Here is a 57,671-nt window from a genome sequence, read left to right as displayed (position 1 = left end):
CAAGGCCTTTTTGAGCAAGAGCCTCCATATAGGCGTTGCTGACTAGTTTTATGTTAGGGTCATCTGAAATAATTTTATTAGTAGGGCTGATGCCAGAGAATGCTGTAAAATTATAACTATATCTATCATCAGATACTTCTATACGTACTTTATAAAAGCCGTAGTCTTCTGTTAAATTTAGGCTACTTGTGCTTACGCCTTGTGAGGCATTGCCTTCATCTCTGCCGCCATTTTTACTTGCCGATCCAAATGGCTGCCATGAAATTTCTCTACCATCAAATTCAAACTTAATACTTTGCCTTTCAGGCTTTGCATCATAATAAAAATTGTTAATATCACTACGATTTTTTATAAATATCCAGCCATCCATGCTGACCATTACTCCATCTGCTGTTATCTTGGAATCATATAGTTTATAGTGTCCGTTTAAATTGTGTGGCTTGAAGGGGCTGGTCATATTTTCGCTTAGTCTATCATTGGCATAGTCTGCATTTGAAGCTCTGCCTATCCTAGCGAGCTCCATAGCTGTCGGAGTACGGTCGCGTAGTCTGCTAGCTTTAGCTGAATCTGATGTGTCGAAATATCCAGGATCAGCCTGTTGCCCACTATAGTAATATAGGTCATTAAAAGTACTTGTCGCACTTACGTGATGGCTTGCACTCCACTCTTTTAGTATGCTTTTGCTATTATGCTCTATATCATAATAATCAAGCCCTCGCCCGCCATTTCTAGCTGAGTCATAAAGCCATATATCTGCGTCTAGTCCTCTGTTTGTGACCTTTAACACATTTATGGTATCTATAAATGGCTCTTCTTTTGGTTCTGCAACGCCACCGCTTTTTTCTACCAGCGTGCTAGAGGCACCTGAGGCGCTTTTTAGCTCACTTGGCTGGGCGCTACTTACGTTTGGCTCTAAAGATCTGTGTTGGTTGTAAATTTGATGGATATTTGCGCTATGTCCGCTTGTGACAAAGCTCGCCGCACTTAAAGATATGCCCTCGCTTGCGCCAAAGCCGTTAGAGTGATCGCTTTGCTCATCTGCTTCTTTTGCTGAGATTTTTAAAATTTCATCTAAATTTATGCTTTGATGAGCGCTTAAATTTACCTGCTCGCCATCTTCTAAAGTGATCTTGGCATCTAAATTTTTAGTAAAAATTTTCTCACCAGCGTAAATTTCATCGCCATCTTTTAGCATTTTTATGCTTCCATCTTGGCTTATGACGTAAATTTCACCCTGAATGTCTTTTATGATTAGCTTTTTTTCTTTCATATCTTTCCTTGTTTTAGTCTAAGCCATATCGGATAAATTTATAAAATATGTATAGCTAAATTCTTATTTTGTGGAGATTGTAGTGAAAGATGCTAGGTATTATCATTGTTTTACGTCAAAGTAATATCTATAAATTTATGAAAGTATAAAACATGTTTAAAAAGCGCAGGGATAAATTTGCTAAAGTAAATTTATCGTTTAAAAAATAATTAAGATTTTAATCATCAAAAGGTTTAAAAAGGTATATAATGCCTTTTGCGATTTAAATGGAATTTATCTTAAAAATGGAGGTTTATCTTGAAAAATAATCTTAGTATTTCTCTTGTTTTATCAAGCATTTTATGTAGCTGCTTAGATGCTCAGGTCATGGATATAGGGACAAATTTTTATAGAGATTACCTTGATCTTGCGCAAAACAAAGGCATCTTTAAAGCCACAGACGCTCCACTAGAATTTGCCCAAAGAAACGGCGCTAAATTTACGTTTAATAAGATCCCAAACAACAACGCAAGAAATAATAAAGGCAACTTTACTGCGCTTGGGCGAAATTTTGTGGTGACGGCAAATCACACACTTCTTGCCTCAGCTGCTACAAATTTTAATGAAAACAGAGGCTGGTTTGGCAATACGCTTTATGAATACGCGACAAATTCTACACAAAAACTTTATGGCGCAGACACAACGTATCTTCGCACTTCAAAATACATAGTCGAAGGGCAGATCGATCCTTTGGATGTGCCAAATTTGGAGATCTCTAGCCAAGATCAAACAAAAGATGAGGCTAATGCAAACAAGATAGAAGATCGTTTTAGAGATATAAAAAATAGCGGCGGAGCTAGCGGCGAGAACATCCTTGCATACGAGGCTGGCACAGGCTCACTTGCCCTTGAAAAGCCAAAAAGCGATTCAGATGGCTTTGCTGAGGTGATGAGCGCTACTGAGTTTGAGCACCAAAATATAGTAAATAACGCACTTGGCGCAAGCGTAAATGAGATTGGAGTAGCGTACTCGGCAGTTTATAAGAGCCATTACTCAAGTGTAAGTAAGCCCGGGGTCTATCTATTTATGACTTCAAACAGAGGCTTTAGAAATAGACTTTTGCCAGGAGATAGCGGCTCTGGGTTTTTTGTCTATGACACGGTAGCTCAAAAATGGGTCTTAGTAGGCGTTTTAACCGGAGTTGAGGATAATAAAAACTACGCTTCTATCGTTACTGCAAGAGATTTTAACGACTATAAAAAAGGGTATGAAAATTTAGTAAGTGGCGTAAATGTCCTAGGTAACGCGCTAGTGCAAAATAAAGATAATATATTTAGTAGCGCAAATGGCTCAAATATCACGCTAAGCACTAACCTAGACTTAGGACATGGCGGTATCGTCGTAAATAGTGGCGACTTTACTCTAAATAGCACAAATGGTAGCAAGATAGCGAAATTTGCAGGTTTTGACATAGCTCGGGGCGCTAGTTTAAATTTAAACGTCACTTCAGACACAAGCGTGCATAAGCTAGGCAAAGGCAGCTTGATAGTAAGCTCAAGTGGCAACAAACCACTAAGGCTAGGCGATGGCGTGGTTGAGCTAAGGGCTTTAAACGCCTTTGATAAAATTTATCTAACAAGTGGCAGAGGGCTCTTAAGGCTTGGCGTGAATGAAAATTTAAATGATAAAATTTTCTTTGGCAATGGTGGCGGAGCACTTGATCTAAATGGCTTTGATCAGACTTTTAACAATATATCAGCTAACTCAAGCGATGCGAAGATAACAAATGAAAACTCACAAAGGGCGACGCTTACTATAAACGGCGAAAGTGGCAAAGATACGATATTTCACGCAAGCATTGATAAAAATATAGAGCTAAAACATAGCGGGCAGGGCAAGGAGCTTGTTTTTGACGTGGGATTTGACATTGATGGTGCTTTGAGCCTAGAAGATGCCAAGGTTACGCTCCAAGGTCATCCAAAGACGCACGCCATTGGCGATGCTAGCGTTTTAACTCCCCTAGCAAAGAGCAAGATAGCCGCAACTGGTCTAAGCGAGCCAGCCTATATGGATCTAACTCGCCCATCCACACTCTCTCAGCCTGATTGGGACGAGAGAAAATTTAGTGCAAAAGATGGCGTAAAGCTTAAATCAACAGAGCTTACCATAGGTAAAGATGCTAAGCTAAATGGCGACATCACAGCTAAAAACTCGGTCATAAATTTAAGTGGCGAGCTAACTCACTATATAGATAAATTTGATGGCTCAAACACCTATGATGATGGTTTAAAGTATCGCCAGGATATTGAGAGCAGAAAATTACTCGTTAAAGACGTTAAATTTGACAATAAAATCGTCATGGATAGCGATAGTCTGCTAAAAGTAGGAGGCGGTACAACTAAGCTAAAAGAGCTAGTTATAAACGGCAAAGATACGCCTTTAGCTAAAGATGTGCTCTTAGGCGATGGTAAATTTGAGGTAGAAAATTTAGAGGTTAGTGGCGCGCAAAAGCTTGGCTTTGAGCCTGATAGTGTCGTAAAAAAGAGCCTAAAGATAAAGAGCTTTGGCAGTGAAAATGAGCCAGTACTTGACTTTAAAAAGGTCTTAACCCTTGGCGCTGGGATGAAATTTGATGTTGATTTTACTGCAGCACTTAAAGGCGGCATGGCGCTTGATAAAACATATACTTTAGTAAGCGCACAAAGCATCATAAATGAGGGCGCTATCTTTAACAACGAGCAAAAATTCGGGGATTTGTTTATGACCTATGCCATAAATGGTGGCAATATAGTGATGAAGCTAAGTGACAAAAAGGGAGAAAATCCATCCGTTTCGCCAAATATAGTACAAGAGAGGGTTTCTAAATTTAGCCAAAGAGAAAATAAAATCCTAAGCATGCTAAAAGGCACGCCTGAATTTGTGCAAGCAATCTCGAGCGGTGACGACGAGGCGCTAAGAAAACTGGTGCAAAAAGCAGATAAAGAGATGAAAGAAATTTCTACTTCAGCTCTTAAAGTGAGCATAAAAGCTTTGCAAAACAGCAATGAGCTGATGAACTCTAGGTTATTTCAGGTCACGCAGCTAAGGGCAAAGGCTGATATCTCGCAGTTTAAGCTAGCTGGACTTGAAAGCGACATCATGCCAAGTGCGAAGATGGCTTACGAAGCAGCAGAAGCTAGCAGGGAGAGAAACAACTTCTGGGCAAATGTAAATGGTGCTTATTTTAAAGATAAAATAAGCGATGGCGACCTTAAATTTTATGGTACAAATATCGGCTATGACAGAGGTTATGACGAGTTTATCTTAGGTGTAAGCGCTGGAGTAAGCAAGGCTAAATTTAGCTCAGATATATTAAAAGACGATGCTAAAATTTATAGTTTTGGTGCGTATGGGCTTTTTGAAAGGGGACCTCATGAGATACAAAGCAATCTAAATTTTGCCTTTATAAGCTCAAAACGCAGCCTAGATGAGGCGCAAAAAGCTAGTATAAAAGGCAGAGGCATCCTCTCAAGCAACTACTATAAATATAAAATTTCACTCTCTAAAAGTGGCGAGTTTGAGCAAAGCATAAAGCCTCTACTTGCGCTAGAGCTTGGCGCTAACGGCACTGATGGATTTAAAAATGACCGATATGATCAAAAGAGCACCAATGACTTTAATGTGGCTGTGGCAGCAGGAGTAGAATATGCTTTAAACAGCGATAAAAACGCATTTAGCGTGCAATTTTTAGTAAAACAAAGTGTATATAACTCAGAAGATAAGTCTTATGTTTCACTTAATAATTCAAATGAGTATGTTGATTACAAACTTGATAACAATAAGCTAAGCTACAAGCTTACTTTAAACTCAGATACCAAGCTTAGCGAAAATTTGGTTCTCTCTTCTCAGCTAAGTGGCATGCTTGATAATGATAAAAACTACGGCATAAGTGGTGGTTTAAAGATCGAGTATAAATTTTAAATTTATGTCAAAGTAGATTTAAATTTCACTTTGACGTTATTAAAAAGCAGATTGTTTTAAATTTGGTAATTTTGAAATCTAATGAAAAATAGTGAAATTTAAAGCTTGAAAAAGTAGGTGGTGGGTTCACCAGGGACTATTGTATTAATAATATTCAGCAAATAATAGAGCCTTATGATCTAAAGTAAATACATCATTACTCTATAAAAATACTTTTTTTATCATCTAATAGGTCTTTATGATATTTACTATACATTAATTATATAAGACTTATAATTAGCTGTTTATTATTGATAAAAATATATTACACTTACGAAAAAGTATAAAGGAAGGGATACTATTGTCTTTTTGAAAAAGAGCTAAAAAAACAATAGACAATAGGTAAACCAAATTTTTGCTAAAGCAAAAATTTGGACTTTTATTTAAAACATGGGGGCAAGCCCCCAAACCCCAGACAGATAAAGAGAAAATAAATTTAAAATCACTCTTCAATATATTTAGGTTGATAATTCTTAAAAAAATGTTTATGACGTATCCTAAAATTTCTATTTTATTAAGTTCGTTTTGAGAAAGTTCAATATTGGAGAAATCATCTTTGCTTGAAAAACTTAAGGTTTTGATTAAAAGGGTTTATACGGCAATACTTAATTAATACCTCATTATTAACTCTTAAAACTAAGAGGGTATTATCTCTTGGGGTGTTATCTCTTACAATAATTAAAATATCTCCATCTGTTGCGAATGGCGTTGCCTTATTGTTTGTTACGGTAATAAAATTATAGTCATGTGGCTTTGATAGATTAAATAGTTTTGAAAAAGAATTTTTAATACTTTGTAAGTAAGGATCAATGCTTTCTTTTTGGTTTGCAAAATCATATAGATCATCATAAATTGTGCAAATACTTTCAGAATTAGCTCTTATTTGAAGCTTGCCATTGTCGGTTTCAATATTATATTTGCTGATTGCAGCAGCTATATCAATATCTGTATCAAAAGTAGTCAATTCCAAAACCAGTAGCTTCAGCAATTTTGTATTTGACTTGTATAGGAAGTGGGTTTATATTATTTTTCATAAGAATTTACCCCTAACTCTACTTATTCCGATCTTATCACCAAACTCACTCTGAGTAAGTCCATAGGCATTGCGTAATCTTCTTAGTTTGTCGCCGCATCCATTTGTTTTTCATAAAATTTTTCCTTTTTTTATTTATTTTTAGCAAATATAAAATTATTTGTTAATGTATTAAGAGTAGTATAAGGTTGTGAGATATAAAATGATATTAGATTTTTTAGGAGGTTATCTTTTTATGATTGATGTAGTAGATGAAAAAATAGAAAAAAAGAATGAATTTATTACTCCAGAGCAGTTCGAAGAATTATTTGGAATAAGCATAGATAAACAAACTAGGCTTAGATTTAGTGTAAATTATACTGAGAAACGTAAAGCAAAGATCCCTCCTTTACCATATATAAGAATAGGTAAAAGAATATTATATAGACTGGAGAGTGTAAAAGAATGGTTAATAGAACAGGAAAGAAGATAATGATTTGCAGTAAAAGAAAAAAGGTTGTGATATGAAGCGGAACCACCACCATAGCACAACCCACAAAAGCACTGATATTCTATCAAATAAAATCATAAATGTCAAGGAATTCACTGCTTTGGATATTGAAAATGCTAATTTTGAATGGTTGATACCGAATTTCCTTTCAAAACAGAGCTTAAATATGGTATATGCTGGTGCTGGTGCAGGCAAGAGCATGTTTGCTATCCATCTTTGTAATTACTTAGTGAAAAACAATGTTAATCTAGATGAAATTGTTTATATGGATGCTGATAACGGCATTGATATATTACAGAGTAGGCAAGTCGATAAAATTATGGATAATAGCAATGGAAAAATAAAATATATTCTCTCTAACAGCTCGCATAGATTTACTATATTTAAAAAGTTAAACAGAGAATTTAAAGCAGGTGAAATAAAAAATCGACTTATTATTATAGATAGTATTAGAAATTTTATAAAAGGTAGTCTAAGTAAAGATGATAATATAACAAGATTTATGGCAGACCTGCAAGGATTGAGAGACAAGGGTGCTACTATTATATTCCTCCACCACCAACCTAAGCAGGGAATGGATAAAAACGATGAGAATTATAAAGGCGCTACAGCCTTCATGGATAGTGTTGATGAAGCTTACTATTTACAAAACGAAAGTGACAGCTCTATTTCTATCAACGACAATGAAATGATTGTTAGCTTAAAACCAAAGAAAAAGAGAAGCCATACAAAAGAGATGGTTGCTTTAATTGATACCAGGGAATTAGATCTAAAATTTATTGAAGATGATTTTATTGGGCTAAGCGACAAAGAAAAGATATCTTTACAACTGGCACAAGAAATTATTGATCAAAAAGGTGAAATTTGTCAAAGCGATCTTGCAATAGCCATACAAAAACTTGCAAATAAAAACTACTATGAAACGGTTGGACGTAATACGCTTTGGAAATTATTTGACAAATTTGATGGAAAACTTTTTGATATTAAACGATTAAGAGGATATCAAAATTGTAATAAAAAGGTATTTGTGAGCAGAATAATGAATAAAACACCAAAATCAGAACAAGTAAATTTCGACGTTCATAAAATTGAAGTATCAACCAATGATTTTGAAAGTGCAAAAGTAGCCAATAGCAACCAGCTCTCTATAAACAAAAGCAATTTAAAGTTTTTAACTGCCATTCCCGTTAATATTGAGCCTATATCTAATGTTGATCAACATGGGTATTCAACAATACGAGCATCTGTAGGAGGCTATTGTGTAGATATTGAAATAATAAATAACGATCTTGATCCGCTAGTAAATGAGTTAAAACAATGTATAAAGGACTATGATAAGGAAAATTCGTATCCGACGTTTTTTGGCGGCGATGAACTATTAAATATTTTATTAAAAATTAAGACTATCAATGAATTAAAAATAGTTTTAAGAAGTGATGGCTAACGAATGATAGTTGATATCTTTTTTATTGGTTTTCTAATGGTCGTAATAGTATCGTTCTTAACCTTGCTTACTTTGGGTTATTTTGATACAAGTAAAGAATAAATCAAGAAGGTTATTCAAACATGATTATAATTAGATATTTTTTTATAAAATATGCTCAACTCTTTTATCTATTACTTATTCTTGCCTTGCAGTTTGTGGAATGTTTTTCTTGTTCAAAAACAATCGATATATTGGAAATTAGAAAGATATATCAAGAAACTGGACAATACCCTATTGAAGTTATTAATCCAGTAAGCTTGCAGCAGTTAAACGATATAGTTAAAGATTTCAATGGAACAATCATATTTTCCAAGAAAGGAAAAATAGTTTTAAATAAATAGTAGATTTTGCTCCTTTTTACAGATAAATTTTATCAACTTTTCTTTTTAGCTTACGTGCTAGAAATTTTCCATTATCATCTTCACCTATCTCATATCCAGCCTTTTCAACATCCGCTTTTAAGTTGGCTATATTAGAATTTAGCCTATCTCTTTGCGCAATTAACGAAAATATATATTTAGCATTATTCACTAGGTTTTGTAACTTTTGTTCTTTTATCATATTTCTTCTACTTTATCTGTTTTTTTATAAAAATTTTATTTCCCCAAAACTTGGTTATTAAACCACCTATCCAAGCAATGACTAAAAAAATTAACGAGAAGGATAATTAGCATTAAAAATATCAGCCTCATCCCCATTGTCCTTTGCGTAACCAACGATACTAAATGCGACTTTTTATAAATTCAATTATATTTATCCCATTAAGCATCGCATAAATAGGCGTTATGATCATCACTAAAAGACATATCATAGTCATAAAAAAATACTTATGACAAAGCCGATAGTAAAAGCCATTGCCTCTTTTTCATTTTCCTCATCTTCGATTTCACCTCTTAAAAATGGATATGACAAAAACATTCCAGTCGTCAAAAGCATAATCGAAAAAGCTGAAAACGTATAATTTATAAAATCTACGAAATTTGTTGATAATGTTTCTAGCATCATTCTTTATTCCTTTAGTCTCTAGCAGTTCATTTCATTAATTTTTATGGCGTTTTGCTATTTATTAATAAAATTTAAAACTCTATTCCTATATTGTGTTCTTTGATAAGGTTTAAAAAATCAATTTTAAACTGCTCATTTGTTTCAACTGCTTTTATGATCTTTATGCCTATATCCTTAAATTTTTGCTCATTTTCTTCTTTGATAGCATTTAATAATTGCTTTCTTTGCTCTGAAAGTTTCTTAAGTTGTTCTTCGTTTTTTAGAAGTCTCTCTGCTGCTGTAAGTTTTGACATTGTATAGCTCCTTTTTATGTTTTGATAATTTTTGACGTTTATATTTAAAAACAGAATATCAAATTCATGCATAACCTTTTTCTTTTTATTGGTTATTTTATTTGTTCTGATATTTTTTGTTATTATAACATATTCTTGGTATTTTTTGATAAAAGCTGTGTTATAATCTAAAAATGAATAAAGAAATAAAAGCAGTTACATAAAATAGTAGATTGCAGGATAGCCTTTTTCTCCTATTTTTGTAATACAAAATATTTGAGAAAAAGGCAAAATACTCTACGAGGCTCTTGTAATTTTTTTGCTTTGCAAAAATTTTTCTGGTAAATAGGAAATGGAGGGTTTTTTGAATTATGGCTAAAGAATTAAAAAAACTTTTAGATTAGATGTTGAGAATTTAATTACTACAAACCTTAAAAAGAAAAATGGGGGTAAAATCATTAAATGAAGCAATCAATTTACTTTTTGTTCTTTTTAGAGAGAGATAATAAAATTATTGATGCCGTAAAAAGAAAATTATCCACTTTTTAAAAAAATAAAAAGGTCTGAGCTTACTAGAGAAAAATATCAAAGAGGTTAAGAAATTTTTTACCGATGTTGAATTTAAAAATTAAAACAACTTGCAAAGGATAATGGTTTTTCTAGTGTAAATAAGTTTTCAAAATTTTTGGTTTTGAGCCACCTTTACGATGATAAAATACTTTAAGTAACGATACAATAAATGAATTTTGCAAAAATGAATTATTTGGTTAAACGCATTGGTATAGCATTTAAATATTTTTGTAAAAAGCAATTCAACAAAATACTTCTGCTTCTTTTGAAAAAGATGCTATTGATAATTTAATAAATAGAATAAATAAACAAGTTCAAGAGACTGACAATTTTTATAAAAAGAACAAAAAATATTTTTTTACAGGCTAAATTAAAATGAGTCATAAATTAAAAATCATATTTGGATGATGAAAAATTTTAAAAGCTATCTGGAGCGAGTTTGAGCAGAGAAAATATTTCGCTTCTCCTCAAAGTTTTTAAAGATAAGATTTGGAATAAGTATCTTTTAAGCAAAGGTTTTTATTTCTCAAGAAATTTACTAAAAAAATGAAAGAGAGCATACAACTAAACTTTTAACTAAAAGACGTGGATATAATTCTCAAGTCTTGATAAAAATTACTGGCAAGGATCAAAAATTTTCAATCAACTTAAAAAGCCATATAAAATATATTAGCCGAGACGGCTTACTTGATGTTTTTTATTAATGATCCTTTAGAAAGTGATAATGAAATTTTTATTAATGATATAAATGAAATAGCTGCAACATTCCAAGATGGGGTTTATGATATTCCCAATAAACATGATGTTGAAAAACTAAAATTAAAAGACGAGGTAGTGCATATGGTTTTTCTATGAAAGGTGAAAATAATATCCCTGTCGAGGAAATTAAAAATGCTGCAATAAAAACCATTAAAGAAAGATTTTTAAATAATCATTTTATATTAGCAGTCCATAATGACACAGATAATCCTCATTGCCATTTGGATTTAAAAAGTGTTGATTGTAATGGAAAAAGAATTAAAATTTCTCCAGCTGATTTGGATATGATGCGTGATGAGTTTGCAAAGAATTTAACCGATTTGGGATATAAAGCAACAAATTTTTCTTATAAAAATAAGAAATTTTCTAAGAATAAATTTCCAGACGTTTGGGATGGACATAAGCCGCATCATTACAAGATAACTGGATATGGTGAAGCAAAATATAATTTTTCACTAGATGAGCATACCGAAGAGTCGTATTATGTTAAATTTGAGACAAGTAAAGGGAAAGAAACTATTCTTTGGGGCAAGCATTTAAGGCAGTTAATGGAAGATTATAATATTACAAATGGAGATTATGCTAGGTTTGCAGTAACTGCTCAGGAACCGATTGTAAAGAAAATTTATGATAAAAAAACTAAACAATGGTGCGAAAAAACTCTTTATAGGAATGTGTGGGATTGTTCTGTAGAAGGAAAGAGAGAAGTTGAATTGACTCCCCTCAGTGAAGCTGAAAAGAAAAAGACTGAATATAAAATTCTTTCCAGAAGTGACACAAAAGTTGTTGCTCCATCCTCGCAAACAAAAGATGTTAATCCAAAACAAAATAAAACTGACTCAAGCAAAGCTCAAATTTTACAAGCCAAACAAAAGGTTGTGGAAAATACAACAAATATTGATAGCAAAAAAGCTAATAGTCTTAATAAAAAAGATTTTAACAGATAGACACATCTGCTTGTTATCTTTGGGGATTGTTTTAATTATCTCTATTTCTTTACGGTATAGCCATAACCTACATGTAGTCATGCTAAAATTTTCAATTTTAGATACCCAGACAAGCTCATAAACTGAGCTTTCGCTTCATTTTCTAGTCTTTCTTTTTCGCTTGGCATAAGATATATTGCAACCGATACCGGTTTTTCACCCACTTTTTTGGGACGTCCAGCATTGCTTTTTTTCTTTTCATTACTATCTGCAGCACCAGAGTTTATAAATTCTTCCACATTGCTACTTGCTGCAATGTTGGCATTGTTTACAAATGCAAATCCATTTTTCTTATCCAATATTCCCATTATCTTTCCTTTTCTTTTGTATTCTTGGTTTCTTTTATTTTTATGACTCCACTTTCTACTTTTTTGACATATGCTATACCAAGTCTAGACAGAACGGCTTTTGAACTATCATTTTGCTGTTTTTGAGATTGTGTTGCATCTCTTTGTATTACTGGCTCTAGTAGAGTATTGATACGCCTTAATACATCTTGAGTATAAGTATCAGTTATGTGAATTTTGTCTTGTGATATAAGTTTATGTTGCAAACTTTCATCTTTTAAAAGTAAATTTAGTTCATCCTCGCCACAGTAAAAGATCTTTTCTCGTATTCCAAAAAGATTTTCTTTGCTAAATTTGTCAGGATAAGTTTGTAGTAGATACCCTAGATCATAAAAATCTCGAATTTTATCTCTGCCACTAAAAGCAACTCCTTTCATTTTTATAAGCTCATCCACACAATAGACGTTAACACCATTTATATTTTCAAAATTTAAAGTCTTGGATCTCAGTAGGTCTTTGTTTCTGCTACTAACTTCTATTTTTAGTGGATAGCTGCCGTAATGAGAGGTTGCACCATAATCTATCATTGCTCTAAAAACAGTGTCGGTATCTTTTTTAATATTTATATTCCAATTACTAAAATCTTTATGGCGCTTTAGCTTGTTTATAAAATTCATATTGTTGGTTGTGCAATCCAAATCAATGTCTTCTGAATATCTATTTAGCCCATAATATAAACTAAGTGCCGTTCCACCTTTTAAAACAAAGGTATCCCCAAGATATGGCAAAATTTCTTTTATAAGTTTAACTCTATCTTTTTGATATTGCTCTAGCATCTTTTATCCTTAAAATATAGCTTTGTTAATTCAAATTTCATAAAATCATCAACTTTTTTGTTTTTATTTATAAGCTTTAAATAGTTGAAAAGTTCGCTTTCCTCGTTATCATCCAAGTAATCTTGCACGCAGTTCTTGAGACCAGCTGTTTCGCCTTTATAGACTAAATCAGCTATCGCTCTTGCATAATTTGCTACATACTCTTCTTTATCAAGCATCTTTACATATCGCCTTTGTATCCCCAAAGAACCTAAAATTTCATTATTCTCGTAAGTTTTTATATTGTTTTTATTGGCAAAATAAAGCAGTGGATGCCAGTCGGCGATTGAACCATCAAGCCTAGGTATATTTAAAGCTTCCCAGCCAGATATGTATGCCATTATTTTTTTCTTCCTTTGATTTTAGCCTTTTAATTAAATATATTATATTATTTTAAACTTTATAAAATAATATAATATTGTTTTTAATTATTAGCAAAATTGACAAGTTCGTTAAAGAAGCCTTCGAAATCAAGCTTTGCGTTTTCGTTATCTTTGCAATATTCGCTCACACCCATTCCTGCTGAAAAGGCATTTCTATATGCCTCACGTTCATAGATTATGCTATTTGCTAGAAAAATATCTTCTAACTTCTTTTCGCTAATATATTCACGTAGTGCTTCTACCTTTTTAGCTAGAAAAGGATTTGGTGAAGCTTTAGAGATAACTATTAGTGCTTTTGAATTCGGATTGTAAATTTTCGCTTGATTAAAAACTAGTATCATTTTGTTCAAAACGGCAATATCAAGATCGCTCGGAATAACTGGGATAATAGCAATATTGCAAACCGCTAACGCTTGTCTCATTTCTTGGCTATCACGTCCACCAGTATCAATTACTACACTATCATACTTTTGCTTTAAGCTTTGTATCTCTTTTAACATCGATGATCCAAGTTTTGAGACAGCATTAAATAGTAGTGGTAAATTTGCATCAGCTCTAATATCAGTAAAAACATCTATACTTCTTTGAGGATCAGCGTCTACTAAAAGAGTGTCATCTTTCATAAGACCTAATTTTATGGCTAAATTTATAGCAATATTTGTTTTTCCGCTACCACCTTTTTCATTGCAGACTGCTATTACCATTTTTTATCCTTTAGACTATGCTTATTGTTTTTTAGTTCCGTATTTCTCGACTAATTTTTCCCATTTACTTGGCTCATTTCCCCATTTTTGAGTCAATCTTGATTTTCTGTCATATGCAGTTTGGCAGTTTTTCATTTGTGTTGTATTTAAATTTGCATTTTTGTTTAACTCGCACCACTGAACCAATTCTACTAGCAATTGTTCATTATCCCTTAAATATTCAAATGTATATTCTTTATCGCCATACTTAGATCCTTCGCCACAACCAATAAGCATGATTGTTGCTGCTGCACCAAGTGCAATTTTGCCTAGTAATCTCATCTTTTTTTCCTTTGTATTAAATTATTTTTTACTATATTAAATTATTTTAAAATTTAATATATTAATAGTCACCATCTGTGACAAACTCATATTCTATTTGCCATTTTCCACCACCAAAGTGTAGATCGTTTTTAACTAATGGACAAGGTAAAAATGCTCCATCTCCTTGTGCTACCATTTCACTAAAACGAGGTAGTTTTTTTTCATCAAAACCATTCTCTAAAGCTTGATTTGAAAACATTAATCCCTCTCTTATTCTTTTTAAGAAATATTTATATCCCAACATATTGTTAAAGCCATGATGACTTAATACCTCATTTTTGGTAGCATTATTTTTTAGCCATTCAATGCTATCCTTTTTAACTAAAATTTGTAACTCAAAAAATTCTTGATACAAGATACCTTCATAAAGAAGTTGTTCTAAATTACTTTTTGCAATTTTTGCGACCTCTTTAAGCGAGTTAGCAAACTTACTGTCGGCAATTTGTCTAAACCATATTAGTGGAATTATCCTACGATTGCCTACGCCTAAAGACTCTTCAATGCCGCCATTACTGCTATAAAAAATTCCCCAAAATATTCTTTGACTAAAAAAATTAGCTAGTGCTTGATCTTGTTTTGCTACTAAGGCTTTTGTTGTGTCAAGCAGTCTTTCGTTTGGATAAAAGCCAAGCTTTTCGATAGCTTCGTCACCGATTTCTTCTATAAGGTGCGTATACCATACTCGAGCTGGAAAACTATTAGGATAATCTTGCGGTTTATTCGGCAGCATCTTTTCTCCTTTGTTTTAAATATAAAAGAATCTTAATATAAAAAGTTTAAAATAATATTAAATAATATAATATAATTTAATATTGTATATAATTATTTACTTCTAGATTATTGAGAAATTTATATTGTTTAATACTATATTAAATAATTTATAATTGTATTAAATTATTTAATACAATTATAAAATGTGCCATATTAAAGACTGATGCCAGTATCTATTGATCTGCTTTTTTCTTCTGTTTGTTTGGATAATTTATATTGTGGTTGCGTAAATGCTGGTCGTTCTACTTGATCATTATTGTTTCGCTCTTTTAGCTTTTCAAGCAACTTCTCTTTTTGAATTTTGTCCCAATTTTTATATTCCTCTAGTGCTGAACTTTTAAACTCACTTTTATACTGCCTGTCTACAATCATCTTCTCATTTTCGGAATTACAAATTTCAAGGTCTTTTTGAAGTTTGTTTAAAAGTTCTTGCTTTGGATAAACTTGGTTGCTTGCTAACCATTCTTTTAAAGTAATATTTGATTCTTTTAATTTTTCTAGATCATTTTTATTTTTCTCTAGCCTCTTTTGTAGGGCTTCATCACTTAGGACATTGTTTATTCTTGTAAAAAAGCCTCTAAGGCTAATTTGTTCTCTTGCGCTAATACCTTTTGATATATCGTCATTATATTCAAGAGATCTTGGTTCTAACTCTATATCGTATTCTTTGTTTACGAGCTTAAAAAATATAATATTTCCATTAAATGCTGTATTTGTAACTTCTCCAATAACTTTAAAGCCCTTATATTCTGCAACCTCTCTTGGCGTCTCTTTTTCTGCAAATAGTAAATTTATATTATCTTGCAAGATGTCTGCCATTTGATTTTGCTTTATTTCTATTTCGTTAGTATCTGTGCCATTTTTATCTTTTGGTATATTAAAGTCATACACTATTGGCTCAAAACCACCAGTTGCAATAGAGGCTTTATATTTGTTCATTTTACAAGTAAAGTTTTCGCTTGTATTTTGTTTTACTATATCTTTAATGATATCTATTTTAGATATTTGTATCTCTATGTTAGCCATTCTAATGTTGTTTTTCTCTTGCTCCTCACCATTAGAAAAAACTTGTTCTTTATATCGTTTGAGCTCATTTCTCTCTTTTTTTATAGCTTCATTTAATTCAAACTCTGTAAAGATGAGAGGATTTTCGCTGGCGACCGCACGTGCCTCATTTGAATTTAATAAATCCTCCTCAAAGCCATTTAAACTACGTTCTCCGACGACACCTCTTCTGAAATTTAATATAGCCTCGTTCTTTTTGCTCTGCAACTCCCAGTTCCTTTCATCAAACGTTCCAGGAGTAATATGTCTAAATTCTTTGATTATAAAGTTTTCTGGGTCGTTCTCATAAAAGAGATTACCTTGTCTAATCGCCCTTCCATTGCTTTGTGTTATATCACTTGGTCTCCATGGACAATCTATGTGGTGAAGTGCTGTGATGCGTCTTTGGACATTTACTCCTGTTCCCATTTTTGCACGGCTGCCCAAAAGAACTCTAACTTCACCATCATTAACTTTTTTAAAAAGATCCGCTTTTTCTTCGTTGCTAACTGCATCATGTATAAATGCTATTTGTTCTCTTGGTATTCCTTTATCAACTAGCTTTTTATAAATATCTCCATAAAGAAAAAATCTACTATCATCAAATTCATCCTTTTTTAGAACCTCTCCATTTTCATCAAGATCATCTACTGATACCTCGCTGTTTTCTAAAGTATCATTTATATTCTCGAATTCATCAACATATTCTGTTTTTTGCTCTTCTCTAGCTAATATCTCGTCTAGTTTTAAGTTAAATGATTTATCACTAGTGCTTTTTGGTGTTCCAACATCTAAGAATACAAGCTGAGTCCCCTTTTTATCACCCCAAGTTTGCCATTCTTTAAATATCTCATCAACCGCGATATTTATTTTAGAATTTGGGTAATCAGGGGCTGTTGGATCTATTAGTCTAAAATCAATACTTGCTTTTTTTGCGTCGTTTGTTACTTTTAGTGGGTTATCGATGCTTGGATCATATCCTCCACCTTCCATGCTAATAAGTCGCCCAGTAATTGAGTATCTAGGGTAAATTCCATTTTCATCAGCTTCCCCTATATAATCTGATATACGTTTAGATTTTTCACTTTTTACGTAAATCACTTCTTTATTTGGAACAAATGTCTTTGAAAAGGCTTTAATATCATCATTTGTGATAGTGTCTGTTGTTTGGCTTAGTATATTTGATAGCTCAGGTAAGTTTGTAAGTGATGAAAACCTTGCTTCCATTTTTATGCGACCGCTAGCATCTCTTACAGGGGCAATATCTATACCAGCAAAATTACTAGCCCAATTTGAAAAGCTATCTATGCCTAAATTTTCAAGCTCTTTTGGCTGCAAATATCTCTGCATATTATAAATTTCGCTAAGTGAGTTTGATACTGGAGTTCCAGTTAAAAACATTACTTTACCATCTTTTTTGTCGTTAATATAGGTAGTAAGTGCAAGCATATTTAATGCTCTCTTGCTTGAAGTATTAGCTCCTTTGCCTTTTGCATTCATCGGAGAGATTACGCCTAAATTTTTAAAGTTATGTGCCTCATCAACCACTATACTATCAACACCAAGCATTGAAAAATCCATTGTCTTGGATTTTGCTTTATCGTCAAATAGTTTTTCCACTTTTTTTTCAACTCTAGCTATCATTTTTTCAACTTGACGTGCAGAACGTCTGTTTGTTGATTCATCACGTTCCTCGTAATATCTAAGAGCTTCTTTTAGCTCATAAATTTCTTTGTCAAGTATCTTTTTTTGTGTTTCAAAAGGAACTGGTAGTTTTTCTACTTGTGTATATTTTATAACAACGGCATCCCAGTCATTATTTGCTACTTTAGCCAAAAACTCGTCTCTTTCTTTTGGGCTTAAAGAGTTTTCGTCTGCCACTAGCACATTAGCATTAGGAAATGCATCAAAAATACTTTGATCCCATTGGGTTACAAGATTGTTTGGAACGATGATTAGAGGTTTTTTTACAAGCCCAAGCTCTTTTTGCTTCATAACAGCAGCTATTGCTGCATATGTTTTGCCAGCCCCAACTTCGTGATCAAGTAAAATATTTTTTTGAACCATGCTTCTAAAAATAGAATCTTTTTGGTGCTTTCTAAGTTTTATATTGCCATCAAGCCCTAAAATTTCTAAACCATCTCCATTAAATTTGGCTTTAACGTAGCAGTTAAATTTGTCGTTGTAAATACGTTCTAGTTCTTTTGCTCTAGCTCGGTCGCTATATATCCATTCATTAAATTTGCTTTTTAGCATTTCAACTTTCGCATTTGCTTCAGCTGTTTTTTCTGGATTTATTACTTGTTTAAAGACTATGTTGCCTTCTTTATCTCTCTTAATATTACCTTCTTTATCTAGCAAAGGCTCATTTGTTTTTTCCATAATCTTTATAGGTGTATTATTTAGAGCACTTTCTATAATGTCATATACGCTTTTATTGTTACCTACATTTTGGTGTATTTCATAATTTCCATTAATTAGTCTTTGTGTGGTAAGTCCTTTGACTTCAACGGAATAGTTATAAGTTGCATATTGTGAAAGATGATATTTATCTCCGTCTATTTGCCAGCCCATTGAACCTAAATTTTGAAGTTTCCATGCATCATTATTATAGTTTGATGTCTTTAGCTCGTTCTTTAAAAAATCATCATAGTATTTTATTGGTATCCAAGAACTGCCAAACCTCGTGTCTATATCAACAAAGCTAATATCTTGTGGTATGACCTTGCTAAGTTCTTCTATATTGTTTTGCATTAAGTCCGCATAAATGTCTTGTAGATTTTTTGCTGATTTTAATTTTTCCTTGACATTTCCACTAAGATAAATTGGAGTAAAAATTAGCTCTCTTTCGCCTTTTGATAATTTTTCTGGATCGTAAAAAGCCAGTTTTTCTGCAATAATTTGATCTTCGACTTCGATATTTGATTTTCCTAGTTTTTTTGAAATATAGTTTGTATCGATCTTTCCAAACTGATACATGCTTACTAATACACCATCCTTTTCATTGTCAAACAAAATTTCAGGAGTAAAACCTATTGTTCGGCGAAGTAAAATATTAGCCTTTTCGCAGCTTTCCTTTATGGCTTCTTTGCCATCTCTTGCACGTTCAGGTTTTTTATAGTTTTTTTCTAGAGCTTTGACTTTGCTAAACTCTACATCTAGATTTTTAAATGATGCTGCCTTATTCCCAGATAAAAATCCTTCGCTAATATGATAGTTGTCTAGTAGCAAATTAAGCTGTTCTCTTGTTTGCTTTAGTTTTATATCATCGTCTTTAATATCTGTCTGCTCTAGTGCAATGAGCTCTTTGAGTTTGTCTCTTAAGGGTATATACTTTTTAATTCTATTTTGGATGGTAGGGCTTAAATCTTCAATTTTTGATGCTCTTATTTCTCCGTTTATCGACGAGGTTATTTTGCAAATTTGATCATTATAGATTAAAAGGCTATTTTCTTTTAAATCCTTAACATAATCATAGGCATCGTCGTAACTTTCTATTGCAAAGTCGATAATAGATGCCGGCTCTCTCCACTTATATACGTTAGTAGGAAGTTGATTTTCTATAAAATTTTCTATTGCTGTATCAAGACTAAAATTTATATCGTCTTTTGGATCATAAAAAATTGCTTTTCCAAATTGCCCATTTCTTAAGACCGGCTTAGCAAGTATGTTTTGGGGGTTTTCAATAAAATAATGGTTTATGCTTTGATTTAATTCTGTGCCATCTTGTGCTACTTGAGTTGATTTAATATTGGATATTTCTTTGTTATACTCAGGATGCTTGCCTTTTTGTAGAAAAATGATATCTGTTTCAGCCTCTGTGTGCTTAAAAACATTGTTTGGCAAACGCACTGCACCTAAGAAAGTATGATTTTGCGCTATCTCATCTCTTGCTGAATTGTATTTAGCATCCATAAAGTGACGACTTACTACAAAAGCACTTATTCCATCTTCTTTTAAACTGTATTGTGTGGCTTTTTGTATAAAGAAATTATGGGCTGAACCATATAAATCTTGATGCTTATTATCAAAAAGTGGGACATCTAAAAATGGAGGATTGCCAACAACTGCGTCAAACTGCTCATCATAAGTAAATTTTTCGTAGCCAATGTTATTATTTTTTTGATTCGGATATAAAATTTTGTTCATTTTAATTGTAAGAGGTTCAATATCAAGACCAGTAAAATGAAAATTATCGTTTTTGTTAAACGTAATAAACGAACCATTTCCTACACTAGGCTCTAGAATTTCTTTGTTCAAATCTGCTCTATCGGCATTAATACCAAGTCTTTCGAGACCTTTATACATTGCCGAAACGATATTTTTAGGCGTATAATATGCAGTTAAATTTGAACGTTTAGCAGCATCATATTCACTTTCGCTAAGTAGCTTCTTGAGCTCTTCTCTTTCATCTTTCCATTTTTCATTGCGTTCATCAAATAGTCCATTTATTCCTCCCCAGCCTGAAAAGTTAGCTATTGTTAGCTGTTGCTCTCTTGTAATATTTAGTTCTATTTCGCCTTTCTTAGCAAGATCTAATTTTGGGTAAATTTCGTTAGTAGTTTTAATTGCTGCAATATTTTTTCTAAATCTATCCTTTTCCCCACCTAGTTCTAGGGCATCGCTTAGTTTTAGGTCCTCAAAGGTATTATTGAATTTTTTTATAGGATTAATTATGGTTTCTTCATTTTGTGTAACATCTGTTGTGTTTATAGTTTCAAATAAGCTATTTTCTATCTCATTTATCTGTGCATCTATATCAATCGTTTTTTCTATAATTGAATTGAGATTACCTCCAAAGTATTCTGGATGAGCATCTGCCATACTAAATAGATCAAGACTATCATGTAGATTACTATCATTTTTCTGTTTTGCCATTTAAAATCCTTACAAAAAAATAAAATTTTAAAATAAAATTTTATCTAAATTTATGGCAAATGCCGATTTTTACATACTTTTATAACAATATATTATTATGTGAAATATTAAATATTTTTATACAATATTAAAATATTTAATATTTTTAATAGCCATTCATTTCTTTGTCTTCATTAATAAGCATTCTAATATATGCGGCACGAGTTGGAAAGAATTTTTTATTATAGATATAGTCTAAATATTTTAATTCATCTTCTTCTAAATAAATTACAACCTGTCTTTTCTTTGGTTTATATTGGCTATTATCTTTTTCTTTGTTGTCTGTCATCTATTAATTCCTTGTTTTTTTTCCCTCTCCTTGGCACTAAGTTTTAGAAAATCAGTGAAATCAAATCCTTTCTTTAGCTCTTTTTCTAATCCGTTTTGTTTGAGTATCTTTTCCCATTCTATTATTTCTACAACTTTACAAGAGTTATTTAACTGCTCTTTTAAAGCCTTTGCACCATTTTTCCCTGCCTCATCATAATCATATGCTACAACAATGTAACTATCTTTTAACATATCAATTTGAATTTGTTTTAAATGAGTGGCAGCACTCCCAAAGCTTATAGCCTTATATCCACGTGACAACATATTTAAGCAGTCTTTTTCACCTTCAGCTATGAATATAGGACTATCATCTCTTATATATTCTTTTAATGCTTGGATATTAAAGGCGCAGCGTGGTCTATTTTTGCTAAAAGTGTATTTGATATTTAAATTTGGATTATATTTCCAAAGCGTTACGATCTTGCCAGTCTCATTTCTTAATGGCATTACCAACCTATCTTCTTCTTTGGAGTAACCTATTTGAAATTTTTGAGCTATTTCTTTACGTTGATTATTGTCGCAAACTGGAAGCAGTTTATGTAAAAGTTCTTGATAGCGTGTAAAATTCTCACGCCTTTCATTTTCGTATTTTTTTACTATGTCGTCATCAAGATAATCTATTGTGGGTTCTTCTTTAATTGGTCTAGCATTTATAGCTTTTTTATGAATAGCAATATTTGTCTTTTGCCCATGATTTAGATCATGATCTATTTTTAAGTTGTCTAGAATGCCTGCTACTTCTAAAAATGCACTTCTTTCGTCGCAATTCTTTATTTCCTTATAAAATGCTATTATATCACCCCTAAAACCACTGCCAAAGTCTTTAATATAGCCATTCTTTGGATCAATAGAAGCAGAAGCGGTATGCTCATCTTCTCGCATCCTGAATTTATAGTGGCTATCCACGTCAAAACCAAGATATTCTAAAAAAGCCCTTGTATCATCTTTGTGTAAGTTCATTTAATTACTCTTCTTGCTTGTTTTAAAGTTCTTAAATTTGCAAAAACTTTACGAGAATATGGATTATTTTCAACTTTTCCGTTATAGCAGTTTAGTGCTTTATAATCCCAACCATGTTTATTAATGCAATTTCTTAGTATCATTGCTCCCATTTGAATGTTTGTTTCTGGCTTATATAGGTCATCAATGCTTAAATTTTTAGCTTTTAACGTTGTTTCATGAATTGAATTAATCTGCATCAACCCATAATCTATTGAGCCATTGTTGTTAATATTCTTTGCATTATTGGTAAAGTTACTCTCTGTTTTTGCTATAGCCCAAAGAAGTATCGGAGGGATATTAAACTCTTTGCCAAATTTATAAAAGAGCTTATTGTATCTACTTTCATCAGCATTGGGTATAGCTGAAACATTTGTCGCTATTATAGATAATGATAATATAATAATAAATAGTTTTTTATAGTATTTTATTATTTTAAATTGTTTTAAAAATTTCATCTATTAGCGCCTAAACTCTTTTGATTTGAGTGTTCCATAACTTTTTCTTTTGGAAGTTTTATTGCACCACTTTTGACCTTTTCTGTGTATGCCTTGCCTAATCTATTTATTACCTCTTTGTTATTTTGTGCTGATACAATATTATTTATATGTTTACCTATACCAGATATGCCAGCAACACGATTTAAATTTTGAGTAAAAGCTGTAATACTTTCATCTCCTATGCTTTCAGCCAATGCTGCAGTTGCTTCTATGCCACCTTTTAAACATTTTTCAAAATTATCAATTGTTGCAGGATTTTTAAAATTTAATCCTTTGCCCCTCTCTTTGCTTTGTTCTTCATTTTGATCTAAAATTAGATCGTTTGTTTCAGTGGATTTTATAAAAATTTTATTAGCTATTTTGCTGACACTACCTATACCACAATCATTGCAACCTATCTTTACCAAATGATCTAAGTCTTTTTGAAAGTGTCCTTCGCCAAGTCTTGCATTGATATGAATAGTTTTTCCATTAATATCAGTAAAGTTAAAGCCTATTTTTTCATGTATAGCTTTAAAATCCTTATTGTTTTCATCCATTAATGCTTTATCCATCATTTTTAGAGTTTGGAATAGGGCGATATTTTCATCTCCTCTAAACTCTTTGTTGGCAGCTAGCAACTTACTAAATTTATCTATTTGATAATTTCCATCTTTGTTTGTATCAATATCAATGCGTGAAGTTATATTTTTAGATAATGTTTTACTAAGAGCTAGTTCGGCTTCGTTGTATACTGATTCATGCTCTATTTTGTTGTAAAGTTCTCCATTGAGTTCTAGAAATTTACTAGCAACATTATCTATTATCTTATCATGAGGTGTATTCTTGTCAAAAATTTGATCATACTTTTCGAAAAAGCTCTCAAGTTGGTAGTTGCTTTGTGCTTTATTGTTCCTATCAATAATACTTGCGATTATGCCACCTTTTATATCCTTAAATTTTTCTTTATTTTCTTTTAAGTATTTTGGATCGAATTCATCCATGTTGTAATCAACATTTGAATACATTTCATTTAAAAATTCTGAAATTTGTTGGTTTTTATCCCCCATTTTTTCAATCTTCGACCTAACCTCATTATTGTAGAGTTCGTTTAGATTTTGATCTAGGTCACTGGCATATTGTTCTTGTAAATTGTTATCTAAATTACTTAATATTGAATTTTTGCTTTCATTGATATATTGTAAATTTTTGTAAGTTGGCATGTTATTCCTTTATTAAGACTCTATGGATGCTGACCTTTGGTGAGTGATACTCTTCTTCGTGATCATTCCAGTGTATACAAGCAAATTTTGTTTTATAGTTCGAGATGTGGTATTTTTTGTCGATAATATTTATAAGCTCTTCTAGTTTTTCGTATTCATCAGCATAGATGTATTGTGAATTTTTATCAAATGCATCAAAATAAATAACATTAGCTTTTATGTTTTCGCAGCCGCATTCATTTATTAATCGTTCTAAAGACAAACTAGCTTCTTCTCTAGTTTGTTCGTTCCTGCAAAGATCATATTTGGAATTTTTTTCTTCAATATTTTTTAGAATATTATTTTGTAATTTATAATAACTATTCCAAAAGCTGTGGCTGTTATCATGAATGCTATTTGGCTTATTGATTAAGAAATCACAATAACATTTGAAATCCTCTGGATCTTTAAAAGTTAATAAAATATCATTAAACCTTACCGTATTGATAATCTTTTTTAGGTCTTTTGCTTGCACTCTACTATCCTTATTTTTTCTCAAAAACCATCTCTTCAAGTTCGCCATTATCGTTTGTCTTAAATTTAGCATTGCACCAATTGCCATTTTTTAACTTGCCGTTACATGCAAAATAATTAAAACCTTTCGCACTGGTTCTAGGTAGTAGCTTACCACTCTTGCATTTTGGACATATAGGTGCATCACTTGGTATTTCTTGTTTTGGTTTGGTTTCAAGCTGTGGCTTGCCATCGTTATCGTAATAAAATGCTTTACAACCTTCACGCCATTGACTGCAACCCCACCAAAATACGCCTTTTTTATTTTGGCTTTCATGTCTTATTAAATATCCATTATTGCAAATAGGGCAAATTTGAGCATTATCTGGTTTTGTTTCAAAATTTCCCATATCGCTATCTTTTACCTTTGCTATCTCTTCCTTTATTTGTTGATTTATTTCTGTCAAAAAGTCATCCAAACTTAAGTCGCGGCTTTCGATCATTTTTTGTTTTTCAAACCATAAAGCAGTCATATCAACGCAGGTTAAAATTTCAGGTGCAACTGAAATTAAGTCTTTGCCTTTTTGTGTTGCATGTATTATTTGCTTTTTGTCATTGCTAACACTGATAAATTCATTATCTATCAAGCTTTTTATATGATTTGATCTAGTAGCTGGGGTTCCGATACCTCCATTTTCTCCTTTTTTGCCTTGATCCTTTTCAAGGAGTAATTTCTTAATGTTCGGATCTTTAGCATATTTGGCTACGCCAGTTAAGTCGGTGAGAAGTGTTGCCATCGTGTAAAATGGCTTTGCTCTAGTTTTTTTTGGCTCAAGTTTAATCTTTAAACACTCAGCCATAGAGCCTTCTATTAAATTATCCAACTTTGAAGTGTTTTCTATTTCATCATCATTATCATCATTATCATCTTTTTGTGGTTTAAGATAGAAAGTAAAACCTAGATCAGTTGTGGTATTTTGTGAGGCTGTAAATTTATATTCGTTAAGTTCCAAAACTATATTTGTTGCCTCATATTCTCTTGCTTTAAAAAATTGCAATGCAAATCTTTTTGCTATAAGCGTAAAAATATTTAATTCATCCTTACTTAGTTCATTTAAACACGCTTTTGCTCCAGTTGGGACAATGCCATGGTGAGCCGAAATATTTGCTGAGTTAAATGCTGCACCTTTTATAGTAAGATCCACATTGTCTAAAATCCCTTTTAGCTCAATATCGTCTGTATTTTTAAAAATTTCTTTTAAACTTTGTATAATAGCTGGCGACTCATCATACATTGTATCAGGTAGGTATTCGCAATCACTTCTGTTATAAGTTATTAAGTGAAATTTCTCTCTTAAGTTTTGAGTAATAGCAAGAACTTTATCAGGTTTTAAGCCAAATTCTTTTGCGCATTGAGCTTGAAGTTTTAATAAATTGTAAGGAAGTGGCGGTAGCTCTTTCTTCTTTTCGGTTTTCTTAATTGTAATTCTTGCGGATTTGTTTTCGCACTCTTTTAATATGTTTTGAGCTAAATCCTTATCTGTAATTTTATCATCAGTTTTTAGATTTGCACGAAAATCTATGCCATCAAAGCTTTTAAATTCACCACTAATTGCAAAGTATTCCAGACTTTTAAAATTTTCATTTTCTTTGTCTCTATTTACCACTAAGGAGAGAATAGGGGTTTGGACACGTCCTAAATTTAAAACACCATTTTGATACCCTTTATTTCTAGCCACAACGGTAAATGCTCTAGTTAAATTTAGTCCGACTATCCAATCAGCCAAGCTTCTTGCAAAACCACGTTGAGAAAGCCCATAAAAGTCATCATTTGACTTTATATTATTTAACTCTTTCTTGATACCAGCTTCACTAAGGTCATTTATTAACATTCTTTTTACTGGTAACTTATTATTTGCATAAGCTAAAATTTCATCAACTAAAATTTGTCCCTCATCGTCCGCATCACCACAATGAATAACTTCTGTTGTATCTTTTTCTTTTAATAAGTTTAAAATTATTTTAAGTTGATCTTTGCTCTTGTCAATAGGCTTATATTTAAATTTCTCTATTTCAAAGGGTAGATCTTCTAAATTCCATTTTTTATATTTTTCTGCATAATCGTCAGGCTTAAAAAGCTCCAAAATGTGTCCAAAAGCCCAAGTTATGGTATCGTTACCTTTTCTAATGAAGCCATTACCTTTACTTTCATTGCCAATAAGCCCTTTAGCTATTGCACGTGCAAGTTCAGGTTTTTTTCTGCTATAAATAATCTACCCATTTTTGTATCCTTCATTAATTTTAAATTGTTTTTAAATTGTTTTTATATTTTTTTATACATTTTTAAAAATTATTTTTTATTATAATTTTTTGAAGGGCTAAAAGTAGTAGTTTTAGCCCTAAATACAGCAAAAAAGTTGAAGTGAGACTATCTATCAAAACCTTGACTTTTTTGCTCTTGCTTTAATTCGCCATTTAAAATTTCAGCACCTTTGCTTACCGATTTTGTGACTGCTTTCATGGTTTCTGGCAATACGACTATGCCTTGTTGCTTAACAAAGTCATAATTCATTGTTACGGCTGATCTGTCTGGAATTTTATTAACGATTTCCATAAGTTTTGGATTTTTAGCCAATGTCTCATTTTTTTCAGCGACCAGACCCAAGTTAAAGCCTTTGGAAATATTGCTTAAAAATTCTTTCTCGAGGGCACTATCATTTGTAACGTCAAAAGAGTAACCTTTTACGCCATTTCTATTTTTTGTAGCAAAAATTCTCTCTTGCTGTTGAACTATTTCGCCAGCTTCGTTTTTAATCTCTGGGCGAATTGTGATTGCCATTTTATGAAGACTATAAGCTTGACCAGTCTTATCGTTTATGCCATTGTGTATCCAAGTAGATGCCGTATAGAAAGTGTGCTTTTCGTTTTGTAAGCCGCACTCTATTTTTACTGGGTGATTGCGACAATCAACACCATTGAGAAAATTTCTAGCATTTTCTATAGCATAAAATGCTTTTACTGCACCAAGTTCTATTTCTTTTCCATCTTTTTCGTATGGACGCTCCATGCCAAAGCCAATTAATGTTTTGTTTTGTTCTGGTAATTCAGTTTTGCTTATGAAAATTGTTGCAAGGTTCTTTTCGTTGCCGTTTTCTGTTCTGTCAAAATCTGCCATTGTTTTATCCTTTTAATTTAAAATTTTTATAACGCTATTTGATTAAGAAAATAGCGTAACCGATAATTCCACCAAGTGCCAAGCACATCATAAAAAGTAATCCTGTTAGTGTGTATCCTCCTTTTTTTAAATTTTTTAGTATTTTTGTTTCATTTTCTCTAATTTCTTTATACTCAGCTAGATTTACCTCAAAAACTTTTAACTGATTGTTTAAATTAGCGATCATATTCTCACTAAATCTTTTATATTCATCTCCAGTATCATTTAGCCTTATGTTTATCTTGTCCTTAAAAACCTCAATTTTATTTAGCTCTTCTTCAAAGAATTTGTTTTGATTTGCAGCAAAATTATTAAACTGCATAGTCATCTCGTTAAAAGCATTTTCTTGATCTTGCATGGTTACCTTGACTTTAGTGATGTCTGCGATGCTTTCAAATTCTTTATAGTCTTGAGCTATTTTCCTAATAGCAAGTGTATTATTCATGAGAGCCATAAATTCTTTACTAGGAGGATTTAGCATAAATTCATTTAGGTATTCAAAGAGTTGTTTAAGCTTTGCACTCTCATCCATAAGCGATTGAACCATTTTAACGTATCTACTGTAATCTGCATTATTTTCTGTTGCAAATCTTTCAAAGGCTTGTTGAACCAAATTTAGCTCACTATTAAACATGTTGAAACTCATGTCAACTCTTTTTTGGTAGTTGGAATAATCCAAGACAGAGACAACGCCTTTTTCGCTTATTTTCAATCCAGCTTTTTCAAATTTAGAATTTAGCTCTGCCACTTCATTCTTTAAAATATCAGCTGTTGTATTACGCTCATAAACTAGTCTTTCAAGTCTTTCTTGCAATTCTTTTTTGCCTTGCTCTACATCATCTAGCTCGTTTTTGGCATTTTCTGCCTCTTTTTGAAGCCTAGCTATGATTTCATCTTTGCTTTCGAGTTTTCTTATTGGTGCAACTTCAGATGAGCCAGTGCTATCAAATAGATTTTCATTTTCCATCAGTCTGCCCAGCATGTTTTACTAAAATACTTCTTCTCAAAGAATAGGTATTGAGATATATGTTGACGACAACTCTGTCGCCAATGGTAACTTTTATTTATGTCGCCACATTTCGAAAATTCTGGATTTGGTTGAATTTCTTTTTTATCGCTACTTAAAGCGTTGTATTGAGCTTGACTTATAGTTTGTAGCTCATATCCTCTTTTCCATATACTCTCGTCATAAAACTTGGTGTCGCAAGTATATTTCAAGTCCTTAATATTTGTATAATTATGACGAGCAAGTCTTTTACAATATTCAGGCATGTTTGGGCTTATTCTAATTTGAGTTTGATATAGTCCTTTCTCACTATCCCAGACACGACGTTTGTCCAAATTCTTGTTAAGATCGCTAGCATCACATCCCCCACCTATCTCTGATATAGTATCAATCAAACTTGCGTAATCTTGGTCTGTTTTTATAGCAGTATCGGTTGGACAAAGCTTTAAGAAATTTTTCCTCTTTTTTGCCGTTTCATGTGCCTTTTTTGCTCTTATTGAAAAGTATTTACTTAAACTTGCCGAACACTCACTTGGTCTTTCGCTACTTGATAGGCACAAAATAGCTTCGCATGCTAGTTTTGTATCCCCAGTAAGCTCGTCAGCCCCATATACGGCACTATTAAAAATCAAACAAGTTAGTAAAGCTTTTGATATAATCTTCATCGTTTTTTCCTTTCATTCCAAAAAATAAGATATTTACGCGTTTTTTAGATTGTCCAATACTATCTACTGGATGAATAGCAATATTCTTACAACCATTGCTTGCCAAGTAATCTTTGTAGTCTTGGGCTATCTTTTTATTTCCAATAACTATGATCTTATCAGCATTGTGTGCTACATAGAATGTTTTAACAATCATATTATTTGGTATATACTCATCGCCACTTTTTTCAAACATTAAGTTATATGTCCAGTTGTTTTGTTTTAAGAATGGGTCTAACGGAATATTGTGCCTTTCTTGCCTAATTAGTTCTTGGTTGATAGTGATTTGGCTACTACTATCAAGTTCTATTGGCTTTGGTATGCTTGAACATCCAAAAAATAAAAAGGATATAGCCGCTATACTTGCTAAACTCGTAAATTTAATCATTTTGTCTCCTTAGAAATTACTTTTGTTCTATGTCTTCTAGCCATTGTTTGATGCTATCAATGTTGTATAAAATACGGTTGCCAATTTTTAAAAATGGCAAAGGTAAATGTTTTTGTCTATTCTCATCCGTATAGTTCTTTTGCATTCGTAACTTATTTTGAAGTCCTCTACTAATGCCAAACATCTCTTCCAGTTGTGCTGGTGTTATATATTTTTCATAAAAGCTTGTATCTTTCATTATCTACTCACTATAGTCTTGTCTTTCATCGTCTAATTCATCAAAATTTGGGCAACTAGCATTTTGAGCCATTAATTCTTCTATGCTATCGCTATCGTTGATTGTTTCTTCTGCTGCCGGATCAGTATCGATATTTTCTACACTTTTATTTGCATTACTCGATTGTTCGACTATTTGTTGCTCGTAAAGCTTTTGAGTCTCTTCTTTTATTGCTTCATCTTTATCCCTTTGAAGTCTAAGTTTTTTTTCATATTCTTCTTGAGTCTCATCTATTTCATGAACTATTTCAGGTAAATTTTTATATCTAGAACTTTCATCATTATAAAGCTCTTTAAAGTATGCTTTTATATTTGCTATGTTTTGAATAGGGACTTCTATGTTTGTCTCACCATTTTGAATAGCTTTCTCTAATTGATTGCGATTTGGTATCTTTCCATTTTCTTTCACTTTTATCTTATATTTATCTCCATCGATCGCTCTAAGGCTTGGACTTACTTCTTTGAATTTGTTCATAAAGTAGCGATCTGAGTAGTAAAATGCCTTTTTTGCCATAATAGGCTTGCCATTATCAATCGTAATTAGCTCGTTTTCAAAAGGCATTTCTCGTAATTCTTGCGCAAGCATTAAGGCTCTACTTGTGTCACTTTCACTTCCTCCACCGCCTTGTCCCAGATTTCTACTCCTATTTTTAATGGTTTTTGTTCCTAAAATTTCGCTAATCTTTTTAGCATCCTCTTGTTCTCTTGGTGTATAAAAAATTTGACAAGCATGGTTTGTAAGCAGTGTTTTAGCGCCTTCTCTACCATATCCATCAGGTTGATTTGCTTCAAGTTGTGAGTTTGATTGATAGATCATTAGGCTTCTTAGCCAATATCCAGCTATAAAGCTAATTGACTTTAAATATATTCCTAAAAAGCCTGGTGCAGTAAATTCATCCATTACTAAAAGCACTTTATATTTTAAATCGGGATTAGCTTGCGGTAACTCTTTTGTATTTACCAAGATTAATTGCTGCCAAAATATGTTTAAAATTAGCTTCGCATTTGCCAATTGATCCGGAGTAATACCTACATAAATAGTCATTTTTTCTTTACGAAGATCTCTAAAATCAAAATCATTTGCTGAAGTAGCAAGCCTCATATTGTCATTTCTAAACATCATCAAAGGAGCATTGAAGCTTGACATAACGCCACTTTTTGTGTTATCGCTATCAATCTTGAAATAGCTTTGGCAACGCATTTGAGCTTTTTTACCAATTAGCCCAAGTTCAGATAAAACATTATATGTATCGTCAAATGCTTTGAACATAATTTTTCTATTGCCGTCTATATCAACTTCACCTTTAAAACCTTCGCTCATTTGCAAAATACCATATAGTGTAAAATCTATCTCCATATTTAGTGCTTTTAGGAGCGAAATGCCACCTTTTGAATTTAAAAGATCATGAACGATATAACAAATTCCTATAAATAAGTTTTGAGCTAGTTGGTTAAAAAACTGCGTGGTGCTATCGCCTGTCATAGGATATAAAATATTTGCAAAATCAGTTAGCTGTCCATCTGCATTATCGCTTGCCATATCAATATAAGCTAGTGGATTATATCTATGAGTGCGTTTATTGAACGGATCAAATAAATATACTTTTTGCCCTAGTATTTTTTCTCTATATCCGCTAGTAAAGTCAAAGCACTCTTGTTTAATATCTTGAACAACTGCACTCTCTTTCCAGTCAAGTAAATTTGGAATAACAATACCAACGCCTTTTCCGCTACGTGTTGGAGCGCCAAGCGATACGAACTGCTGACCGCCAAATCTTAAGAGGCGGTTTTGAAATTTACCAATGATTATTCCATCTCCATAAAGATCCATTTTCTTTACATCATTGGCATTTGCAAATCTTGCATCTCCGTGTAGGCTTTGTTTCTTTGGTAAAAATGGTAGTAAAAAAGCTAGAGTGAAACTTATTAAATTTGCAATAAAGTAAGCCAAATATGCTTTTGACCAGCCGTTTATCAGCATATCAAAAGTAAGCCCTAAATACCATATTTCTGGAAGCTTTTTAAAACTGTGATTTAGTCCAAAAAATAATACACTAGCCAAGAAATAGCCTATAATTAAGGCAATTGCAATTAAAAAACCAATCTGCATTTTTTTCATTGCTTAGCGTTCCTTAAGCTAGACTCAACAAAAGCATTACCTTCATTATTTCTTATGAAATATTCGCCATTAGCCAAGTATTCTGTAACTTGACGTTTCTTGCCAAGACGCTTAAAAACTACGATGTAGTCAATTGTATTTGAAACAATATCAAGCAACATATCTTTACCTAGAACTTGGGCTTGAGTATTTTGCATGCTCATCATTACAAGACGATCTATGGCTGACTTAACACTACCAGCATGACAACTTGTCATACTGCCATTATGACCACTTGAAATCACATTTAAAAAATCATATGTTTCACCACCCCTAACTTCTGCTAGTAGAATTCTGCTGGGTTTCATTCTCAAGCAGCTCTTTAAGAGAGTTGTGGCATTTACTAGACTATCGCTTTTTGCCTCACTTGGATAAAAGAGTTGAACAAAATTTTTATGATCCCAAAATTTAATTTCCTCAACATCTTCTATAGTAATAATTCTTTCATCTAATGGTATAAAATCGATAAGCGTTTTCATAAAAGTAGTTTTTCCGCTACCAGTTTCACCACAAATAATAATATTCTTGCCATTTTCGATAGCTATTTTTAGTTCATTTGCCATATTTGCATCTATTGAACCATTATTAATGTAGTCATCTATCGTATAACGAACCTTGCTAGGTTTTCTAATGGTGATTGATATATGATTTTCTTTTGTAGCATTTGGTATAACTATTTGCACTCTCTCTCCAGTTGAAAGAATGCATGATAAAATAGGTTTTTGTCTTTCTATCTTATCGTTTTTATAAGCGGCACATGCATTAGCAAAAGATAGGGCAGCATTAAAGTTTAATTCACTTTCGTGACTAGACCAATTACCGATTATATCTTCAGTCCAAATTAGATTTCCGCCGTTGTAAGCTATTTCATTTATGCTTTCATCATCTAGATACTTGCCAAAATACTTTTTGACATAGCCATCCAGCATAGCAGATTTGTCTAATCCCACAGTGCTCATTTTCTTCTACCTATTGTAAGCTTATACACCTTACTAAAGTCTATATCACGATTGACGTAAACACCAACTATATCTCCTTGATTTCTATAAAGGACCGGTTTTATTTTTATAAATTCCTCAAGTGCAGTATTTGCCATTTGTTGTGTAGAGTCTCTAGTGTTTTCGCTATAGTCATAGCTATTGTCACGTTTACCATTTGCAGCATAATTAAAAACATCATCTACCATTGAAAGCAATATGCTAGCACCAAATCTTTTTAGCCATTGATGATCAACGTATCCTTGTAGACCGCTACCGCCTAATTCATCACTAGCACCACTTTGAACTGGAATGTTAATATTGTTTGGTGTTCTGATCTCGCTCCAAATAACAAAAATTCTATTCATTCCATCATTCATCTCTCCGCTTCTGAAGCTGCCAAAGATTTTGCTTCCCTTTTCAATTAAGAGAGTTACGCCATCTTTGCTATATACGTCTTCGCTAGTTGTGCAAGATATTCCGCCTTTAATTTGAGACACAAGTCTAGTGTCGAGCGAACAACCAATATATGTGCCTTTTTGAAGCAAGAGACTAGGGTTAAATTTGTCTTTTACGGCAATTTTTGGAGTGTATGTATTGCCTTCATAATCCTGGTCTTCTTCAAAACGTTTGGCTTGTTCTGCCCAAGATATGTTTTGGTCGGCAACATATATATCTTTTTTGCTTGAACTACTTGTTGCAATCGCCAAACTACTACCAGTTTTAAAAACTTTAGGCTTAAAAATAGTTTTTTGAACTACCGTAGTATTTGATAAAGGGTCTGGCTTGCTCGCTACTTGCACAGGCGTTTGTTGTGGTGCTGAAGCAGCTTGAAACTCTTGAAAATTCTTTTGAGACACTTCTTGCTGAGGCAACTCAAAATTTTTATTCTTTACTTCAGTTCCTATTTGTTGAACTTGTGATTTTACAGCATCATTTGCCTCTCTATTTTTCCCTAAAAAACTAAGACCAACCATAACAAAAACAACCAGACATAAAACCATGACCGCAATAACCATTAATTTTTTGCTTGGCTCATTTTCGACTTCTGGATGCTCATATTCAATTCTTTCAACTTGAGACTCTTGATTATTCATATTTTCATTACTTCTATTTTTGCTCATTGTCTATAATCTCTCTTTGAATATTGTCTTTATTAGTGCTGTAGGTTTTATCAAGTGGATTTTGACCATAGCCATTATTTATGATTCCGACTAACTTATTGCCACTTCTTAGTAAAATTTTTTTAGCTGTCTTGTGGATCACAACTACGTCATATTTGCCGTCTTTTTTGATATGAGTATTGAGGATGCTTTCTTTATTAGCATCATCAAAGAGAAAGACACTTGGTATAGTTTTAGTTGAGCTAAAACCAAGATATGTAAAGACACCATCGTCATATGCATAATCAGGTGTTATAGTTTCACTATCTTTATTTACATGCATTACAAAGTTCCAATTTCTAGGTATTGTATTTCTATCGATCTCTTTTTTATATAGTGCCTTTTCTTTTGCTGCTTTTTCGGCGAGTTCTTTTTCGGCTTTCTCTTTTTCTATCTTTTCTTTAGGGGTTGCATAATTAAAAGTTAGTTTGTAATTAATCTTGTTAATCTCTCCTAGCTCCAAATCAAATGTATAAACTTTATCTTTATTTGTTGTGATGATTAGATTTGTCTTCCAATCAGCTGCATTTGGTTGAATAACCGAACTACCATAAAATTCTATTTGCTCACCACTTTCATTGGTCATATTTTGTTCTTCGGATTTTATGGTGTAACTCTTTGGTTTAATAAATAGATAGTTATCTTTATCCATTACTTCCCAACCATCGCTAAACCCAGTTGCTATATTTACGATGCGTTCATCTTTTTCAAATTCTATAATACTCACAAAACCCTCTTTGCACTTAACTAAGACAACGTCATCGGCATTGTATGTTGCATACGTGATGCGTTTGTCAAATTTAGATAGCCTTGGAGTATTTACTGCGTGTAAATTTGCTATTGCTAAGAGTAAAATTATTGCAATATTAAATAATTTTTTATTATTTTTTATCATTTAAAATCTCCCAGTATTGTTTAAATATAAGCCACGATCTAGCTGTAATGTGTTGCTTGTTCTCGCCTTAGAACTTATTTGTGGTGTTTGTGTAATGACTCGATTGCTCTTCATGGGATAGCTTTTTCTTAAACCATCTATTAGACTATCACAACGTGCTCTCATCGTTTCAAATTGTTTAATGGCTGTATTTATTCGCTCTAATGGCGCCATTTCCTTTAGATATGCTATAAATTCATCATTTTTGCTATCTATAAAAAAGTCATAAATTTCACTATTGCTAAAGACTTGTCTTTGTTTTTTGTCTAACTCATATTCTTCTTGTTGTGTGGTGTGTTGCATATCAAGGATCATGTTGTAAGAATTTTTTGCCATATCTTCTAAATGAAAAATTCTAGCCCTAAGGGCTTTTAGTTTTCTCTCTGCTTCTTGTCTATTTTTAGAACTATTGAAAATAAATTTTAAAAAGCTATGCGTGAGCTCCTTATCTGAAAAGCATTGTTCGGCTTGAGTAAGCAAATCGTGCGTATATGCTGTTTTGAAATCCATTTTTTACTCCAAAATGTCAAATTTTGGTGCAATGGAGTTTGCTGCTGCAATTTCTTCATCTGTTACAAAATCTGGAACAAATTTCTCATATACTTTCAAAACTTGGTCACCGATATTTGAAGTCCCTACTACTTCAAATAGATCCTTCTGCTCATATAATGCGAGTTTTCTTTCTAAGGTTTCGACCTCTTGCACTAGTTCTGCAATGTCAGTATTTTTTTGAGCTAAAAGCTCAGTCATAACATCAATTAACTTTGTGAAATCATCATAAGTAATCATTTCTATCTCCTTATTTCGTCATCAACTCTATACGTGCTAACTTTAAATCCAAGTGGGTTTTTAATACGCTCTTCCTCTGTTGTGAGTGTATTTGGTTGGTAGTCATATGAAAGTGTCACAATCTTTGCTTTGTTTGATACAGCTATTTTTTCGCCTTTTTTTCTGGTAATTTGATTAAATCTGATAGTTGCAGTAGGTGCTCCAGCGCTATTTCCCAGTGTAACCGAAACAACATCAATCTCTACTTCGTAGTCATCTTTTAAAACTTTGTCTCTAGAATTTTCACCTTCGTAAATTCTCAAATAATCACTGGCAACGCTTGGATAGCTTAAAATTTGAACTAATTCATAGTCGCTTTGCAAAATATCATAATAGTATCCCTCTCTCGCTTTTACATATGTTGTTGCAAAATACTTATCAAGTGCTTCATTACCTGTGAATTCGGCTTTATTTACGCTTGTTATTATGTCAACCATTCCGGTTGTATTATCAACCCTAATAACATAAGGCTCAACCGATTTTAATGGCGTCAATAAGCAAACAGCTATAACGCTGATGCTAGCAATAAGTAGAGCCACACCTGATATAAAATAAGCCCTCTTGTTAGCTTGTTCCGCTATGTATCTAATGCTTGCTTCATAGCTAATTGCTACATCATCTGGATTATTAGAAGCCAAAAAATCATTTTTATCATTAGCTCTTTTCATTTTACATTGCCTTTTTTATACTTTGTTTGAGATCTAAATTTTCTCTATTTTCATTTACTGGCTTGTATTCATTACTATCAAAATAATCTTCCCATTTTTGATTACTGCTATTTTCAAATTTAGGAGAATTATGAGCGGCACAACCGCTCATAAAGCTAGTGCCTACAAGTAAAGATAAAAAAATATTAAAATATAATTTAATATTTTTAAAATATTTTTATAGTTTAAAAATATTATTTAATTTCATTTTATTTCCAACCTTGACCTTTTTGTAAAATTGTTAATTTTTTTGAACCTATGTTTTTTTAGCTTGGTTAAGTCGTGATCCAACGGCTTGGGCTGCTGAAGAATTTTTAATCGTGTTTATTCCAGAGTTGATGCTTTGACCGAGTTTTGAACTGCCAACTTCTTTTGCTGCAGATGTGGCTGCGCCTAAAAGACGAGAGCCTAGAAAACCAGTTGCCTTGCCAGCACCCATTGCCTGAGCACCTCTTACCGCCAACATTGCACCACCTATTGCACCACCCCCAACAGCACCTGCAAGACCCATTGCACGTCCAACGCCTGTTCCTGCTAATCCATCAAGGCTTACATTGGTGAGTTTTTCGGCTATTCCAGTAGCCATACCACACATTATATTTGCAAGAATTCCATAAAATACCATTGCTAGAGCCAATACAAATACTTCATCCTTAAAATCGTGATTGCTATTGATTTTTGGGAACATATAATCAAATAAAATATTTAAGAATAATGATAGGCAGAGCAACGCAATAATATTTGATAAAACCATTTGGAACCACTGTGCAAATGAATTTTTAGTTGTTTTAAAGATTAAAAAATAAAATGCCAATGGAGCCAAAATCATAAGCAATAGAAATGATAGTGTATTTACAAACAGCGCCCTCAAAATAGGAACTGCACCAATAAAAAAGCCAATAAAAGCTATAATAATTATGAAGATAATGTATGCTAGCTCTAAAGTGCTTGACTGATCCCATACTACATCGTAGTAGTCACCCATAAATCCAGCCCATGTTGCGATTTTTGAGTATAAGCCTTTGCCGTCATATGACAAAAAGGTATTTGCATATTCTTTTGCACCATTGAATGCTTCAAAAACAAGATTTATCCAGTTTCCAGCATTCATTGCTAAGACTATAAAGACAAACTTAATGGTTGCATCAAAAGCAAAATTTTGAAAAGTTTGTTTGCCATTACCCCAAAGAATTTTATATCCCTCGATCATTATCCAAGCGGTAAGATATACAGCTAGAATATTTCCAGTTGTATTAATTAACGATTGAAGTGCTCCCACTCCGTTTGAATAATTATTTTGAAAGAAACTATCAACATTCTCTGATATATCTATGACTAGATCGTGTAATCCTCGACCTGAATCAGTTGTTACTTTATACATACTATGAGCCTATTTTTGTAAAATTTTAAATGCTGCTCGCTGCCTATCTTTAGTCATCTTAAACTCTGCGTCTTGTAATCTTTTTCTTTCGTTTTCTAATTGATCCATGTCTCTTTGATAGGCACGCCAGTTATTCTCTTGTCTGGCACGCAATAGGGCTATTTGATTTGAAGTATCTATAGAACCTTTTAGATCCTCTTGTTTACCTTTATTTCTGGCTACTTCTTTACTTATTTTGTCAAGATCGTCAATTTCGTGCTTAAGACGATCAAATTGTCTATTTACAACTTCAAATTCTTTAAAAGCACTTGTGGTATTCTTTTTGCAGATATTTCTATGCGTAATATCACTTATTGATGAACACTGGTCTGTTCCACCAAATTTTAAAAACAAATCCCATGCCCTTTCATCAAAGCTATCTAGACTAAAACCTGTTGCTTGTGTATATATTGAATAACCAGTATCGTAGACTTCATTATAAAGTTCGTTCATTTCTTTTGTAAAATTGACAATATCCCTAATGCCTGTTTTGGTATATAGGTCATTTGCCCATTGCACTCTTTCATCAGCCCATTTTTTAACTTCTTGGACTCTATGTGAAGCTTCTTCTCCCCATACTTTGACTTTTTCAGCGTAGTCCTTCAGCGTTTGCATCCACTCCATCGTAAATGTTGCTTGATTTTGTGCTATAGCAGCACCATCAACTACTGGAATACCAGAGGCTAATAGATTAGATGATAGAATTACTACAGAAGTAGCTATAACCGAAGCTTTCTTTGCTCTATAAACGAGACTATTTTTCATATGTCTTCTCCTTAAAATTTATATAATTTTTTGATGAGTTGGTATTTTTCTTCACGACTGATATCCAAGGCATTAATATTTGTAATTTCATCAACATAGACTTTGGCTGTTGATAAAACTTTTATCATGTTTCCCAGATGTGATAGATTGATCTTGGCAATCGCCCTATAATCAACGCCTTTTCGTATTAAAAATTCATATTTCTCTGGATCTGTTGTTTTAACGAATTGATATTCTGCTTCACTCATACCCAAGGAACCGCAAAAATCAGTTTCTTTTGCTTTTGGGTTGCTTAGTAGCAACACTGTTTCGCTTTGTTCCATGATTGCCGTGCCAATACTAGATTTTGCGATATCTTCGACACTTTGAGTGCCGAGAAACAAAAAGCCGTTTTCTTTTCTAATGGTCTTTTCTTTGTTGAAGACCTCTTTTGACACTACTGGATTTTTGAGCCAATCCCATGCTTCATCGACAAATAAGCCAAACCTGCGTCCATCAACCATATCGATAATTCGCCAAAGAATATAATATGCAACATATGGAGAAATTTCATCGTCTTTTAAGATCGTTGTGCCGTCTATACCATATACAAGAATACTCTCGTCGCTAAAATCTAAAGTATCCATTTCATTGTCGAATACCCATCCAAATTCATTACCGATAGTCCAAGCCATCAATCTAGATTTTAATGAATTTGACTCATTTTCGCCTTCTTGAAGCAATTGCCAAACCCTACTGATGCCATGAGTTCTTTCGCTTTTTTCCAGTCTCATGACGCTATCTACTGCTAGATTGAGTTGCTCTTCTTCTCTAGTTGTTAACATTAAATTATTTTGATTGCCTTTGGTGACTAACATTTTTAAAAGAACCTTCAAGCGACGTATATTTTCAGGTGTTGCGTCACAACTAAAAGGATTAAATCCGGTCGGTTCTCCACTTGTTATGGTTAAATACTTTCCGCCAATGGCAATAATATTGCCGATAGCTCCTTTATCCTTGTCTAAATAGAAATAGGTAGCCTTACGTTTTTCTTTTGGAGTGTTTTCTGCAAAAGTATCTGGCTCATTAAATTTGCAGAGCATATTTAGCGTGAAATTCATTAAAACAGTTTTGCCTCCACCGCTTTGACCTAAAACGAAGGTATTTGCTAAAACATCGTTTTTACCAAATTCGTCTTTATCGAAAATTGTTTGGTGTATGTTAAAAAAATATGGCTGCGCATTTGGCGTTTGCAATATTGCAATGGCATCTCCCCATGGATTGCCATATTGTTTTCCTCGTGGAAAGTTGTGAAGTGCTACAAAACTAGCAAAATTTTTACTCGAAATGGTGTGAAGTCTAGGGCGTAACGTGAAATTTGCTGGAAGCTGTGCAAAATATGTAGCTTCTAGAGCTATATTGGCTTGTGTTGCTAAAAATCCTAAATCTTGCAATACGACCGCAATTTGGTTTGCAATGTGCTCGCACTCGTTTTGTGTATCAGCGTATATGACAATAGAAAAGTGATACTCTCCAAAGATTATGTCATTTTGTAATTCATCTAGAGCGGTGCCAAGTTCTGCAATTTGACTCAATGCATCATCTTCTGCTGCTACTAATCTTTTTTGTTGCTTTGTAAGCTCATCTCTCGCCTCTTTTTTTGAAAGTGGCGTAAAGCTTTGAGTTATGGTATATTCGACATTAGCATACATTAGACTATCAAATATTCCACTAAAACTTACATTTGGATAGTCTTTTAATTCAATTGCTTTTACGAATTTCTTAGTTCCATCATTATAATTTAGCTGTAAAGTATGCTGTGAAGGAAAAATTTCATTTAAGTTACCATTAAGGTAAAAGTCTAGGGGTGCATTTGGAACACGAACTTTTGTAAATTTACCACCTATCAAATAGTTGTAAAATTCTAGTTGAGAGCTAAAAATTACACCATCTTGCTCATATATGCTAAGTCTATGTGGCTTAAAATGGTTTAAATTTTGTTCAATAGTTATGCATTTTTGGTGAAAACTTTTCAAATGAGCTTTGATCTGTTTCTTTTTCGTATCTATGTTTTGATTTCTAAAGTGTAGTTTCTCAGCCTTACTAAATGGTGAATATATTGCAGTTAGATAAAGTCTGTTTTCTTTTAAATTTTCAGAGCTAAAAATCTCATAATACTTTTTTGAGAAACTTTTTAAAAATTCATTTGAAAAATAATCGTTCAAGCCAACTTGTGTATTAATTCTAGCATTGTGAAAATAAAAGCTAATATTTTCACCAGCAAATTGCCTAACAAGCATATTAAGCTTGTTTTTCGCAAGATCTATTAATTCGTCATCTTCTACTTCAAAAGCTATACCATCAACTCGCCATGTGGCTAAATAATCTCTATCTTTTGTGATGACAACATTATTTATATATGTTTGATACGGAATTATATTCTCTAAATTTGCGAATTCACTTAGTCCAACAACGCTAAGTCTTGGATAAAAATTGCGCATAGATTGCTTGGTATATGTCGAATTCGCCATATAACTTTTCCGACCATTATAAAATTTATTAATGGCAGGGGATCTAAAAAATCTAAGTTTCAACCCCCAAAGCCTAAACGCCATATCGTCTTTTTTGACTATAAATTGGAAAACAAAGGTGGTAGGAATAATCATAACTGCTAAGAGCAAATATTCGTTTCCAAATAGCACTTTAGCAAAAATTGCAAATAAAGCCCAACTAAGTGCCATAATCATAAATGGCACCATAGGAACACCAAATACCATAGGAGGACGGGTCAAGGCTTTAAAGATAGGCTCAGGAGTTAACATTGAGTATCTTTTAAAGGAGCATGCCAGCGATCATCGCTGCACCGCCAATAAGAATACCACCAAGAACTATAGGTGTAACTTCCCTAATTGCTTGACCGCCGAACATTACTTTATAGCCTGCAACCATGATCGCACCAGTCATGATCAAGACACCAGCAGCACTCAGCCAACCATTCACAGTTGAAAAAAAGTTATCCACTTTGGTTAAGCCAGTTCCACCAGCAGCAAACAGAAAATTTGGGAAAAAGAATAAAAACAGAAAAGCAGAAAACTGCTTGAAATATGAGATTGAAGTAGAGCTAGATTTTAGAAAGCGATTTTTATTCTCTCTCTCTCTCTCTCTCTCTCTCGACGATTAGAGCGGAAATGTTGTTTGTCATTTTATGTCTCCTTTTAAATATTGACACGCAAGTGTAACATATTTTTGAATAAAATGATATAAAAATATGAAAACTCTAATCAATTTTTTATCAGTAGCCTACAATTCATCCTAGAGCATAGCTAATTTTTTTGATTTTATGATTTTGCAAAGCATTAAAAACCGATAAAAACCCATCAAGACGATATTTCAAAAGTATTTTTATCTTTTAGTAATATATTTTTGCTTAAATGCTCTCTAAGCACCTAAAAATAGACTTTTTTAATTTAAAAAACCAGTAAAAAACCTAAAGAAATTTTTATATTCTTAAGAGATTTTAGATAAAAATACCTCTTTTTAAACAAAAAATGGTCTTAAAATAGGTTTTTTACCTTAAATAAAAACATGAATTTTTGCTTTTTTAATGCCTTAAAATATCGTTATTACCGAGCTTGGAAACGATTTAAGTTTTCTCATACACGCGCTGAAAAAGTTAAAAAACCGAAAAAAATAGCTATGCAAATGGCTATTTAAAGGGCTTTATCGGTTTTTTAAGCTGTATTAAAAAACCAGTAAAAAACCGATGAAATAGCATTAAAAAAACGATATAAATTTTTAAAAAACCGAACCTTTTACTGATGCTTTATATCGTATGACTTTAAGATATTAACTTTTAAACAAATTGAACTAGATTGTTTAGGTAATCTGCATACCATTGCATTAAAATTCTATTTTGATCAATAGTTGCTGTCTGTCTTTCGTAGGCATATTTAACTGCATTGCTTTCTGTGTGCGCTAGAGCATTTTCTATTGTTTTTTCGCTTATGCCCAATTGTGTCAGATCCGTAAGATGTAAAGAGCAAATTGTTTTAAACGTGGCTCTAAAACCATGAGCAGAAGCTTTAGAATTATATTTTTCTCTGCCACCTATATTTCTTATGGCATTACTAATGCTATCTCTGTTAATATGACCTGTTTTTGTAAGAGACGGAAATACAAAATTACTTTCTAATGGTGTATATTGTTTTTGCTCTAGTAAAACTGATAAAGCTTGCTTTGAGAGTGTTATTTGGTGTGCATGCCTCATTTTCATTTGGATAGGCGGAATAGTCCAAATTCCTTTTTTAAGATCTATATCTTTCCATTCAGCACTTACGGTGTTAATGGGACGATTAACGCATAAAATTTGGAGCATTACGGCTCTTTTGACTTGTAGATCTAATTTGCTGTCATTTCGTAAATCAGTCAAAAACTCCTTTAACTCATTTTCATCTGTAATAGCTGGGTATCTTGTGTCGATGCCATTTCTAAGGCTAAAGCTGTTGGAAGTTGGAAATTCATCGTGTAAAGCCTTGCAAGGGTTATAATCTATATATCTATCTTTAATGGCATTTTCATATAGCGAATTTAGCGTATTTATAATTCTGTGTATAGTCTCAAGTCTTGATTTCTTTGGATTATATGGATTAAATAATGGTGTTAATATGGTTTTTAGATCATTAAAATTTATATCTTTAATATCAACATTACCAAATTTAGGCAAGATGTATTTTTTTATCCTAGATTTAATTTTATCTATATAAACCTTGTCTAGCTGGTCTATTTTCTCTTTTTTGTCAATATATCTATCAAATAGCTCTGAAATTCGATATTTATCTTTGGATCTTACAAAACCACTTTCAAATTTTCTTATAATTTCTATCGCATCTCTTCTTGCCTCAGCAACTGAGTAAATTCCCTCCCTAAACTCTTTCAATTTAAAATGTGTAGTGTTTTTATATTGTATAAAAAATGTTTTCATACCACTTGGATACACTTTTATATAAAGTTCTTTTGGGTTGCCCACAGCCTTTTTATATACTTTATTGGCTGGCAACATTGCCCTTATATCTTTATCAAACAAATTTGCGGTAGAAACTCTTGGCATCTTTTACTCCTTTTTTAAAAGTTACCTTTATGCAGTAAGAATTACCTTATATGTAACTAGAATTATCTGGAAGTAATTGTATATAAAAAAGAAGTAAAAAGAATTAGATAGCTACTTTTAGCCCATGAAATCGGAATTATAAAGAAATAAAAAGAATTAAAAAGAAGTATAAGGAATTATAAAAAACATAAAATGGTGGGTTCACCAGGACTCGAACCTGGGACCATCCGGTTATGAGCCGGATGCTCTAACCAACTGAGCTATGAACCCACAGTTGAAAGAAAATCGTATTATACAAGAAAAAGCTTATCTAAATATAAAAAATAGCCTTTTTATGCGATGTATAAATATGGATAAATTTAAAAAAGAAAAGCCCTAAAATAGGGCTTATAAATTATTTATAATTTTTTATCGCAGTGTCTAAAATCTCTTTTGCAGCGTTTGCATCTTTAAATTCTTTCACCTTAACCCATTTGTTTGGCTCAAGAATTTTATAAGTTTCAAAGAAATTTTTGATCTTATTTAGTGTCGCAGTTGGCAAGTCTTCGTAGCTTTTTATCGCCTCATATCTTGGATCGATCTTTGTAACTGGCACAGCCAAAAGCTTCTCATCCATGCCTGCTTCATCCTCCATCACCAAAACGCCTATCAAACGGCAAGGGATGACGCTACCAGCTTGGAGTGGATACTCGTTTAGCACTAAAATATCAGCTGGATCGCCGTCAGCCGCAAGTGTGTTTGGCACAAAGCCGTAGTTTGCTGGGTAAAACATCGCTGAGTAAAGCACGCGATCAACTACGACTGCGCCGCTATCTTTGTCGATCTCGTATTTGATATTTGAGCCATAAGGTATTTCGATTACGGCATTGATTTTGTCTGGGTTTGAGCCAAATTTGATCTTTGAAACGTCCATATATTCGTCCTTTGTGTTAGAAATTTTCGTGATTTTAGTATTTTTTGCATTAAATACTCGTAAATTTAACTACTTTACAACCTCTACGCTATCTACGTCGATTTCTGTTTTTGTGAAGTCTTTATCCACCTCGCCTCTTATTCTTAAAAGCGTATCTTCGTTGGCTGTTATATTGCCCCATTTTTTGTTGTCGATCTCAACTACGATAATGTCACCATTTTTATCGACAAATTCATACTTATCTGATTTGATGTGTGACTTTATCTTGCCCTCAAGCACGACCTTGGCGTCGTCATTTAGTTTTAAAGCCTCTTTTACGCTTATCGTCTCGCTTGAGTACTTTGATGCGAAGCCTCCAGCCATTGCGATGCTAGCAGCCAGTGAAGCGATAATGATTTTTTTCATTTTTATCCTTTTGGGTTGGTTTTGAAATTTCAAAGGATATTACATTTTTGGTGTTAATAAATGGTAAGTTTTAAAACCTTGCACCTTTTGATGCAAGGTCTGTGAATTATATAAGTTTAGCTAGTAAATTTTTGATGTCAGCTACGATCTCGTCGATGCCGCGTTCGCCATTTACTACGTGAAGTAGCTCTTTTTCGCTGTAAAACTTACGGATAGGTTTGATCGGATCAAGATAGACTTTCATGCGGTTGTTAAACACTTCATTGTTATCATCAGCGCCTCTTGCACGGCCAAGCACTCTAGCTCTTGCCACATCTTCGCTAACATCCACTTCGATGACGCCTTTTAGAGAAATTTCATCTTGCTCGCTTAAAACCTTGTCAAGCTCAGTCATTTGCTCAACGCTTCTTGGGTAGCCGTCGATTATGATATTTGATTTATTTGAGCTTTTGATGGCTGATACGATCGCATTTACGACAACGTCAAGTGGGACTAAATTTCCTTTTGAGATAAAGCCGTCTATTAGTTTGCCAAGCTCGCTACCGCTAGCTACTTCAGCTCTTAAAAGATCGCCAGTTGAAAAGTGTGCAAATTTCTCATCATGCTGTGCGATGATCGATGCGTCTGTTGTTTTGCCGCTGCCTGGAGCGCCGATGATTAAAAATAAATTTTTCATTTTTTCCCTTTTATTGCCTTTGTCTTTTGAGCGCTTTTTGCGGAGCTAGTAAAATTTAGCTTGATGAACTAAGTGTTCTATCTGCGCAAAATTTTACGTTGCAACCACAAAAATCATCTCAAACTACTTAGGCAAGTTTTGATTTAATTAGCCGCCAAGTTGGAGGCATCTTTTTATAAATTTAAATTTAGGATGGAATTTTGTCTAAGAAAAATATTTAAAGACAAAATTCGATCTCTTTTTAAAGGCAAATTTTAAGCCTTTTGCTCTTTTTCTCTTATCCTTAGTCCTAGCTCCCTAAGCTGTTCGTTGCTAGCGTAGCTTGGTGCCTTTGTGAGTGGGCACTGAGCGCGCTGTGTTTTAGGGAAAGCTATGACGTCGCGGATCGAGCTTGCTTTATTTACAAGCATATTTAGCCTATCAAAGCCGATCGCGATACCACCATGTGGAGGCGCACCAAATGTCAAGGCATCAAGCAAGAAGCCAAATTTCTCACGCTGCTCGGCTTCATCTATGCCAAGAAGCTTAAAGACTTTTTGTTGGATGTCGTTTTTGTGAATTCTTATACTTCCGCCGCCAAGCTCAAAGCCGTTTAACACGACGTCGTGAGCGATAGAGAGAATATCTTCAAGATCAGGCTCGTCTATATTTTTTGGCATTGTAAATGGATGGTGCATCGCAGAGTAGCTACCATCGTCATTTTGCTCAAACATTGGGAAGTCAAGCACCCATAAAAACTCAAGTCTGTCTTGATCGATGATACCCATTTGTTCAGCCAAGAAAATTCTAAATCTTCCCATATAATCAAGCACGATCTTTTTCTTGCCAGCACCAAAGAATACTACGTCACCAACTTTTAGCTCACATCTTGAGACGATCTCGTCAAGATCGCTTTGCTCGAAAAATTTACAAAGTGGGCCTTTTAAACCATCTTCTTTCATCTGGAAGTAGCCAAGACCTTGCGCACCAAATTTACGTACGAATTCCTCAAATCTATTCATCTCGCGCTTGCTAAAGATATTATCGCCATTTGGCACTTTTAGCGCTTTTATGCGGTTTTTCTTCTTATCTTTTGCGATCCCGCTAAAAATTTCATTGCTTGAGCGCTCGAAAATATCGATCACATCGATCATTTTTAGATCATATCTAAGGTCAGGCTTGTCTGAGCCGTAAGTCTCTGTCGCCTCTTTGTAGCTCATACGTCTAAATGGCGTTTTGATATCGTGTCCGCAGGCTTTAAAAATGTCTTTTAGCATCGTCTCAGCCATATTTATGATATCTTCTTGCTCGACAAAGCTCATTTCGATATCTATTTGAGTAAATTCTGGTTGGCGATCAGCCCTTAAGTCCTCGTCACGGAAGCATTTTGCTATCTGAAAATACTTATCAAAGCCAGAACACATCAAAAGTTGTTTAAATAGCTGCGGGCTTTGTGGGAGCGCGTAAAACTGGCCTGGATATACACGGCTTGGCACTAGATAATCTCTTGCGCCTTCTGGAGTTGCGCGTGTTAAAACTGGAGTTTCAAACTCGATAAAGCCCATTTTATCTAGGCTGTTTCTAGCTGCTATCGCCGCGCGCGAGCGCATTTTAAAGATATTTTGCAAGCGCTCGCTTCTTAGGTCTAAAAAGCGGTATTTTAGCCTGATGTCCTCATTTACGCTTTCATCGCCTATCATAAATGGTAGTGGCTCGCTTGGATTTTCGATGATGAGCTCGCTTACTATCACCTCTATCTCGCCAGTTTTTAGCTTTGGATTGGTTAGTCCTTCGCCCCTAGCTCTTACTTTTCCTTTTGCTTTTAAGACATATTCATCTCTTACTTTTGCAGCCACGTCGTGTGCTTCTTTGCTGTCAGCAGGATCACAAACTAATTGTATAAGCCCGCTAACGTCTCTTAAGTCGATGAAAACAACGCCACCGTGGTCTCTATATGTGTTTGCCCAGCCACAAAGTATTACTTCTTTGCCGATATCAGCTTTGCTAAGATCGGTGCAATAATGACTTCGCATAAAATGCTCCTTTGCAATGTTTTTTAGGCAATTATAATCGCTTTTTTCTTTTGAAAAGCTTTGTTAAAATAAAATATGTTACAATCATTTCTATGAAAAATGAACAAAAATTTAATACCACAAACGCCAAAAAAGTGGGACTTATCGCGAAAGATTATCCATTATTTAAGCAGGATTTAGCAAAGCTAGAAAAAATTTTAAAAAAGTATAACGCAGAAATTTTGCTTGAAAAAAGCTGCGCAAAACAGGTAGAAAAAAGTGGCTTTGAGCTTCTAAAACTAGCCAAAGAGTGCGAATTTCTTATCACGCTTGGTGGAGATGGCACGATCATCTCAACTTGCAGAAAGCTAGCTCACATCTCGCCACTCATACTTGGCATACACGCTGGCAGGCTCGGCTTTTTGACAGATATCACTATAAATGAGAGTGAGAAGTTTTTTAAAGATTTTTTTGATGATAAATTTGAGGTAGAAACGCCTTTTATGTTAGACGTCACACTTCACAAAAATGATGGCAAAACCGAGCAAAAGATAGCATTTAACGACGCAGTCATCGTTAGTAAAAATGGCGGCTCGATGACGCATATCGAGGCACTTTTAAATGAAAAGTATTTTAACTCATATTTTGGTGATGGCGTCATAGTGGCAACTCCTGCTGGCACTACGGCTTACAACATGAGTGCAAATGGCCCGATCATCTACCCGCTAAGCGAGGTCTTTGCGCTAACTCCCATCTGTTCGCACTCGCTTACGCAGCGTCCAGTCGTGCTTACCAAAAATCACACGGTTAAATTTAGAACAAAAAGCGACGCCATTTTAGTAATAGACGGCCAAGACCGCTTTGATATGAGTAAAATTTCAGCCGTCAGTATGAGCCTCAGCGAGAAAAAAGCGAGGCTGATACGCCATATTGGCAGGGATTATTTTCAAATTTTAAAAGAGAAACTTCACTGGGGTTATAATGATTGATCGAATTTTGATTAAGGATTATCTAAATTTTAAAAATGTCGAGCTAAATTTCAAAGAGGGTCTTAGCGTATTTACGGGTGTTAGTGGCGCTGGTAAGTCGGTGCTGATGAGTGCTATAATGGCTGTTTTTGGGCTAAAAGATAGTGAAGCAAGGCTAATAGAAGCTGACGTTGAGCATAAATTTGAGCTTGATGAGTTTGGCATAGAAAACGAAGAGGTCAATATTTTTAAGCTTCTAAAAGATAAGAGCACGAGGTATTTTATAAACCAACAAGCCATCTCAAAGAAAAATTTAGCCCAAGTGGCGCGCGAGCACATCAAATATCTCTCGGCAAAAGAGGCAAATGAATTTGAAAATGAGAAATTTCTAAATTTGCTTGACAGGCTTGAAATTTCAAAAAATGAGAAATTTAAAGAGATAAAGCAGGAATTTGAAGAGGCGTTTTTAGAATTTTCTAAAATTTCAAAAGAGCTAGCCACTATAAAAGAGGAAGAGAAAAAGGTCGAGGAGCTAAAGGAGCTTGCTAGCTTTGAGATCGAGAAGATAAGAAGTGTCGGGCCTAAAAAAGGCGAGTTTGAAGAGCTTATGGAGACTAAAAAAAGGCTTAGTAAAAAGGATAAGATAAATGAGGCGTGGGCTAGAGCTGAGCGGATATTTGAGCTAGAGCACAGCGTAAATGAGGCGCTAAGTATCAGCGACCTTGATAGTGGCTTTTTTGAAGATGCGATGAACGAGCTAAGGGTCGCGCGCGATAGCCTAAATATGGAGGAGCTTGACGATATAGACGTAGAGAGCGTGCTTGATAGGATAGAAGCTCTTAATGCCATCATTAGGCGCTATGGCAGCGAGGAGGAGGCGTTAGAAGCGCTTGATAAAAAGGAAAAAGAGCTTGCCAGATATGAAAATTTAAGCTTTGAAAAGAGCGAGCTTGAGAAGAAATTTGAAATTTTAAGCAAAAAGGCAAATGAGCTAGCCAGCACTTTAAGCAAGGCAAGGGGTGCAAATTTAAAAGAGCTTGAGGCTATGATAAATTTATACCTAAAAGAGCTTTATATGCCAGATATTACGCTAAGGATCGAAGGCAAAAAGCTTGATATTTTAGGCGCTGATGAAATTTGTCTAAATTTAAACGAGACCTCGCTTAAAAATTTAAGCTCAGGCGAGCTGAACCGCCTAAGGCTAGCCTTTATAGCCGCTTCTAGTGAGATCACAAAAACGGGCGGTGATGTCATCATTTTAGACGAAATAGATGCAAATTTAAGCGGAAAAGAGGCGATGAGCATCGCAAATGTCTTGCTTAAGCTTGCAAATTTCTATCAAATTTTTGCCATTTCTCACCAGCCACAGCTTAGCTCAAAGGCAAATTCGCACTTCTTAGTAGAGCGTCACGGTGAGAGCTCAGTCGTAAGAGAGCTTGACAAAGAGGAGCGTGTAAATGAGCTTGCACGTATGATAAGTGGCGAGCATATCAGTGAAGAGGCGATAAATTTTGCAAAAGGACTTTTAAAATAGCTTGAAATTTAAGTTTTAAATTTAAGCTTTGTGATTAGGTTTATTTGTTAAAATCCGAGCTAGTTTAATAAAAAATCACAGGAATAATATGGAAAGAATTCTAGTAGTTGATGATAATAAGGCACTTGCTAAGCTAATCGTCATGCAGATGGAAAAGAGCATTGAGGATATGGCGATCGACGTTGCGTATGATTTTGCCGAAGCCAAGATGCTTATTAGCGAGCACGGCAAAGATTATTTTATGACTATCTTGGATCTAAATTTGCCCGACGCACCAAATGGTGAGATCGTTGATTACGTCCTTGCACAAGGGCTCTGTGCTATCGTTTTAACTGGCAGCATTGATGATAAGACGAAAGAATTTTTTATAAACAAAGATATAGTTGATTACGTCTATAAAGGCAACATGGATGATATCAACTACATCTTTCAAATGATAAATAGACTAAGCAAAAATAGACAATACAAGGTCCTTGTCGTTGAGGACTCGCTGCCTTTTAGAAATATGATAAAAAAGATCTTAACTAGCCTTCAGTTTAAGGTCCTAGCAGCAGCTCACGGCGAAGAGGCGATGAGTTATTTTGCTGATAATCCTGATATAAATTTAATCATAACTGACTATAGAATGCCTGTTAAAGATGGTTTAGAAGTCTTAAAAGAGGTTAGAAAAGAGAAAGATAAAAACCACCTTGGCGTGATCGTGATGACCTCGCCTAGCGAAAAAACAGATGCTGCGATATTTTTAAAAAATGGAGCTAGTGACTTTATAGCAAAGCCATTTTCTAAAGAAGAGCTCATTTGCCGTATAAATAACACTATCGAGGCGATGGAGAATATAAATAAGATAGCAAATTTTGCCAACCGCGACTTTTTAACTGGCGCTTATAATAGAAGATATTTCTATCAAGATATAGAAGAGTACGTTCAAACAGCTGAAGAGCTTGATGAACCTTATGCGTTTGCTATGCTTGATATAGATCACTTTAAAAAGATAAACGATACATACGGGCATGATGGTGGCGATAAGATACTAAAATCACTCGCAAAAATACTAACTGACAACACAAAAGGAAGCGATGTGGTCGCTAGGTTTGGCGGCGAGGAGTTTTGTGTCGTTCTTAAAAAGATAGCAAAAGAGGAGGCTATTAAATTTTTTGTAAATTTAAGAGCAAAAGTGGTTGAAAATGTGGTCATGATAAAGGATAAACCAGTAAGAGTTACTGTATCTATCGGTATATCTTTTGGTAAAGGACACTGCGAGATAGATGATATGCTCGAAGCTTGCGACTCAGCGCTTTATGTTGCTAAAGAAAATGGTAGAAATAGGGTAGAAATAGCTTTATGATTATAGATACGCATTGCCATTTGGATAGTAAAGTTTATGATTTTGACCTAGAGCAAATTTTATCTGAAGCCAGAAATTTAGGGCTAAAAGGCTTTATTATCCCTGGAGCTGATATTAATGATTTACCAAAAGCGGCTAAAATAGCGCACGAAAAAAATGACATTTTCTTTGCCGTTGGGGTTCATCCATATGATAAAGAGAATTTTGATATTGAAACTTTAAGAGAATTTGCCAAAGATAAAAAGTGCGTGGCTATCGGTGAATGTGGGCTTGACTACTACCGCTTGCCAAAAGATGAAGAAGAAAAGATAAGAGAAAAGCAAGATCAAAAACGTGTTTTTTTAGCTCAACTAGATTTGGCTGTTGAGTTAAACAAACCCGTTATCCTCCACATCAGAGAGGCTAATGAGGACTCTTTTAACATTTTAAAAGAGTATGCGCCAAAGCTTGAAGCTGGAGCGGTTTTGCATTGTTATAATGCTTCGCCACTTCTTTTAGAGCTTTGTAAATTTGGGAATTTTTACTTTGGCATAGGTGGCGTTTTGACATTTAAAAACGCTAAGAATTTAGTTGAAATTCTGCCAAAAATTCCTTTTGATAGGGTATTGATAGAGACTGACGCTCCATATCTCACGCCAGAACCAAATCGTGGCAAGAGAAATGAGCCAGCGTTTACGACATTTGTTGCTAAAAAGATAGCTGAAATTTTAAACCTTGAATTTGAAGTAGTTTGTAAAACGACTTCAGATAATGCCAAAAGGTTATTTAAGTGCTTTGCCTAAATTTTGGGCATTGTGCTTGCTTAAGATGCTAGCATCATTAAGCTTTGACACGAAAAAGGATAGAAATGAAAGCAATGCTTAAGATATTTTTATTATTTGCATGTAGCACCTTGCTACTAGCAAACGCCCCTGAGAAGAGCTCTTATGACACTCAGGTTAAAATTTTAAAAGAGCTAGACATCGATGCTAGCTTTATGAAAACTTCTCACTATGCAAAGATGAGACAAGGCATACAAAACTCACAGGTAAGAACATTTACAGATGCCTTGAAAAATGGCTATATGTATATACCAATGATTAAAGAGCAGATCAAAAAATCAGGCGTACCTGAGTCATTTTTCTACCTAGCGATGATAGAGTCAGGCTTTTCAAATCACACTGTCTCAAACGCTAAAGCTACTGGTATGTGGCAATTTATGGAGCAAACAGCAAAAATTCACGGCCTAAAAGTAGGACAATACACCGATGAGAGAAAAGATCCAGTCGAATCAACTGTAGCCGCTACAAACTATCTAAGATCACTTAAAAATCAATTTGGCAAGTGGTACTTGGCGGCAATGGCATATAACTGTGGCGATGGTGCGTTAAAAAAAGCTATACAAAAAGCTGGCACAGATGATCTTGTAACACTTCTTGATGCTGAGAAAAAATACCTCCCAGCTGAGACTAGAAATTTCATCATTAAAATTTTAAGAGCGGCATATATAGCAAAAGATGCGGACTTTTTGATATCTAAGGAGTCATCTTTACTAAACATAAATGGCGGATTAAGACTTACGAAAGTAAAAGTGCCAGGCGGTACAAATTTAGCTCAGATAGGCGACAGTATCGGTCTTAGCACAAAAAAGATGAAAAGCAATAATCCACATTTAAAATTTGTATTTACTCCTCCAACTTTAAAAGATTATTACGTTTATATTCCTGAAAATAAAAAGCAACTTTTCTCAGATAATTTCAAGCCATTTAATGGTAAAAATAACTTCTACGCATACACTGTAAAAAAAGGCGAAACCTTGCTCTCTATCTCTAAAAAAACAGGCGTTAGCCACAGAGCGATCAAGGACTACAACGAGCTTAGCACAAACGCAGTAAGCTATAATCAAAAACTAATAATCCCTTTTTCTACTCAAAATAAATCTCACAACTACGTAGTTCAAACAGGCGATACAATCGCATCTTTATCAAAGAAATTTAATGTAAGTGAAAAAGATATAAAAGATGCAAATTCTTTGGCTAGTTCAAATTTAAATGTCGGAGCAAATATTGTCATACCGTAAGAGCCTAAATTTCTACTTAGGACTAAGTTTTACACTTCTAATCACTGGTTGTTCTTGGAGCGGGGCTCCATTTACTCCAAGTGGCCCAACTAATGTAAGAGGCAACAACTCCGCCTCAGTTCAAAAAGCAACAATGAGACCATACACCATAAATGGCAAAACATACTATCCGACCGTCGTAAGTGTCGGCGATAAAGCCAGCGGAACGGCAAGTTGGTATGGTCCAAATTTTCACGGCAAAACAACCTCAAATGGCGAAGTTTATAATATGTACAATATGACTGCGGCGCATAAAACTTTGCCGATGAATACAATACTTAAAGTAACAAATTTAAGAAATCAAAAAAGTGTTATCGTGCGTGTAAATGACAGAGGACCTTTTGTGGCTGACAGGGTGCTTGACCTCTCAAAAGCAGCTGCAATGAAGCTTGATGTCATCGGCACTGGTACAGCTCCAGTTAGTATGGAGGTTATCGGCTTTAATGAAGACATTAACGCTGTTACAACTGCTAGCGCGCAACCAACAAAACCAACAAGCACTGGCATAAAAGTGCCAAATCCAGTCTCTCCAACGGCCCCAGTTGGCGGCATCGTGATCTCATCAGAGCAACGCGTTGTGGGTGGAGATTTTATGGTACAAATTGGCTCGTTTAAAAACCTTGAAGGCGCAAATAGATACCAAAGAGAGCATAAAAGCATAGATGGTTATAGATCAGTCGTTAAGACATTTACGATAGATGGCTCAACCATTTATAGAGTATTCTTAAATGGCTTTAGAAGCGAGGACGAGGCTAGGGATTACGCAAGAAGCGGTAAATTCCAAGGTGCATTTATAGTAAGAGGTTAGGCGTGAGAGAGGAAATTTTAGAACTAACTAGAAACACAAAAGAGACGCAAATCTCAATGAAGCTCAAAATTTACGGCTCTGGGGTTGCGAAGATAAGTACAGGCATTGGCTTTTTTGACCACATGCTTGAGTCATTTACAAAGCACTCTTTGCTCGATCTTGAAATTTCATGCAAGGGCGACACGCATGTGGATTTTCACCACAGTGTCGAGGATGTAGGCATAGTTTTGGGGCAACTTTTAAAAGAGGCTTTATATCCATTAAGTGGTGTTGAGAGGTTTGGCGAGGCTAGCGTTGTTATGGATGAGGCGGCTGTTTTTTGCGCGCTAGATCTTAGCAACAGAGCTTACCTTGTATATGAAAATTTTAATGAAAATGCCAAAGTTGGCGAGTTTGACACTGAGCTTGTGGAGGAGTTTTTTAGAGCAGTTGCCATAAATTCAGCCATCACTCTTCATCTAAATCAAATTCGTGGCAAAAACACGCATCACATCATCGAAGCAACATTTAAATCATTTGCCGTAGCACTCCGCAGAGCGCTTGCCAAAAACGCAAGGATCGGCACTCCAAGCACAAAAGGCGTTTTATGATAGAAATTATATTTTTAGACGTTGATGGGTGCCTAACTGATGGCAAGATCATCTACAATGCAAATGGCGAAGAGCTTAAATTTTTTGATGTAAAAGATGGCTATGCGATAGAGAGCTGGCTAAAGCTTGGCAAGAAAGTGGCTATCATCACTGGTAGAAAGTCAGCCATCGTTGAGCGAAGGGCTGAGGATCTGAAGATAAACCACGTCTATCAAGGTGTTGGCGATAAATTTGAAGTAGCAAGTGAGATATTAAAATTTGAAGGACTTAGCTTTAAAAACGCAGCAGCTATCGGCGATGACTATAATGACTATAAAATTTTAGACGCAGTTGCTTGGAGCTTTAAGCCAAAAGATGCCATTAAAGAGCTTGATGTAAAGACAAAACTAAAGCACAAAGGTGGCAATGGCGCTGTTAGAGAGATGATCGAGATGATCATAAAATCAGAAAATTTATATGATGAGTGGTCTAAGCGTTGGTTGTAAAAATTTTCTACTTCGTCGTGGCTATTTTTAGTGCTGTGATGATATTTTTAGCGGCTCAAGACCCATACTTAGCAAACGTGCTAAAGGTTGATACCAAGATATCAAATATGCAGGTAAATGACGTGGTTGATTACGAGATAAACTCGACTAAGATAAGCGGAATTTACGAGGCTGACGAGCTAAACAGATATAGCGACAGAGATGAATTTTTAGACTTTAAAGCGAGAATTTTAAGGGGAAATTTAAGACATTTTCTAAGCTCAGACAAGGCTATCTCGCAAAACGATGAGATAATCTTTCAAAAAAATGCGAACTATGAAAACAACGATAGTTTGAAATTTAAAAGCGATGAAGTTATATATAACACAAAGACAAAAATAGTAAGATCAGAGGCAAATTTCACCATCGCTAGAAATGGCGACAAAGCACTAGGTGATAGCGGAAGCTATGATCTTGGTAAAAAACAAACGCAGATAAAAGGGTTAAGGGCATGGGTAGAAGAAAAGCAGCGATTTTAGCGATGATTTTGGGCTTTACATTTTTAAATGCAGAGCAGGTTGAGATCACATCAAACGATTTTTTTGCTGATGAAAACAAGCAGATCAGCGAATTTGTAGGCAATGTAAATATCAAAAAAGGCTCATACGACGAGCTAAAGGCAAACAAAGTCGTTGTGCATTTTGATAAAAAGCGCCAGCCAGTAAAATATGTAGCAACAGGCAACGCTAGGGCTAAAATTTTCATGAAAGATAAGCACTATGACGGCAAGGGCGATACGCTCACATACGAGCCTGCAAAGCAGACATACACAGTAACTGGCAATGGCTATTTGCACGAAGTAGAGACTGATAAAAATGTCTATGGTGATAAGATAGTGGTCAATCAAAAAGATGGCACATATAGCGTAAATAGCGACGAGAAAAAGCCGGTTAAATTTATCTTTCAAATAGAGGATAAAACCAAGTGATAAGAGCTTTGAGCGCTAAATTTATCACATCAAGCCCAAGCATAAAAGAGGCTCCAAGCTTTGTGACAAGCGAGGTAGTCTTTTTGGGCAGGTCAAATGTGGGTAAAAGCAGCCTCATAAACGCACTTGTAAATCAAAAAAATTTAGCCAAAAGCTCATCGACTCCTGGCAAAACGCAGCTTATAAATTTCTTTGAGGCTGAGTTTTGTGAGGAAAAAGAAGAGAGCCAAAAAGAGAAATTTAAGCTCATCTTAGTCGATCTACCTGGCTTTGGCTATGCAAAAGTGGCAAAGTCAAAACACGACGAGTGGCGCAAAAATTTAGATGAGTTTTTGAAATTTAGAAGCGACATCAGACTTTTTATACATCTAATCGACGCTAGGCACTTTGACCTAGACATCGACGTAAACGTGGATTCTTACCTAAAAAGCTTTTTAAGAGCTGATCAGAAAATCTTAAATTTATACACAAAAAGCGACAAGCTAAATCAAAGCCAAAAGAGTGCGATAATGAAATTTGACCCAAGTGGCATTTTGGTCTCGACACTCA

55 protein-coding genes, 1 tRNA gene and 2 pseudogenes (2 of these 58 cut by a window edge) are annotated in these 57,671 nt (G+C 34.0%); 16 read left to right on the top strand and 42 right to left on the bottom strand.

What is annotated here, in order from left to right; translation table 11 throughout:
- A protein-coding gene (locus tag CVT00_RS06960) for a hypothetical protein (RefSeq protein ID WP_107916023.1) crosses the window boundary here: on the bottom strand, positions 1 to 1,270 show its 5' portion. Its footprint begins 614 nt before the window's first position; only the first 1,270 of its 1,884 coding nucleotides appear in the window; the start codon lies at positions 1,268 to 1,270; its stop codon lies off the left edge, out of view.
- A gap of 297 nt (positions 1,271 to 1,567) precedes the next feature.
- Here CVT00_RS06960 and CVT00_RS06955 point away from each other — a divergent pair, with 297 nt between their 5' ends.
- Complete coding sequence (locus CVT00_RS06955) at positions 1,568 to 5,209, top strand: S6 family peptidase (RefSeq protein WP_107916021.1); 3,642 nt, start codon at positions 1,568 to 1,570, stop codon at positions 5,207 to 5,209.
- A 589-nt stretch (positions 5,210 to 5,798) separates the two neighbouring features.
- On the opposite strand, the gene CVT00_RS06950 is transcribed toward CVT00_RS06955, so the two are convergent.
- Entirely contained in the window at positions 5,799 to 6,212 is a 414-nt protein-coding gene (locus tag CVT00_RS06950) for a S24 family peptidase (RefSeq protein ID WP_230853734.1), read from the bottom strand.
- A gap of 66 nt (positions 6,213 to 6,278) precedes the next feature.
- Positions 6,279 to 6,362, bottom strand: a pseudogene (locus CVT00_RS10490) (hypothetical protein); the annotation flags it as partial.
- A 154-nt stretch (positions 6,363 to 6,516) separates the two neighbouring features.
- On the opposite strand from CVT00_RS10490, the gene CVT00_RS06940 reads away from it, so the two are divergent.
- The gene (locus CVT00_RS06940) at positions 6,517 to 6,753 is read left to right on the top strand and encodes a DNA-binding protein (RefSeq protein WP_103567046.1); all 237 of its coding nucleotides are present in this window, start codon (positions 6,517 to 6,519) and stop codon (positions 6,751 to 6,753) included.
- Between the two features lie 31 nt (positions 6,754 to 6,784).
- On the top strand, positions 6,785 to 8,215 hold the full coding sequence (locus tag CVT00_RS06935) for an AAA family ATPase (RefSeq protein WP_103596818.1): 1,431 nt from the start codon (positions 6,785 to 6,787) through the stop codon (positions 8,213 to 8,215).
- A 399-nt stretch (positions 8,216 to 8,614) separates the two neighbouring features.
- Here the strand turns inward: CVT00_RS06935 and CVT00_RS06930 are convergent, their stop codons facing one another.
- The 3 genes from CVT00_RS06930 to CVT00_RS06920 all read right to left on the bottom strand — a co-directional run bounded on the left by CVT00_RS06930 (position 8,615) and on the right by CVT00_RS06920 (position 9,555).
- Positions 8,615 to 8,818, bottom strand: a complete 204-nt coding sequence (locus CVT00_RS06930; RefSeq protein ID WP_103596816.1) for a hypothetical protein — start codon at positions 8,816 to 8,818, stop codon at positions 8,615 to 8,617.
- Between the two features lie 252 nt (positions 8,819 to 9,070).
- Positions 9,071 to 9,262, bottom strand: coding sequence for a hypothetical protein (locus tag CVT00_RS06925; RefSeq protein ID WP_196376848.1), 192 nt, complete (start codon positions 9,260 to 9,262; stop codon positions 9,071 to 9,073).
- 71 nt (positions 9,263 to 9,333) lie between these two features.
- Positions 9,334 to 9,555: a hypothetical protein gene (locus CVT00_RS06920; RefSeq protein ID WP_103596814.1), complete on the bottom strand. Its 222-nt coding sequence runs from the start codon at positions 9,553 to 9,555 to the stop codon at positions 9,334 to 9,336.
- Positions 9,556 to 10,794: 1,239 nt separating this feature from the next.
- Here CVT00_RS06920 and CVT00_RS06915 point away from each other — a divergent pair.
- Both CVT00_RS06915 and CVT00_RS06910 read left to right on the top strand, forming a co-directional pair.
- Entirely contained in the window at positions 10,795 to 10,959 is a 165-nt protein-coding gene (locus CVT00_RS06915) for a hypothetical protein (RefSeq protein WP_196376847.1), read from the top strand.
- Positions 10,956 to 11,810 carry a relaxase/mobilization nuclease domain-containing protein gene (locus CVT00_RS06910; RefSeq protein ID WP_196376846.1) on the top strand — a complete coding sequence of 285 codons (855 nt, stop codon included), beginning with the start codon at positions 10,956 to 10,958 and terminating at the stop codon, positions 11,808 to 11,810. Before CVT00_RS06915 ends, CVT00_RS06910 begins: the two co-directional genes overlap by 4 nt.
- Positions 11,811 to 11,887: 77 nt before the next feature.
- Here the strand turns inward: CVT00_RS06910 and CVT00_RS06905 are convergent, their stop codons facing one another.
- The 36 genes and pseudogenes from CVT00_RS06905 to aspS all read right to left on the bottom strand — a co-directional run bounded on the left by CVT00_RS06905 (position 11,888) and on the right by aspS (position 48,348).
- On the bottom strand, positions 11,888 to 12,157 hold the full coding sequence (locus tag CVT00_RS06905; protein WP_103588998.1) for a hypothetical protein: 270 nt from the start codon (positions 12,155 to 12,157) through the stop codon (positions 11,888 to 11,890).
- The gene (locus CVT00_RS06900) at positions 12,157 to 12,972 is read right to left on the bottom strand and encodes a nucleotidyl transferase AbiEii/AbiGii toxin family protein (RefSeq protein WP_103588999.1); all 816 of its coding nucleotides are present in this window, start codon (positions 12,970 to 12,972) and stop codon (positions 12,157 to 12,159) included. The genes CVT00_RS06905 and CVT00_RS06900 overlap by 1 nt, the downstream gene beginning before the upstream one ends.
- Entirely contained in the window at positions 12,966 to 13,352 is a 387-nt protein-coding gene (locus CVT00_RS06895; protein ID WP_103568039.1) for a hypothetical protein, read from the bottom strand. Before CVT00_RS06895 ends, CVT00_RS06900 begins: the two co-directional genes overlap by 7 nt.
- 83 nt (positions 13,353 to 13,435) lie before the next feature.
- A complete protein-coding gene (locus CVT00_RS06890) occupies positions 13,436 to 14,098 on the bottom strand; it encodes an AAA family ATPase (RefSeq protein ID WP_103568038.1) in 663 nt (220 codons plus the stop codon).
- Between the two features lie 21 nt (positions 14,099 to 14,119).
- Positions 14,120 to 14,419 (bottom strand): hypothetical protein, encoded by a 300-nt coding sequence (locus CVT00_RS06885; protein WP_103568037.1) that lies wholly within the window; start codon positions 14,417 to 14,419, stop codon positions 14,120 to 14,122.
- 61 nt (positions 14,420 to 14,480) lie between these two features.
- On the bottom strand, positions 14,481 to 15,191 hold the full coding sequence (locus tag CVT00_RS06880) for a hypothetical protein (RefSeq protein ID WP_107916083.1): 711 nt from the start codon (positions 15,189 to 15,191) through the stop codon (positions 14,481 to 14,483).
- A gap of 194 nt (positions 15,192 to 15,385) precedes the next feature.
- Positions 15,386 to 21,154, bottom strand: coding sequence for an SNF2-related protein (locus CVT00_RS06875; protein WP_107916042.1), 5,769 nt, complete (start codon positions 21,152 to 21,154; stop codon positions 15,386 to 15,388).
- A gap of 145 nt (positions 21,155 to 21,299) precedes the next feature.
- A complete protein-coding gene (locus CVT00_RS06870) occupies positions 21,300 to 21,482 on the bottom strand; it encodes a hypothetical protein (RefSeq protein ID WP_103568034.1) in 183 nt (60 codons plus the stop codon).
- Complete coding sequence (locus tag CVT00_RS06865) at positions 21,479 to 22,483, bottom strand: toprim domain-containing protein (protein ID WP_103589001.1); 1,005 nt, start codon at positions 22,481 to 22,483, stop codon at positions 21,479 to 21,481. Before CVT00_RS06865 ends, CVT00_RS06870 begins: the two co-directional genes overlap by 4 nt.
- Entirely contained in the window at positions 22,480 to 22,980 is a 501-nt protein-coding gene (locus CVT00_RS06860) for a lytic transglycosylase domain-containing protein (protein ID WP_107916044.1), read from the bottom strand. Before CVT00_RS06860 ends, CVT00_RS06865 begins: the two co-directional genes overlap by 4 nt.
- The gene (locus CVT00_RS06855) at positions 22,977 to 24,224 is read right to left on the bottom strand and encodes a hypothetical protein (protein WP_107916046.1); all 1,248 of its coding nucleotides are present in this window, start codon (positions 24,222 to 24,224) and stop codon (positions 22,977 to 22,979) included. The genes CVT00_RS06860 and CVT00_RS06855 overlap by 4 nt, the downstream gene beginning before the upstream one ends.
- Before the next feature lies 1 nt (position 24,225).
- Positions 24,226 to 24,738 carry a hypothetical protein gene (locus tag CVT00_RS06850; protein ID WP_149724278.1) on the bottom strand — a complete coding sequence of 171 codons (513 nt, stop codon included), beginning with the start codon at positions 24,736 to 24,738 and terminating at the stop codon, positions 24,226 to 24,228.
- A gap of 10 nt (positions 24,739 to 24,748) precedes the next feature.
- Positions 24,749 to 26,935: a DNA topoisomerase gene (locus CVT00_RS06845; protein ID WP_230853811.1), complete on the bottom strand. Its 2,187-nt coding sequence runs from the start codon at positions 26,933 to 26,935 to the stop codon at positions 24,749 to 24,751.
- A gap of 209 nt (positions 26,936 to 27,144) precedes the next feature.
- Positions 27,145 to 27,891, bottom strand: coding sequence for a hypothetical protein (locus tag CVT00_RS06840; protein ID WP_103568028.1), 747 nt, complete (start codon positions 27,889 to 27,891; stop codon positions 27,145 to 27,147).
- Positions 27,892 to 27,925: 34 nt separating this feature from the next.
- Positions 27,926 to 28,897, bottom strand: coding sequence for a hypothetical protein (locus tag CVT00_RS06835; protein WP_149705440.1), 972 nt, complete (start codon positions 28,895 to 28,897; stop codon positions 27,926 to 27,928).
- On the bottom strand, positions 28,897 to 29,601 hold the full coding sequence (locus CVT00_RS06830; protein WP_196376845.1) for a TrbM/KikA/MpfK family conjugal transfer protein: 705 nt from the start codon (positions 29,599 to 29,601) through the stop codon (positions 28,897 to 28,899). The genes CVT00_RS06835 and CVT00_RS06830 overlap by 1 nt, the downstream gene beginning before the upstream one ends.
- Complete coding sequence (locus CVT00_RS06825; protein ID WP_103589007.1) at positions 29,558 to 30,028, bottom strand: cag pathogenicity island Cag12 family protein; 471 nt, start codon at positions 30,026 to 30,028, stop codon at positions 29,558 to 29,560. The genes CVT00_RS06830 and CVT00_RS06825 overlap by 44 nt, the downstream gene beginning before the upstream one ends.
- 16 nt (positions 30,029 to 30,044) lie before the next feature.
- On the bottom strand, positions 30,045 to 30,266 hold the full coding sequence (locus CVT00_RS06820; protein WP_103568025.1) for a DNA-binding protein: 222 nt from the start codon (positions 30,264 to 30,266) through the stop codon (positions 30,045 to 30,047).
- A gap of 363 nt (positions 30,267 to 30,629) precedes the next feature.
- Positions 30,630 to 32,423, bottom strand: a pseudogene (locus tag CVT00_RS06815) (type IV secretory system conjugative DNA transfer family protein); the annotation flags it as partial.
- Positions 32,420 to 33,421 (bottom strand): ATPase, T2SS/T4P/T4SS family, encoded by a 1,002-nt coding sequence (locus CVT00_RS06810; RefSeq protein ID WP_103568023.1) that lies wholly within the window; start codon positions 33,419 to 33,421, stop codon positions 32,420 to 32,422. The gene CVT00_RS06810 and the pseudogene CVT00_RS06815, both read right to left, overlap by 4 nt.
- Positions 33,418 to 34,563 carry a type IV secretion system protein VirB10 gene (virB10, locus tag CVT00_RS06805; RefSeq protein WP_223228592.1) on the bottom strand — a complete coding sequence of 382 codons (1,146 nt, stop codon included), beginning with the start codon at positions 34,561 to 34,563 and terminating at the stop codon, positions 33,418 to 33,420. Before virB10 ends, CVT00_RS06810 begins: the two co-directional genes overlap by 4 nt.
- Positions 34,550 to 35,497, bottom strand: a complete 948-nt coding sequence (gene virB9, locus CVT00_RS06800; RefSeq protein WP_103589009.1) for a P-type conjugative transfer protein VirB9 — start codon at positions 35,495 to 35,497, stop codon at positions 34,550 to 34,552. The genes virB10 and virB9 overlap by 14 nt, the downstream gene beginning before the upstream one ends.
- Positions 35,498 to 36,046: a hypothetical protein gene (locus CVT00_RS06795; protein WP_149705443.1), complete on the bottom strand. Its 549-nt coding sequence runs from the start codon at positions 36,044 to 36,046 to the stop codon at positions 35,498 to 35,500.
- A gap of 3 nt (positions 36,047 to 36,049) precedes the next feature.
- The gene (locus tag CVT00_RS06790; RefSeq protein ID WP_196376843.1) at positions 36,050 to 36,325 is read right to left on the bottom strand and encodes a hypothetical protein; all 276 of its coding nucleotides are present in this window, start codon (positions 36,323 to 36,325) and stop codon (positions 36,050 to 36,052) included.
- A gap of 2 nt (positions 36,326 to 36,327) precedes the next feature.
- Complete coding sequence (locus tag CVT00_RS06785; RefSeq protein WP_196376842.1) at positions 36,328 to 37,032, bottom strand: virB8 family protein; 705 nt, start codon at positions 37,030 to 37,032, stop codon at positions 36,328 to 36,330.
- 1 nt (position 37,033) lies between these two features.
- Positions 37,034 to 37,183 carry a hypothetical protein gene (locus CVT00_RS06780; RefSeq protein ID WP_196376841.1) on the bottom strand — a complete coding sequence of 50 codons (150 nt, stop codon included), beginning with the start codon at positions 37,181 to 37,183 and terminating at the stop codon, positions 37,034 to 37,036.
- Positions 37,184 to 37,327: 144 nt separating this feature from the next.
- Positions 37,328 to 38,452 (bottom strand): type IV secretion system protein, encoded by a 1,125-nt coding sequence (locus CVT00_RS06775; protein ID WP_196376840.1) that lies wholly within the window; start codon positions 38,450 to 38,452, stop codon positions 37,328 to 37,330.
- A 9-nt stretch (positions 38,453 to 38,461) separates the two neighbouring features.
- Complete coding sequence (locus CVT00_RS06770) at positions 38,462 to 39,256, bottom strand: type IV secretion system protein (protein WP_107831476.1); 795 nt, start codon at positions 39,254 to 39,256, stop codon at positions 38,462 to 38,464.
- Positions 39,257 to 39,267: 11 nt separating this feature from the next.
- Positions 39,268 to 42,057: a VirB3 family type IV secretion system protein gene (locus tag CVT00_RS06765; protein ID WP_107914866.1), complete on the bottom strand. Its 2,790-nt coding sequence runs from the start codon at positions 42,055 to 42,057 to the stop codon at positions 39,268 to 39,270.
- A 10-nt stretch (positions 42,058 to 42,067) separates the two neighbouring features.
- Entirely contained in the window at positions 42,068 to 42,346 is a 279-nt protein-coding gene (locus CVT00_RS06760) for a TrbC/VirB2 family protein (RefSeq protein ID WP_103568014.1), read from the bottom strand.
- 742 nt (positions 42,347 to 43,088) lie between these two features.
- Positions 43,089 to 44,342 carry a tyrosine-type recombinase/integrase gene (locus tag CVT00_RS06755; protein ID WP_103653477.1) on the bottom strand — a complete coding sequence of 418 codons (1,254 nt, stop codon included), beginning with the start codon at positions 44,340 to 44,342 and terminating at the stop codon, positions 43,089 to 43,091.
- Positions 44,343 to 44,535: 193 nt separating this feature from the next.
- Positions 44,536 to 44,612 (bottom strand) — tRNA-Ile (locus CVT00_RS06750).
- A gap of 124 nt (positions 44,613 to 44,736) precedes the next feature.
- On the bottom strand, positions 44,737 to 45,255 hold the full coding sequence (ppa, locus tag CVT00_RS06745; RefSeq protein ID WP_012140089.1) for an inorganic diphosphatase: 519 nt from the start codon (positions 45,253 to 45,255) through the stop codon (positions 44,737 to 44,739).
- Positions 45,256 to 45,324: 69 nt separating this feature from the next.
- Positions 45,325 to 45,660 (bottom strand): NirD/YgiW/YdeI family stress tolerance protein, encoded by a 336-nt coding sequence (locus tag CVT00_RS06740; RefSeq protein ID WP_107914868.1) that lies wholly within the window; start codon positions 45,658 to 45,660, stop codon positions 45,325 to 45,327.
- Positions 45,661 to 45,766: 106 nt separating this feature from the next.
- A complete protein-coding gene (locus tag CVT00_RS06735; protein ID WP_004317610.1) occupies positions 45,767 to 46,336 on the bottom strand; it encodes an adenylate kinase in 570 nt (189 codons plus the stop codon).
- Between the two features lie 254 nt (positions 46,337 to 46,590).
- Positions 46,591 to 48,348 carry an aspartate--tRNA ligase gene (aspS, locus tag CVT00_RS06730; protein WP_103598535.1) on the bottom strand — a complete coding sequence of 586 codons (1,758 nt, stop codon included), beginning with the start codon at positions 48,346 to 48,348 and terminating at the stop codon, positions 46,591 to 46,593.
- Between the two features lie 92 nt (positions 48,349 to 48,440).
- On the opposite strand from aspS, the gene CVT00_RS06725 reads away from it, so the two are divergent.
- The 11 genes from CVT00_RS06725 to yihA all read left to right on the top strand — a co-directional run.
- Positions 48,441 to 49,316: an NAD(+) kinase gene (locus tag CVT00_RS06725; protein ID WP_107914870.1), complete on the top strand. Its 876-nt coding sequence runs from the start codon at positions 48,441 to 48,443 to the stop codon at positions 49,314 to 49,316.
- Entirely contained in the window at positions 49,309 to 50,829 is a 1,521-nt protein-coding gene (locus CVT00_RS06720) for an AAA family ATPase (RefSeq protein ID WP_196376839.1), read from the top strand. The genes CVT00_RS06725 and CVT00_RS06720 overlap by 8 nt, the downstream gene beginning before the upstream one ends.
- Positions 50,830 to 50,917: 88 nt before the next feature.
- Positions 50,918 to 52,174 carry a GGDEF domain-containing response regulator gene (locus CVT00_RS06715; RefSeq protein ID WP_107914873.1) on the top strand — a complete coding sequence of 419 codons (1,257 nt, stop codon included), beginning with the start codon at positions 50,918 to 50,920 and terminating at the stop codon, positions 52,172 to 52,174.
- Positions 52,171 to 52,956, top strand: a complete 786-nt coding sequence (locus CVT00_RS06710) for a TatD family hydrolase (RefSeq protein WP_103630383.1) — start codon at positions 52,171 to 52,173, stop codon at positions 52,954 to 52,956. Before CVT00_RS06715 ends, CVT00_RS06710 begins: the two co-directional genes overlap by 4 nt.
- 65 nt (positions 52,957 to 53,021) lie before the next feature.
- Positions 53,022 to 54,233 (top strand): lytic transglycosylase domain-containing protein, encoded by a 1,212-nt coding sequence (locus tag CVT00_RS06705; RefSeq protein ID WP_012140081.1) that lies wholly within the window; start codon positions 53,022 to 53,024, stop codon positions 54,231 to 54,233.
- Entirely contained in the window at positions 54,220 to 55,080 is an 861-nt protein-coding gene (locus CVT00_RS06700; protein ID WP_009294185.1) for a septal ring lytic transglycosylase RlpA family protein, read from the top strand. The genes CVT00_RS06705 and CVT00_RS06700 overlap by 14 nt, the downstream gene beginning before the upstream one ends.
- Positions 55,081 to 55,094: 14 nt before the next feature.
- Positions 55,095 to 55,670: an imidazoleglycerol-phosphate dehydratase HisB gene (gene hisB / locus CVT00_RS06695; RefSeq protein ID WP_196376899.1), complete on the top strand. Its 576-nt coding sequence runs from the start codon at positions 55,095 to 55,097 to the stop codon at positions 55,668 to 55,670.
- A complete protein-coding gene (locus CVT00_RS06690; protein ID WP_004317467.1) occupies positions 55,667 to 56,155 on the top strand; it encodes a KdsC family phosphatase in 489 nt (162 codons plus the stop codon). Before hisB ends, CVT00_RS06690 begins: the two co-directional genes overlap by 4 nt.
- Positions 56,146 to 56,673, top strand: a complete 528-nt coding sequence (gene lptC, locus CVT00_RS06685) for an LPS export ABC transporter periplasmic protein LptC (protein ID WP_107914877.1) — start codon at positions 56,146 to 56,148, stop codon at positions 56,671 to 56,673. The genes CVT00_RS06690 and lptC overlap by 10 nt, the downstream gene beginning before the upstream one ends.
- Positions 56,646 to 57,122, top strand: coding sequence for a lipopolysaccharide transport periplasmic protein LptA (lptA, locus tag CVT00_RS06680; RefSeq protein ID WP_004317502.1), 477 nt, complete (start codon positions 56,646 to 56,648; stop codon positions 57,120 to 57,122). Before lptC ends, lptA begins: the two co-directional genes overlap by 28 nt.
- Positions 57,119 to 57,671: the 5' portion of a ribosome biogenesis GTP-binding protein YihA/YsxC gene (gene yihA / locus CVT00_RS06675; RefSeq protein ID WP_103642658.1), read on the top strand. The gene runs 59 nt beyond the window's last position; the window shows 553 of its 612 coding nt (coding positions 1–553); the start codon lies at positions 57,119 to 57,121; the stop codon falls past the right edge of the window. The genes lptA and yihA overlap by 4 nt, the downstream gene beginning before the upstream one ends.

Origin of the sequence: Campylobacter concisus, from assembly GCF_003048675.2 — a bacterium.
In the GTDB taxonomy this organism is placed as follows: Bacteria; Campylobacterota; Campylobacteria; order Campylobacterales; family Campylobacteraceae; genus Campylobacter_A; species Campylobacter_A concisus_F.
The sequence above is the reverse complement of the archived record's forward strand: the minus strand, read 5'-3'. Positions and strand labels throughout refer to the sequence as shown.

Bases quoted from the DNA above. Each gene is read 5' to 3' on its own strand.
- CVT00_RS06940 (WP_103567046.1), top strand. From the start codon at position 6,517: ATGATTGATGTAGTAGATGAAAAAATAGAAAAAAAGAATGAATTTATT.
- CVT00_RS06935 (WP_103596818.1), top strand. From the start codon at position 6,785: ATGAAGCGGAACCACCACCATAGCACAACCCACAAAAGCACTGATATT.
- CVT00_RS06930 (WP_103596816.1), bottom strand. From the start codon at position 8,818: ATGATAAAAGAACAAAAGTTACAAAACCTAGTGAATAATGCTAAATAT.
- CVT00_RS06925 (WP_196376848.1), bottom strand. From the start codon at position 9,262: ATGATGCTAGAAACATTATCAACAAATTTCGTAGATTTTATAAATTAT.
- CVT00_RS06920 (WP_103596814.1), bottom strand. From the start codon at position 9,555: ATGTCAAAACTTACAGCAGCAGAGAGACTTCTAAAAAACGAAGAACAA.
- CVT00_RS06915 (WP_196376847.1), top strand. From the start codon at position 10,795: ATGTTTTTTATTAATGATCCTTTAGAAAGTGATAATGAAATTTTTATT.
- CVT00_RS06910 (WP_196376846.1), top strand. From the start codon at position 10,956: ATGAAAGGTGAAAATAATATCCCTGTCGAGGAAATTAAAAATGCTGCA.
- CVT00_RS06905 (WP_103588998.1), bottom strand. From the start codon at position 12,157: ATGGGAATATTGGATAAGAAAAATGGATTTGCATTTGTAAACAATGCC.
- CVT00_RS06900 (WP_103588999.1), bottom strand. From the start codon at position 12,972: ATGCTAGAGCAATATCAAAAAGATAGAGTTAAACTTATAAAAGAAATT.
- CVT00_RS06895 (WP_103568039.1), bottom strand. From the start codon at position 13,352: ATGGCATACATATCTGGCTGGGAAGCTTTAAATATACCTAGGCTTGAT.
- CVT00_RS06890 (WP_103568038.1), bottom strand. From the start codon at position 14,098: ATGGTAATAGCAGTCTGCAATGAAAAAGGTGGTAGCGGAAAAACAAAT.
- CVT00_RS06885 (WP_103568037.1), bottom strand. From the start codon at position 14,419: ATGAGATTACTAGGCAAAATTGCACTTGGTGCAGCAGCAACAATCATG.
- CVT00_RS06880 (WP_107916083.1), bottom strand. From the start codon at position 15,191: ATGCTGCCGAATAAACCGCAAGATTATCCTAATAGTTTTCCAGCTCGA.
- CVT00_RS06875 (WP_107916042.1), bottom strand. From the start codon at position 21,154: ATGGCAAAACAGAAAAATGATAGTAATCTACATGATAGTCTTGATCTA.
- CVT00_RS06870 (WP_103568034.1), bottom strand. From the start codon at position 21,482: ATGACAGACAACAAAGAAAAAGATAATAGCCAATATAAACCAAAGAAA.
- CVT00_RS06865 (WP_103589001.1), bottom strand. From the start codon at position 22,483: ATGAACTTACACAAAGATGATACAAGGGCTTTTTTAGAATATCTTGGT.
- CVT00_RS06860 (WP_107916044.1), bottom strand. From the start codon at position 22,980: ATGAAATTTTTAAAACAATTTAAAATAATAAAATACTATAAAAAACTA.
- CVT00_RS06855 (WP_107916046.1), bottom strand. From the start codon at position 24,224: ATGCCAACTTACAAAAATTTACAATATATCAATGAAAGCAAAAATTCA.
- CVT00_RS06840 (WP_103568028.1), bottom strand. From the start codon at position 27,891: ATGGCAGATTTTGACAGAACAGAAAACGGCAACGAAAAGAACCTTGCA.
- CVT00_RS06835 (WP_149705440.1), bottom strand. From the start codon at position 28,897: ATGGAAAATGAAAATCTATTTGATAGCACTGGCTCATCTGAAGTTGCA.
- CVT00_RS06830 (WP_196376845.1), bottom strand. From the start codon at position 29,601: ATGAAGATTATATCAAAAGCTTTACTAACTTGTTTGATTTTTAATAGT.
- CVT00_RS06825 (WP_103589007.1), bottom strand. From the start codon at position 30,028: ATGATTAAATTTACGAGTTTAGCAAGTATAGCGGCTATATCCTTTTTA.
- CVT00_RS06820 (WP_103568025.1), bottom strand. From the start codon at position 30,266: ATGAAAGATACAAGCTTTTATGAAAAATATATAACACCAGCACAACTG.
- CVT00_RS06810 (WP_103568023.1), bottom strand. From the start codon at position 33,421: ATGAGCACTGTGGGATTAGACAAATCTGCTATGCTGGATGGCTATGTC.
- virB10 (WP_223228592.1), bottom strand. From the start codon at position 34,563: ATGAGCAAAAATAGAAGTAATGAAAATATGAATAATCAAGAGTCTCAA.
- virB9 (WP_103589009.1), bottom strand. From the start codon at position 35,497: ATGATAAAAAATAATAAAAAATTATTTAATATTGCAATAATTTTACTC.
- CVT00_RS06795 (WP_149705443.1), bottom strand. From the start codon at position 36,046: ATGGATTTCAAAACAGCATATACGCACGATTTGCTTACTCAAGCCGAA.
- CVT00_RS06790 (WP_196376843.1), bottom strand. From the start codon at position 36,325: ATGATTACTTATGATGATTTCACAAAGTTAATTGATGTTATGACTGAG.
- CVT00_RS06785 (WP_196376842.1), bottom strand. From the start codon at position 37,032: ATGAAAAGAGCTAATGATAAAAATGATTTTTTGGCTTCTAATAATCCA.
- CVT00_RS06780 (WP_196376841.1), bottom strand. From the start codon at position 37,183: ATGAGCGGTTGTGCCGCTCATAATTCTCCTAAATTTGAAAATAGCAGT.
- CVT00_RS06775 (WP_196376840.1), bottom strand. From the start codon at position 38,452: ATGTATAAAGTAACAACTGATTCAGGTCGAGGATTACACGATCTAGTC.
- CVT00_RS06770 (WP_107831476.1), bottom strand. From the start codon at position 39,256: ATGAAAAATAGTCTCGTTTATAGAGCAAAGAAAGCTTCGGTTATAGCT.
- CVT00_RS06765 (WP_107914866.1), bottom strand. From the start codon at position 42,057: ATGTTAACTCCTGAGCCTATCTTTAAAGCCTTGACCCGTCCTCCTATG.
- CVT00_RS06755 (WP_103653477.1), bottom strand. From the start codon at position 44,342: ATGCCAAGAGTTTCTACCGCAAATTTGTTTGATAAAGATATAAGGGCA.
- ppa (WP_012140089.1), bottom strand. From the start codon at position 45,255: ATGGACGTTTCAAAGATCAAATTTGGCTCAAACCCAGACAAAATCAAT.
- CVT00_RS06740 (WP_107914868.1), bottom strand. From the start codon at position 45,660: ATGAAAAAAATCATTATCGCTTCACTGGCTGCTAGCATCGCAATGGCT.
- CVT00_RS06735 (WP_004317610.1), bottom strand. From the start codon at position 46,336: ATGAAAAATTTATTTTTAATCATCGGCGCTCCAGGCAGCGGCAAAACA.
- aspS (WP_103598535.1), bottom strand. From the start codon at position 48,348: ATGCGAAGTCATTATTGCACCGATCTTAGCAAAGCTGATATCGGCAAA.
- CVT00_RS06725 (WP_107914870.1), top strand. From the start codon at position 48,441: ATGAAAAATGAACAAAAATTTAATACCACAAACGCCAAAAAAGTGGGA.
- CVT00_RS06720 (WP_196376839.1), top strand. From the start codon at position 49,309: ATGATTGATCGAATTTTGATTAAGGATTATCTAAATTTTAAAAATGTC.
- CVT00_RS06715 (WP_107914873.1), top strand. From the start codon at position 50,918: ATGGAAAGAATTCTAGTAGTTGATGATAATAAGGCACTTGCTAAGCTA.
- CVT00_RS06710 (WP_103630383.1), top strand. From the start codon at position 52,171: ATGATTATAGATACGCATTGCCATTTGGATAGTAAAGTTTATGATTTT.
- CVT00_RS06705 (WP_012140081.1), top strand. From the start codon at position 53,022: ATGAAAGCAATGCTTAAGATATTTTTATTATTTGCATGTAGCACCTTG.
- CVT00_RS06690 (WP_004317467.1), top strand. From the start codon at position 55,667: ATGATAGAAATTATATTTTTAGACGTTGATGGGTGCCTAACTGATGGC.
- lptA (WP_004317502.1), top strand. From the start codon at position 56,646: ATGGGTAGAAGAAAAGCAGCGATTTTAGCGATGATTTTGGGCTTTACA.